At 48.2% G+C, this 57,671-nt stretch carries 49 protein-coding genes (1 of these 49 running past the window's edge); 26 read left to right on the top strand and 23 right to left on the bottom strand.

The window, feature by feature from the left end:
* Positions 1–448: 448 nt before the first annotated feature.
* The 5 genes from GO003_RS08025 (at position 449) to GO003_RS08005 (ending at position 5,071) form a co-directional block, all read left to right on the top strand.
* The gene (locus GO003_RS08025) at positions 449–934 is read left to right on the top strand and encodes an Hsp20/alpha crystallin family protein (RefSeq protein ID WP_159653540.1); all 486 of its coding nucleotides are present in this window, start codon (positions 449–451) and stop codon (positions 932–934) included.
* Between the two features lie 513 nt (positions 935–1,447).
* Positions 1,448–2,308, top strand: a complete 861-nt coding sequence (locus tag GO003_RS08020) for a TRAP transporter TatT component family protein (RefSeq protein WP_231088871.1) — start codon at positions 1,448–1,450, stop codon at positions 2,306–2,308.
* A 3-nt stretch (positions 2,309–2,311) separates the two neighbouring features.
* Complete coding sequence (locus GO003_RS08015) at positions 2,312–3,322, top strand: TRAP transporter substrate-binding protein (protein WP_159653542.1); 1,011 nt, start codon at positions 2,312–2,314, stop codon at positions 3,320–3,322.
* 4 nt (positions 3,323–3,326) lie between these two features.
* Entirely contained in the window at positions 3,327–3,803 is a 477-nt protein-coding gene (locus GO003_RS08010) for a TRAP transporter small permease (protein WP_159653544.1), read from the top strand.
* On the top strand, positions 3,797–5,071 hold the full coding sequence (locus tag GO003_RS08005; RefSeq protein WP_159653546.1) for a TRAP transporter large permease: 1,275 nt from the start codon (positions 3,797–3,799) through the stop codon (positions 5,069–5,071). Before GO003_RS08010 ends, GO003_RS08005 begins: the two co-directional genes overlap by 7 nt.
* A gap of 270 nt (positions 5,072–5,341) precedes the next feature.
* Here the strand turns inward: GO003_RS08005 and GO003_RS08000 are convergent, their stop codons facing one another.
* Together GO003_RS08000 and nadC are read right to left on the bottom strand one after the other, a co-directional pair.
* Positions 5,342–5,845: a flavin reductase family protein gene (locus GO003_RS08000; protein WP_159653548.1), complete on the bottom strand. Its 504-nt coding sequence runs from the start codon at positions 5,843–5,845 to the stop codon at positions 5,342–5,344.
* Complete coding sequence (gene nadC / locus GO003_RS07995; protein ID WP_159653550.1) at positions 5,835–6,674, bottom strand: carboxylating nicotinate-nucleotide diphosphorylase; 840 nt, start codon at positions 6,672–6,674, stop codon at positions 5,835–5,837. The genes GO003_RS08000 and nadC overlap by 11 nt, the downstream gene beginning before the upstream one ends.
* A gap of 101 nt (positions 6,675–6,775) precedes the next feature.
* On the opposite strand from nadC, the gene ampD reads away from it, so the two are divergent.
* Entirely contained in the window at positions 6,776–7,321 is a 546-nt protein-coding gene (ampD, locus tag GO003_RS07990; protein ID WP_159653552.1) for a 1,6-anhydro-N-acetylmuramyl-L-alanine amidase AmpD, read from the top strand.
* Positions 7,322–7,539: 218 nt separating this feature from the next.
* Here the strand turns inward: ampD and lspA are convergent, their stop codons facing one another.
* From lspA to GO003_RS07955, 7 genes are all read right to left on the bottom strand, one after another.
* Complete coding sequence (gene lspA / locus GO003_RS07985) at positions 7,540–8,022, bottom strand: signal peptidase II (RefSeq protein ID WP_159653554.1); 483 nt, start codon at positions 8,020–8,022, stop codon at positions 7,540–7,542.
* Positions 8,022–10,853: an isoleucine--tRNA ligase gene (gene ileS / locus GO003_RS07980; RefSeq protein WP_159653556.1), complete on the bottom strand. Its 2,832-nt coding sequence runs from the start codon at positions 10,851–10,853 to the stop codon at positions 8,022–8,024. The genes lspA and ileS overlap by 1 nt, the downstream gene beginning before the upstream one ends.
* 6 nt (positions 10,854–10,859) lie before the next feature.
* The gene (ribF, locus tag GO003_RS07975; protein WP_231088870.1) at positions 10,860–11,819 is read right to left on the bottom strand and encodes a bifunctional riboflavin kinase/FAD synthetase; all 960 of its coding nucleotides are present in this window, start codon (positions 11,817–11,819) and stop codon (positions 10,860–10,862) included.
* A 103-nt stretch (positions 11,820–11,922) separates the two neighbouring features.
* Positions 11,923–13,110, bottom strand: a complete 1,188-nt coding sequence (locus tag GO003_RS07970; RefSeq protein WP_159653558.1) for a primosomal protein N' (replication factor Y) - superfamily II helicase — start codon at positions 13,108–13,110, stop codon at positions 11,923–11,925.
* 10 nt (positions 13,111–13,120) lie between these two features.
* Entirely contained in the window at positions 13,121–14,221 is a 1,101-nt protein-coding gene (locus tag GO003_RS07965; protein WP_159653560.1) for an SPFH domain-containing protein, read from the bottom strand.
* A gap of 229 nt (positions 14,222–14,450) precedes the next feature.
* Positions 14,451–15,617, bottom strand: a complete 1,167-nt coding sequence (locus GO003_RS07960; RefSeq protein WP_159653562.1) for a toxic anion resistance protein — start codon at positions 15,615–15,617, stop codon at positions 14,451–14,453.
* Positions 15,618–15,651: 34 nt separating this feature from the next.
* Complete coding sequence (locus GO003_RS07955; protein WP_159653564.1) at positions 15,652–16,509, bottom strand: 5-bromo-4-chloroindolyl phosphate hydrolysis family protein; 858 nt, start codon at positions 16,507–16,509, stop codon at positions 15,652–15,654.
* A gap of 440 nt (positions 16,510–16,949) precedes the next feature.
* Here GO003_RS07955 and GO003_RS07950 point away from each other — a divergent pair, with 440 nt between their 5' ends.
* From GO003_RS07950 to fliW, 6 genes are all read left to right on the top strand, one after another.
* On the top strand, positions 16,950–18,092 hold the full coding sequence (locus GO003_RS07950; RefSeq protein WP_159653566.1) for an HD-GYP domain-containing protein: 1,143 nt from the start codon (positions 16,950–16,952) through the stop codon (positions 18,090–18,092).
* 209 nt (positions 18,093–18,301) lie between these two features.
* On the top strand, positions 18,302–18,886 hold the full coding sequence (locus GO003_RS07945) for an MxaK protein (protein ID WP_231088869.1): 585 nt from the start codon (positions 18,302–18,304) through the stop codon (positions 18,884–18,886).
* Positions 18,883–19,758: a vWA domain-containing protein gene (locus GO003_RS07940; protein WP_159653570.1), complete on the top strand. Its 876-nt coding sequence runs from the start codon at positions 18,883–18,885 to the stop codon at positions 19,756–19,758. Before GO003_RS07945 ends, GO003_RS07940 begins: the two co-directional genes overlap by 4 nt.
* 8 nt (positions 19,759–19,766) lie before the next feature.
* Positions 19,767–20,663 carry a bile acid:sodium symporter family protein gene (locus tag GO003_RS07935; RefSeq protein ID WP_231088868.1) on the top strand — a complete coding sequence of 299 codons (897 nt, stop codon included), beginning with the start codon at positions 19,767–19,769 and terminating at the stop codon, positions 20,661–20,663.
* A 108-nt stretch (positions 20,664–20,771) separates the two neighbouring features.
* On the top strand, positions 20,772–21,038 hold the full coding sequence (locus tag GO003_RS07930) for a hypothetical protein (RefSeq protein ID WP_159653574.1): 267 nt from the start codon (positions 20,772–20,774) through the stop codon (positions 21,036–21,038).
* Positions 21,039–21,305: 267 nt separating this feature from the next.
* Complete coding sequence (gene fliW, locus GO003_RS07925; RefSeq protein ID WP_159653576.1) at positions 21,306–21,767, top strand: flagellar assembly protein FliW; 462 nt, start codon at positions 21,306–21,308, stop codon at positions 21,765–21,767.
* 205 nt (positions 21,768–21,972) lie between these two features.
* On the opposite strand, the gene panD is transcribed toward fliW, so the two are convergent.
* From panD to pcnB, 5 genes are all read right to left on the bottom strand, one after another.
* Positions 21,973–22,353 (bottom strand): aspartate 1-decarboxylase, encoded by a 381-nt coding sequence (gene panD, locus GO003_RS07920; RefSeq protein ID WP_159653578.1) that lies wholly within the window; start codon positions 22,351–22,353, stop codon positions 21,973–21,975.
* 119 nt (positions 22,354–22,472) lie between these two features.
* Positions 22,473–23,327, bottom strand: a complete 855-nt coding sequence (panC, locus tag GO003_RS07915; RefSeq protein WP_159653580.1) for a pantoate--beta-alanine ligase — start codon at positions 23,325–23,327, stop codon at positions 22,473–22,475.
* 6 nt (positions 23,328–23,333) lie between these two features.
* Entirely contained in the window at positions 23,334–24,152 is an 819-nt protein-coding gene (gene panB / locus GO003_RS07910; protein WP_159653582.1) for a 3-methyl-2-oxobutanoate hydroxymethyltransferase, read from the bottom strand.
* Positions 24,149–24,649: a 2-amino-4-hydroxy-6-hydroxymethyldihydropteridine diphosphokinase gene (gene folK / locus GO003_RS07905; RefSeq protein WP_159653584.1), complete on the bottom strand. Its 501-nt coding sequence runs from the start codon at positions 24,647–24,649 to the stop codon at positions 24,149–24,151. Before folK ends, panB begins: the two co-directional genes overlap by 4 nt.
* Before the next feature lie 13 nt (positions 24,650–24,662).
* A complete protein-coding gene (pcnB, locus tag GO003_RS07900; protein ID WP_159653586.1) occupies positions 24,663–26,021 on the bottom strand; it encodes a polynucleotide adenylyltransferase PcnB in 1,359 nt (452 codons plus the stop codon).
* 447 nt (positions 26,022–26,468) lie between these two features.
* Between pcnB and GO003_RS07890 the strand changes: the two genes are divergently transcribed.
* Complete coding sequence (locus GO003_RS07890; RefSeq protein WP_269144353.1) at positions 26,469–26,912, top strand: RDD family protein; 444 nt, start codon at positions 26,469–26,471, stop codon at positions 26,910–26,912.
* Positions 26,913–26,915: 3 nt separating this feature from the next.
* Here the strand turns inward: GO003_RS07890 and lptG are convergent, their stop codons facing one another.
* The gene (lptG, locus tag GO003_RS07885) at positions 26,916–27,983 is read right to left on the bottom strand and encodes an LPS export ABC transporter permease LptG (RefSeq protein WP_159653590.1); all 1,068 of its coding nucleotides are present in this window, start codon (positions 27,981–27,983) and stop codon (positions 26,916–26,918) included.
* Positions 27,980–29,116, bottom strand: a complete 1,137-nt coding sequence (gene lptF / locus GO003_RS07880) for an LPS export ABC transporter permease LptF (protein ID WP_331001627.1) — start codon at positions 29,114–29,116, stop codon at positions 27,980–27,982. The genes lptG and lptF overlap by 4 nt, the downstream gene beginning before the upstream one ends.
* A 228-nt stretch (positions 29,117–29,344) precedes the next feature.
* Between lptF and GO003_RS07875 the strand changes: the two genes are divergently transcribed.
* Together GO003_RS07875 and GO003_RS07870 are read left to right on the top strand one after the other, a co-directional pair.
* Positions 29,345–30,844 carry a leucyl aminopeptidase gene (locus GO003_RS07875; RefSeq protein ID WP_159653592.1) on the top strand — a complete coding sequence of 500 codons (1,500 nt, stop codon included), beginning with the start codon at positions 29,345–29,347 and terminating at the stop codon, positions 30,842–30,844.
* Positions 30,845–31,273 carry a DNA polymerase III subunit chi gene (locus GO003_RS07870; RefSeq protein ID WP_159653594.1) on the top strand — a complete coding sequence of 143 codons (429 nt, stop codon included), beginning with the start codon at positions 30,845–30,847 and terminating at the stop codon, positions 31,271–31,273.
* Positions 31,274–31,364: 91 nt separating this feature from the next.
* On the opposite strand, the gene GO003_RS07865 is transcribed toward GO003_RS07870, so the two are convergent.
* The 4 genes from GO003_RS07865 to glyQ form a co-directional block, all read right to left on the bottom strand.
* Positions 31,365–31,859: a membrane lipoprotein lipid attachment site-containing protein gene (locus GO003_RS07865; RefSeq protein ID WP_206444597.1), complete on the bottom strand. Its 495-nt coding sequence runs from the start codon at positions 31,857–31,859 to the stop codon at positions 31,365–31,367.
* Positions 31,860–32,040: 181 nt separating this feature from the next.
* Positions 32,041–32,805 carry a lysophospholipid acyltransferase family protein gene (locus GO003_RS07860; RefSeq protein WP_159653596.1) on the bottom strand — a complete coding sequence of 255 codons (765 nt, stop codon included), beginning with the start codon at positions 32,803–32,805 and terminating at the stop codon, positions 32,041–32,043.
* A 47-nt stretch (positions 32,806–32,852) separates the two neighbouring features.
* Complete coding sequence (glyS, locus tag GO003_RS07855; protein ID WP_159653598.1) at positions 32,853–34,922, bottom strand: glycine--tRNA ligase subunit beta; 2,070 nt, start codon at positions 34,920–34,922, stop codon at positions 32,853–32,855.
* Complete coding sequence (gene glyQ, locus GO003_RS07850; RefSeq protein WP_159653600.1) at positions 34,919–35,845, bottom strand: glycine--tRNA ligase subunit alpha; 927 nt, start codon at positions 35,843–35,845, stop codon at positions 34,919–34,921. The genes glyS and glyQ overlap by 4 nt, the downstream gene beginning before the upstream one ends.
* Before the next feature lie 468 nt (positions 35,846–36,313).
* Here glyQ and GO003_RS07845 point away from each other — a divergent pair, with 468 nt between their 5' ends.
* Entirely contained in the window at positions 36,314–37,360 is a 1,047-nt protein-coding gene (locus tag GO003_RS07845; RefSeq protein WP_159653602.1) for a glyceraldehyde 3-phosphate dehydrogenase NAD-binding domain-containing protein, read from the top strand.
* Between the two features lie 759 nt (positions 37,361–38,119).
* On the opposite strand, the gene GO003_RS07840 is transcribed toward GO003_RS07845, so the two are convergent.
* The 3 genes from GO003_RS07840 to apbC form a co-directional block, all read right to left on the bottom strand.
* Positions 38,120–38,467, bottom strand: a complete 348-nt coding sequence (locus tag GO003_RS07840) for a P-II family nitrogen regulator (RefSeq protein ID WP_159653604.1) — start codon at positions 38,465–38,467, stop codon at positions 38,120–38,122.
* Between the two features lie 355 nt (positions 38,468–38,822).
* Positions 38,823–40,790 (bottom strand): monovalent cation:proton antiporter family protein, encoded by a 1,968-nt coding sequence (locus GO003_RS07835; protein ID WP_231088866.1) that lies wholly within the window; start codon positions 40,788–40,790, stop codon positions 38,823–38,825.
* A 376-nt stretch (positions 40,791–41,166) separates the two neighbouring features.
* Positions 41,167–42,258 (bottom strand): iron-sulfur cluster carrier protein ApbC, encoded by a 1,092-nt coding sequence (gene apbC / locus GO003_RS07830; protein ID WP_159653608.1) that lies wholly within the window; start codon positions 42,256–42,258, stop codon positions 41,167–41,169.
* Between the two features lie 175 nt (positions 42,259–42,433).
* On the opposite strand from apbC, the gene metG reads away from it, so the two are divergent.
* The 10 genes from metG to GO003_RS07780 form a co-directional block, all read left to right on the top strand.
* On the top strand, positions 42,434–44,449 hold the full coding sequence (gene metG / locus GO003_RS07825; protein ID WP_159653610.1) for a methionine--tRNA ligase: 2,016 nt from the start codon (positions 42,434–42,436) through the stop codon (positions 44,447–44,449).
* Positions 44,450–44,458: 9 nt separating this feature from the next.
* On the top strand, positions 44,459–44,887 hold the full coding sequence (locus GO003_RS07820; protein ID WP_159653612.1) for a hypothetical protein: 429 nt from the start codon (positions 44,459–44,461) through the stop codon (positions 44,885–44,887).
* A gap of 460 nt (positions 44,888–45,347) precedes the next feature.
* Positions 45,348–46,604: a TolC family protein gene (locus GO003_RS07815; protein ID WP_159653614.1), complete on the top strand. Its 1,257-nt coding sequence runs from the start codon at positions 45,348–45,350 to the stop codon at positions 46,602–46,604.
* Positions 46,601–47,785 carry an efflux RND transporter periplasmic adaptor subunit gene (locus GO003_RS07810; protein ID WP_159653616.1) on the top strand — a complete coding sequence of 395 codons (1,185 nt, stop codon included), beginning with the start codon at positions 46,601–46,603 and terminating at the stop codon, positions 47,783–47,785. The genes GO003_RS07815 and GO003_RS07810 overlap by 4 nt, the downstream gene beginning before the upstream one ends.
* A complete protein-coding gene (locus GO003_RS07805; RefSeq protein ID WP_159653618.1) occupies positions 47,785–50,841 on the top strand; it encodes an efflux RND transporter permease subunit in 3,057 nt (1,018 codons plus the stop codon). The genes GO003_RS07810 and GO003_RS07805 overlap by 1 nt, the downstream gene beginning before the upstream one ends.
* A 2-nt stretch (positions 50,842–50,843) precedes the next feature.
* On the top strand, positions 50,844–51,149 hold the full coding sequence (locus tag GO003_RS07800) for a DUF3240 family protein (RefSeq protein WP_159653620.1): 306 nt from the start codon (positions 50,844–50,846) through the stop codon (positions 51,147–51,149).
* A 322-nt stretch (positions 51,150–51,471) separates the two neighbouring features.
* The gene (gene hsdR, locus GO003_RS26385) at positions 51,472–53,886 is read left to right on the top strand and encodes an EcoAI/FtnUII family type I restriction enzme subunit R (RefSeq protein ID WP_159653622.1); all 2,415 of its coding nucleotides are present in this window, start codon (positions 51,472–51,474) and stop codon (positions 53,884–53,886) included.
* Between the two features lie 39 nt (positions 53,887–53,925).
* Positions 53,926–55,677 (top strand): class I SAM-dependent DNA methyltransferase, encoded by a 1,752-nt coding sequence (locus tag GO003_RS07790; protein WP_159653624.1) that lies wholly within the window; start codon positions 53,926–53,928, stop codon positions 55,675–55,677.
* Positions 55,674–56,723 carry a PDDEXK nuclease domain-containing protein gene (locus GO003_RS07785; protein WP_159653626.1) on the top strand — a complete coding sequence of 350 codons (1,050 nt, stop codon included), beginning with the start codon at positions 55,674–55,676 and terminating at the stop codon, positions 56,721–56,723. Before GO003_RS07790 ends, GO003_RS07785 begins: the two co-directional genes overlap by 4 nt.
* Positions 56,723–57,671, top strand: the 5' portion of a protein-coding gene (locus tag GO003_RS07780; RefSeq protein WP_206444598.1) for a restriction endonuclease subunit S. 815 nt of this gene lie beyond the right edge of the window; the window shows 949 of its 1,764 coding nt (coding positions 1–949); the start codon lies at positions 56,723–56,725; the stop codon falls past the right edge of the window. Before GO003_RS07785 ends, GO003_RS07780 begins: the two co-directional genes overlap by 1 nt.

The raw sequence follows: 57,671 nt of genomic DNA, 5'->3' as shown, positions 1-57,671 counted from the left end.
GAATTGTCTTAGCGACAATGTTGAGTATCTGGGACAATGCAATTTTGCACATAAAGAAAGGCTCAGCGAGTCCTTGAAGCCGAATACAAACGACCAATAAACAGCCCCCCTATCAGACTGATTGTCGATTATGGGGCAGCAATCATTGTAGGTGTTTACCCTGATATATTGATTGCCTGATTTGATCTTTAATAACGGCGGTGCTCAGTCAATGTTTCTATGACGGTCTTGTAAATGGTCTTAAATCACCCTCTTTGTACAGTCCCCCATTTTAATTTTCCGCTATCGATTCGCTGACTAAGTCTTAATCAAAGTATTTTTAAGGTTTTCGTCAAAATTTTTAAACTTACCCACTCATGAATCGATCATGAGAAAACAATGGCGAACCCTGCCCCTATTTTAAGCTGAATAACTTTTAAAAGATTGAACACTCACAATGGAGCATCTCATGAATTCCAATGAAAAAGATAACAAGAAAAGTTCAGAATTATCAGCCCCTTCAACAACCGGCAATCTGATTTCATTTGACGATTTCGACAATTTTTTTGAAGACTTTCTGTCACGCAGATGGCCCAGACTTTCAGACTGGAATATGCCTGCCATGGGATTGGAGAAAGGTTTTCCAAAAGTAGATATTATCGATCATGACAATAAAATAGAAGTCCAGGCGGCTTTACCCGGCGTAAAAAAAGAAGACCTGGAAGTTACTTTTAGTGATCAGGCCATCACGATACGCACTTCCACAAAAGAAGAAAAAAAGGAAGAAGGGAAATATTTCCGCAAAGAAATAACCCGGGGTGAATATCAGCGCACGCTATCGTTACCCGGCACCGTTGATTATGACAATGCCAAAGCGTCTTTTAAGGACGGTATATTAAAAGTCATGATTCCAAAAACAGAAAAGGGCAAACGTAAGAGCATCCATATCGAATAAAAGTTGCAGGGCCAGAGCATGACAAGGATACTGCCAGTCATGTTACCGAATGATAGTCAGCTCTGGCCCTTGTCATCGGAAAGCCTTGATTACTCAATCCAACAACCCCCGGTTGGAAGCCGCAAAGCTCATGCACACCTGCAATTTCGACATTGCCTTCATGATAAAGAAATGCAGCCAATTAACACGGTTACTTCAGACAGGCTCTGATTGAAGACACGCAACCCGTCGTCATCGCAGCAATTACCAGTTTGATGACAAAAAGTGGCGTCGTAAGCTCTGCGGGGATGTTGGCAGCAGGGATACTGCCGCCAAGCCCCCCATGGATGGGTTTACGGCGTTCCTCGCAAGGCTTACGCCAACCCTCAAAACGGCATTAAAAGTTCAAACTGGAAATTGCTGTCATCATCGGGCGTTCTAGCAGAACGCATTTTGATGCGCTAATATAGCTTCTTTAAAGATTCAGAAAACTTCAGTTCCCCCGTTAACGCTCATAATCACTGGAAAATGCTTGTGGCACGATCAAAACCTATGAATGCGGCTGTTCTGCTATTGCTAATGCCGTTGTTAACCGGCTGCGTATCATCGGCATTGCATGATATGTCCGATTCATTTGCTGGCGCTATTCTCGACCAGGAAGACGTCGCCATTGTACGCGAAGGATTACCCGCCTATTTGTTAATGACGGACGGCTTGATTGAAAGTAATCCGGATAATGCGGGCCTGCTGGTCTCGGGAGCAAAACTCTATGCTTTTTATGCTTCAAACTTGGTCAGTGACAACATCCGTTCGCGCAAGCTGACTGAAAAAGCCCGCAGCTACGCTCAACGAGCACTGTGTTTAAAACAAGCCGCACAGTGCAAAATCGACACGCTGGCTTATGATGATTTCAAGCCTGCTCTGGATAATTTCAATCAGAACGCGACGAACGAATTGTACACGTATGGACTGACTTGGTCTGCCTGGCTGCAAGCGCACAGCAGAGACTGGAATGCCATTGCCGACCGTCCAAAAATCGAAGCCTTGTTTGAAAGAATCATCGAACTGGATGAACATTTTGATTCGGGCCGCGCCCATTATTATCTAGGCCTGCTCCGGTCACTACTGTCACCGGCATTAGGCGGAAAACCGGAACTCGCAAAAACCCACTTCGAACGGGCTATTGAGCTATCGCAAGGCAAAGACCTGGCTGTCAAAGTGGCGCTGGCGCGTAATTATGCGCGCATGATTTTCGACCGCACGTTGCACGACAACTTATTACATGAAGTCCTGCTGGCAGACCCCAAGGCTTCAGGACTGACCCTTTCCAATACGATGGCTCAACAGGAAGCTCAACACTTATTGGACGAATCTTCCAGCTATTTTCAAGAGTAAATTATGCACAGATTAACGGCAGCCGTTTTTGGGGTGTTTCTGACCCTTTTCTCACAAAATGCTTTCACAATTACGCTGAAGATAGCCACCGCATCGCCTGATGGCACCGTGTGGATGGAAAAAATGCGTCAGGCGGCAGAGGTCATTAAACAAAGGACTTCCGGACGCGTGATATTTCGTTTTTATCCGGGCGGCATCATGGGTAACGATGCCAGTGTTATGCGTAAAATCAGCGTCAATCAGCTTCAAGGCGGCATCATTCCAGGCGGAGGATTGAAAGACATTTATCCGGATTCGCAAATCTACAGCCTGCCGTTGATCTTCCGCAATTACAACGAAGTCGATTATGTCCGCTCCCACATGGATGATTTCATTATCAAAGGCCTGGAAAATAACGGCTTTGTCAGTTTTGGATTGAGCGAAGGCGGCTTTGCCTATCTGATGGCTAACAAGCCGGTGGCGAAAGTAGACGATCTGAAGGGCCAGAAAATCTGGATTCCGGAAGGGGATTACATCAGCCGAAGCGCATTCCAGTCTATTGGCCTTTCGCCTATCTCTTTGCCGCTGACCGATGTGCTGACCAGCCTGCAAACCGGACTGATCAATACTGTGGCGGCCTCACCGATGGGGGCCATCGCGTTGCAATGGCACAGCCGCATCAAATATGTCACCGACGAGCCGCTGGCATATTTTTATGGAACCATGATCGTCCAGGCAAAAGCCTTTGCGGAACTAAGTCCTGAAGATCAACAAAGTGTCCGAGAAGTCATCGGTGCGGTTTATAAAGATCTTGATCGCATCAATCGCCGTGACAATAACGAGGCGCTGGACGTTTTGCGTAATCAAGGCATCCAATTCGTTCCGACAGATAAAAACGATCAGGTCAGTTGGCGAACCATGCTGGAAGACACCGAGACAAGAATGGGCAAGGAAGGCGTTCTCAGTCAATCTATTCTGGATACCTTAAAAATGCACCTGCGAGAGTTTCGCCAGAATCAGGGCTCAGGCAATTAAGACGATGTTCCGGCGCGTGATAACAGGGTTACGTCACCTTGAAGATCTCACCCTGATAACAATACTGGCAGCTATGATCCTATTGGCAATGGGTCAGGTGGTGCTTCGCAACATTTGGGGCAGCGGGTTTGTTTGGGCCGATCCGCTGCTGCGCATCCTGGTGTTATGGATAGCACTCTTGGGCGCAATGGCGGCAACGCGGGATCGCAACCATATCAGCATTGATATACTGAGCAAATTCTTACCGGATTACCTGATAAAACCGAGTCAATTTTTAACGCATTTATTTACCTCGGTGATTTGTGGTCTGCTGTCATGGCAAGGCTTGCGACTGGTGCTAATGGACTACCGGGAAACCACCCTTGCTTTTGCTTCTGTCCCCGCCTGGATCTGCGAACTGATTATCCCGTTCGGTTTCGGCATCATAAGCTTGCGTTTTTTCCTCTACGCCGTACTTGACAGGGAACCTTCCCGGTGCTGATTTCACTGATATTGATTCTGTTAGCGTTGCTGGGCACTCCGTTGTTTGCCATTATCGCCGCAGGAGCTTTACTGGGCTTTTATCAAAACGATGTGGATCTAACGGTAGTCGCCATCGAGTTTTACCGGTTGACTGATATGTCGATTCTACTGGCGATTCCATTATTCACTTTCGCCGGTTATTTATTAAGCGAAAGCCGTGCGCCGCAACGGCTGATGCGGCTCACGCAGGCACTATTAGGCTGGCTGCCCGGTGGTCTGGCCATGGTTTCCCTCACTGCTTGCGCATTGCTGACCGCTTTTACTGGCGCTTCGGGTGTCACCATTGTCGCATTGGGCGCATTGCTGTATCCGGCTTTAATGCAGGCCGGTTACCGGGAAAACTTCAGTCTCGGATTGATTACCACGTCGGGGAGCCTCGGCCTGTTGTTTGCACCGTCGCTACCGCTGATACTTTACGGCGTGATTGCCCAGCAAATGAGTGTAGGCCGGCCGTTTACCATTGATGAATTATTCCTAGCCGGCATCATGCCCGGCCTTTTGATGCTGATGTTGCTCTCGGGCTGGAGCTATTTTCAAAACCGCTATTTACCTTTGATTAAATTTACCGCTACTGAAGCCTGGCAGGCGATCAAAGAAGCCCGTTGGGAAGTGCCTTTGCCCTTCGTGGTATTGGGCGGCATATACAGCGGCTATTTCGCCGTATCGGAAGCGGCTGCAGTTACCACGGTTTATGTGCTGATTGTTGAAGTATTGATTCACAGGGAAATCAGTCTGCAAAATCTGCCGGAAATTATGCGCAAAGCCATGGTCATGGTGGGGGGAATTCTGGTGATACTGGGCGTCTCGCTCGCGTCTACCAACTATATGATCGATGCCGATGTGCCGGGGCTTCTGTTTGGTTTTGTCAAAGAACACATCTCCAGTCAGCTCACTTTTTTGATGGCGCTTAACATTTTTCTGCTGATTCTCGGCACTCTGCTGGATATCTTTGCGGCGCTGGTCATCATGATTCCGCTGCTGCTGCCGATTGCCGTCGGTTATGGCGTGGATCCCGTGCATCTGGGTATTATTTTTCTCGCCAACATGCAAATTGGCTATTTTACACCGCCGGTAGGCATGAACCTGTTTATCGCCAGTTATCGCTTTCAGCGGCCAATGCTGCAACTTTACATCGCCACCTTACCGTTTTTCTTCATTCTGCTGCTATCCGTGCTGATCATTACCTACTGGCCCGCACTGACGCTGGGACTTGCCTCTCTGCGATAAGAGCGCTTAGGGATATCCCATTATTCCGGCATATCAAGCAGGTTGTGGTTGAAGACTGTCAACCCAACAGGACCCGGGGTTGATGTTGGGTTGCCTAAGAGCAGGCAACCCAACCTACCGGCGGGAATGTAACAAAACAGAAGCCGCTTAACCAATTGGGATAACCCGACATTCCGGCAATCAAGCAGGTTGTGGTTGAAGACAGTCAACCCAACAGGACCGGTGGTTGATGCTAGCTTGCCAAAGAGCAGGCAGCTCAATTTACGCGATTTAAGATGACGATTCCTCGGAAGAACTGGAATAAAGCCTCTCGCTTTGATCCATCTCTCCTGTTTGCCGGTAAAGCATGGGACGGCCTGGATTTTTGTCTTGCGCATCGACTACGCGGCACACGACCACTTGATGATCACCCGCATCGGCGTAGGTGGAAACTTCGCAATCAAAATAAGCCAGCGCCTCGGGCAGAATGGGTGCGCCGGTTACGGCAGTTTGCCAGTCTATGCCCAGCATTTTGTCTTTACCGGACGAGCCGAATCGTTCGGCCAGCGCCATCTGCTGATCGCTCAAGACATTGACCGAACAGACGCCGCTTGCCCGCAATAATTGATACGACGCGTGTTGAGGATTGATGCTGAACGCCAGCATGGGCGGGTCAAATGAAACCTGCATCACCCACGCAGCGGTAAAAGCATTGATCTTGTCGTCGTCGCAAACGCCGATAACATAAATGCCGTGACTGATAAGCCTGAACAGATTCGCCAATTTAGTCGTCATGGTCCAGCACCAATTGAATACGCATGGATAAATCGATGGCCTCAACGTGTTTGGTCAGCGCGCCTATCGATATAAAATCAACCCCGGTCTCGGCCACCTTGCGAATATTTTCCAGCGTGATGTTGCCGGAGGCCTCCAGTTCAACCCGCTTATCAGTCAAAATCACCGCTTTACGCATATCCTCAAGATTGAAATTATCAAGCATGATCCGGTCCGGACCCGCCGCTAAGGCCTGGTTCAATTCATCGAGATTTTCAACCTCGACTTCTACCGGCACAGACGATTTGGCTCTGGCGGCTTTGACCGCATTGGCGATGGATCCGGCAACGATAATATGATTTTCTTTGATCAAAACCCCATCGTACAGGCCCATCCGGTGGTTGTAACACCCGCCGCAGGCAACTGCATATTTTTGCGCCTGCCGTAATCCGGGTATGGTTTTACGGGTATCCAGAATCTTGCAGCCGGTTCCGGCTACCGCATCCCGGTAACGGCGGGCCAGCGTTGCTGTCGCAGACAAGGTTTGTAACAGGTTTAACGCGGTGCGTTCGCCGGTCAACAAAGACCTGGCCGGACCTTTCAGGCTGCATAGAAAGGTATCTGCGGCGATAGCCTCGCCTTCTGCAACACGCCAGTGAATAGTCATGCCGGGAGCCAATATAAAAAATACGGCATTGAACCAGTCCCTGCCGCAAAGCACCATCGCATCGCGAGACATCACCTGGGCTTGTGCCGAGAGATGCTCGGGAATAATTTCTGCAGTGATATCGCCACTGCCTATATCTTCGGCCAACATCTGTTTGACCTGATCAATTAGGGCTTGCTTCATAGCGTCTCCTTCGGTTCGTTTATTTCATGCCCGTCTGATCATGCGATAAAATGCGGACCAGTGAATAATAACAGTGTTTTCAACTTTTACTCGATCCAATCATGCACCTAGCCGAACACCGAATAACCGATTGTTGTCAGATCATATCACCCAATTTCGACGAACGACCTGATCCTGACGACATTTCATTGATTGTGATTCACTGCATCAGCCTGCCCCCCGGGGAGTTTGGCACAGCCTGCATTGATCAATTGTTTTGTAATGGTTTAAATCCGGCTGACCATACCTATTTTGAAAGTATTCATCAGCTGAAAGTATCGGCGCATCTGCTGATTAAACGCACCGGCGAAACAACGCAGTACGTTCCATTTAATCTGAGGGCCTGGCATGCAGGCATGTCGGAGTATCAAGGCAGACAACGCTGCAACGATTTTTCTATTGGAATCGAGCTGGAAGGGACGGACACGATCCCCTATACAAGTGAACAATATACGCAGTTAATAGCGGTGATCGATTGCCTGTTAAAGCATTATCCGAAACTATCCCGGCAAGCCATCACAGGACACTGCGATATAGCCCCGGGACGAAAAACCGATCCGGGCCCTGCATTTGATTGGGACAGGTTATTTAAGGGATTGGACCAATAACTTTCTTATTTGAATGTTGGGATAGCCCGTTCGGTAGCTCGATTGACCAGTGTCGGCGGCAGGGATTGCTGTCGTCAAGCCTACATGGACGTATTTACGGCGTCCTGTCAAGCGAGTAACCGAACGGGCTTCAAGTCACATTGTTTTACCGCCAAATCCCAAGAGGCTTACCCGAAACATCTCCGGATTAAAGCCAACACCTCACCCGGTTGACCCTGTTATTCCAGCTTGGGCTTACCGAATCCGAACGATTCGGCCAGCATCAGCATTACGCCCACGGTAATCGCGGAATCGGCAATATTGAAAGCCGGCCAATGCCATGTTTGATAATAGACATCCAGAAAATCGATCACATAACCGTAAGCCAGTCTGTCGATCAAATTACCGATCGCGCCACCTAATACCAACGACAACGCAATTGCCAGCAAGGTCTCATTTTCTTTGAGCCGCATGATCCAGACGACAATGACACCGCTGACAACGAACGCCATTCCGGTAAAAAACCAACGTTGCCAGCCGCCAGCCTCACTCAAAAAACTGAAGGCTGCGCCGGTGTTATGAACATAGGTCAGTTTAAAAAACGGCAGAATGTCTATCGATTCGTATAACTGCATGCTGGTTTTGACTGCCCATTTGCTTAGCTGATCCAGCACCAGTGCAATAAATGACAGCCAAAGCCATTTCAACTTAGTGCCTGCCATTATGCATACTGCCTGATTTCGCCGTCGCCTTCGACATTCTCAACACACCGTCCGCACAGTTCCGGATGGTCAGGATGAACGCCGACATCATCGCGTTGGTGCCAACAACGGACGCATTTTGGTTGGGTGGACGCGACAACCAATACACCCAGTCCGCTCACCTCTGTTTGAGAGGCATCGGCCGGTCTTTCGGATGCCGGTTTAACGCAAGCGTGGGACGTGATAAAGATAAAATGCAGTTCTGATTCAATCTGTTTGAGCACAGGAAAAAGCGACTCATCCGCGTAAAGGGTGACTTCCGCATTCAATGACGCGCCTATGGCTCCGGTCTTTCTCACCTGCTCCAGTTCCTTGCTGACCGCTTCCCGCACCGTCATGATGGTTTGCCAGAAGCCCCGATTCAACGCGGTGTTATTATCCAGCTCGAACAAACCTTCATACCACGTTTCAAGAAAAACCGATTCACCGCGAGAACCGGGCAAATACTGCCAAAGTTCATCAGCGGTAAAACTGAGTATCGGCGCCAGCCAGCGAGTTAATGCCTCCAGCACATGATACATCGCCGTTTGGGCCGAGCGAAGCGCAAGGCTGTCATGCTTGGCGGTGTATTGCCGGTCTTTAATGATGTCCAGATAAAAACCGCCTAAATCAACGGCACAAAAATGGTGAACCTTTTGATAAACCAAATTGAATTGGTAATTATCGTAAGCGTCTATCACTTCCTGCTGCAGCACCAATGCCCTGTCCACGACCCAACGGTCCAATGCGAGCATGTCGTCGGCTGAAACAGTGTGTAATGCAGGATCGAAACCATCCAGGTTGGATAACAAAAACCGGGCGGTATTGCGCAAGCGCCTGTACACATCGGATGTGCGTTTGAGAATTTCGTCTGAAACGCTGATTTCTCCCCGGTAATCGGTTGCAGCCACCCACAGACGCAATACATCGGCGCCCAGTGTTTTCATGACGGATTGAGGCGCAACGACATTGCCGCTGGACTTGGACATTTTTTTGCCTTCGCCATCAACGACAAACCCGTGGGTCAGCACTTCCCTGAAAGGCGCAGCGCCTTCCATCGCAACGGATGACAACAATGACGACTGAAACCAGCCGCGATGCTGATCGGAACCTTCCAGATACAGATCGGCCGGAAATCCCAGATAATCACGGTTTCTCAGCACCGAAAAGTGCGTAACCCCGGAATCAAACCAGACATCCAGCGTATCCTGAATTTTGTCGTATTGCTCGGCTTCAGTACCCAGCAAGTCTGCCTTATCCAGCTCGAACCAGGCATCAATCCCTTTTATTTCGATTTTTTGAGCGACCTGTTCGATCAACTCTTCAGAATTAGGATGCAACTCGCCTCTTTCTTTATCGACGAACAAGGCAATGGGCACGCCCCAGGTCCGCTGCCGTGAAACACACCAGTCCGGCCTTCCTGAAATCATACCTTCTATACGGGCCTTGCCCCAATCCGGTATCCATTCGACTTTATTGATTTCTTCCAGGGCCTGTTCACGCAAGCGGTTTTTATCCATAGAAATAAACCATTGCGGCGTTGCTCTGAAAATGATCGGGGTTTTGTGACGCCAGCAATGCGGATAACTGTGCAAAATGGCTTCTTTATGAATCAGCATACCTCGCTCGGCGAGCACTTCCAGGACATGGTCATTCGCATTAAACACATGCTCACCGGCAAAGAACTCGGTTGCCGGCAAAAAAACACCATTACCGCCTACCGGATTATCAACCGGCAAACCGTATTTCTGGCCGACCACATAGTCATCCTGACCATGCCCCGGCGCGGTATGAACCGCGCCGGTTCCGGCTTCGGTAGTGACATGACCGCCCAGAATGATAGGCACTTGCCTGTCGTAAAACGGATGCTGCAACATGTGATTTTCCAGCGCATCGCCCTTGCAATAGGCAATAACCTTGTAATCCGAAATACCGTAACGCATCATCGCGTCTTTCATCAGCGCTTCAGCCAGCAGCAAGCGCTCAGGCTGACCGTTGTTGCTGAATTGAATAACCGCGTATTCCAGATCCGGATTTAAAGCCACAGCCTGGTTAGCGGGCAGCGTCCAGGGCGTTGTTGTCCAGATAACCACTGACAAAGGTCCATCGCCCAGATGTTCCGGTACATGATGGCAAGCCGCCATGAACTTCGCCTCATCCAGGACTCTGAAACAGACGTCAATAGCCGGAGAATGCTTATCTTCGTACTCGACTTCCGCTTCAGCCAGGGCTGATCCGCAATCGGTACACCAGTGAACCGGTTTCGCACCTTTGGTTAGATGGCCTTGACGGCTGATTTTACCCAGCGCGCGAACGATATCAGCCTCTACTTTAAAGTTCATGGTGAGATAGGGATTGTCCCATTCGCCAAAAACACCCAAGCGGATGAATTCCTCTTTTTGCATTTCGACTTGTTTAGCCGCATAGTCTCTGCAGGCAGTCCGGAATTCGGCTGAGGTTAGTTTGGCGCCAGGTTTTCCGACCTTTTTTTCAACCATTAGCTCGATAGGCAGACCGTGACAATCCCAGCCAGGCACGTAAGGTGAGTCGAATCCGGACAGGGTCTTGGATTTGACAATGATGTCTTTAAGAACCTTGTTAACCGCATGACCAATATGAATGGGACCGTTCGCATAAGGGGGGCCATCATGAAGAATAAACTTGGGACGACCGGAAAATGTTTCTCTGATTTTTGAATACAATCCGGCTTGTTTCCACTTTTTAAGTTGCTCCGGCTCGCGTTGTGCCAGATTCCCTTTCATTGGAAAATCCGTTTTGGGTAAATTCAGTGTGTTTTTATAATCCATCGTCATCACTAGTTATTTCAGCAAAAATTCTTTGGCTTCGGTTACGTCTTTCTCAATCTGAGTCTTCAATTCTTGCAATGACTCAAATCGCCGTTCGTCTCTGATCTTCTTTATAAAATGAACTTCTATCTGCCGGCCGTATATATCTCGATTAAAATCGAATAAATGCGTTTCCAAAGTAACTTTAGACGCGCCATTTACGGTAGGCCGGGTGCCGACATTGGCAACACCCGGCAAAGCCGTGTCATCCAATCCGGACACCCTGACAGCGAATACGCCGTCGATTGGTGTATTTCTTCTCAACAACCTGATATTCGCCGTAGGAAAACCGATGGTTCTTCCCACGCGCTCGCCGTAAGCAACCCGGCCGCAAATCGAATAGCTGCGGCCCAGCATTTTTTCAGCCATCGGCAAATCTCCCTCACCCAATGCGTCACGAATCAATGTGCTGCTGATTCTGTGGCCCGACAAGCGGTAAGATTGAGAATCTTCAACCTTAAATCCGTACTCCTGGCTTTTATGGTTAAGTAACGCAAAATTACCTTTACGCGCTTTACCAAAATGAAAATCATCACCCACAACCAGGTGTTTTACATTCAGCTTTGCTACCAGCACTTCGCGTATAAAATCTTCGGCATCCGAATTGGCAAAGTGCATGTCAAACTTCATGACCAACAGGATGTCCACCGGAAGCGTCGAAAATTGAGTCACTTTTTCGCGCAACCGCATTAATCTTGAGGGCGCATTATCGCCCATAAAATACTCTTGAGGCTGTGGCTCGAAAATAATGACCACGACCGGCAAATTCATTTGCCTGCCTTTTTCGGCCAATTTTTCTATTAAAGCCCGGTGACCTAAATGTAAACCATCAAAATTTCCAATCGTAAGCACACAACCTTTTAGTAATGGCTGCAAGTGTGCTAACCCCCTGACTACGCGCATATTGGAAGCTATTTCTTCAAAACTTGTCATTCTACCACCAAGTGATTCTTTACTGACAAGTTATCAGTTCTAACCGGTAACTCTCATTTTGAGAAGAAAAAGGCATTGAATTCAAGCCTGCTCAACTGTCTTTTTAATAACGAATCGGCTGTTCAATAGAATACTGCTGAATGACCACTCCGTTTTTCTGCATTTTCTGCAAGGCGCCGGACTTATCAAGATAGTAGTAAACGCCAGCTGCCAGCATTAACGAAGCCAGTAAGGCGAAGGTTATTTTCCAAACACTGTAAGGGCGTTCGCCCTGAACTTTACCGGAACGGCCATTGATGACAAAGCGGTAGGATTTATCCTTGTAACGAAACGCCGCCGACCAAACCGGCAGCAAACAATGCTTGTATGTCGTTCTACTGTGCCGGGTCTCGACTTGGTGAATACGCTGATGATCACCGCCGATATCGTGGCAAATGTCACGGTAAATCTGGTCATCCATGATCTGCCGGGCATGATCAAAGCCCTCCGCCAATTCGACCTGATAATATTCACTGCGAAAACCGCTCAGATAGTTCTCGTCATAGGGAATTAACGCGTACAAATCCCAGGGCTGCAGGGCATCCAGGATTTTGCGGGGCAATGAACTGCTGGCACCGACCAGGACATCATCGAAAAAACGACGGACCTGCCCGCTGACCGGAGTCCAGCGAATTTTGGGCACTTCCCTCATTTCAGTCACGACTCGGTTATTTTTGACGACCTGCACAGCCTCCCGCACGTAATAAACATCACCCCGCTCTCCGGAGTAGGCCGTCACCGTATCGCTGTCGAACGTCCAGTACGGAAGATAGACACCCGTTAGTTTTGTATCACTTCGGGCATACTTTTTTACCGCATTGGGAGCAAACCAAAGTCCGGCAATCCAGCGTTTAAATCGTTGCCGAGCAGCCGGTTCGTCAATACTGAACGGCAACAGGGATTTAGGCTGGATCGGTTTTAATTCTGTAGTCGCCGTGACTATCGGTGTCCCGCAAAAAGGACATTCCCCCGCATGAATTTTGGCTTCGAACTGAAACCCTGCCCCGCATTCGTCACAATGGATTGTCGGAACGGACGCTTCGGCTCGGGTTTCTGTGACCCGTTTAAGCGCTTCTTTGAGATCATACTCTTCGATAACCCCCGTGCGTTGTTCAATTTGATTTTCGGTGCCGCAGTACTGACAGACCAACAGGTCTGTGCCGGGTGCATATTTGATAACTGCGCCGCATTGTTTGCACGGAAAACGCAACGTCAATTGTTTGGCTTCACGGGTTTTGATAACTGAAGACATGGTTAGCCGATTATTTAGGGACTGGCGGAGGAACATGCGCAAACGCGGAGGCCAGCGCAGTGACTTTTTCTGCGGCTGTCCATTCGATCAGATCCTGGCTCCAAACCAAGGTTGCACGCGTCAACTCTCCTACTTTGATTTTCTCCATTAACTCGGGAACAGAAAACGGACCGCTTTGCTGACCGGAAACCGCGATAAAATAGGTGGCTTCCTCAGGAATAGGCGGAGGAGATCCCGAACCGGGCGGTCGCGATGAGGCATTCAAGGTCTGCCCCAAATTTTGAGCCATCGCAAACCCCATCCCCATGCCAATACCCTCCCCTGCGCCACCGGACGGATTCTTTGCTGCAGCCGCCAGCGCTTCAGCCGCTTGAAATTGGGTATAACGACCAAGATCGCCGATTATTCCCATACTGGTCCGCTTATCCAAAGTCGCTTCCACTTCAGGCGGCAAGGAGATGTTCTCCACCATCAACTGCATCACATCCAGACCGTAGGACTCAAATTCCGGCTTGATTTTTTGTGTGATGAATTCGCCTAACTCATTGTAATTTGAAGCTAAATCCAACGCCGGAATACCCGACTCACCCAGAATATCGGCAAAACGGGCGACAATAAGATTTCGCAATTGCTCGGCAATGTCTCCGGTTTGAAAGTGTCCGCTGGTGCCGACAATTTCCTTGATCAAGGTCAACGGCTCTTTGATCCGGAACGTATAGGTACCGAAAGCCCGGAGGCGAATCGGGCCAAACTCCTTGTCACGCAACATGACCGGATTTTTGGTACCCCATTTTAAATCGGCAAATCGACGCATGTTAAAGAAATAGACTTCCGCCTTGAACGGACTGGAAAATCCGTGCGGCCAGCTTTCAAGTGTCGTCATGATCGGCATATTTCGAGTTTCCAGGCGATAAAGGCCGGGCTCAAAGAAATCGGCGATCCGCCCCTCGTTAACCAGCACCGCAGTTTGCGATTCTCTGACCGTCAGCATGGCGCCGTATTTGATCTCGTTGCCGTAGCGTTCAAACCGGTAAACCAGCGTATCACTGGTTGAATCGGTCCAATCAATCACATCGACAAATTCGCCAAACAGTTTATTAAAAATACTCACGGGGTCTCCTCTGTTTCATGTCAGACACTTTTAATCCAACGGCCGATTCAAAAAATACCGGATCTAATCAGCCAGAACTTTTAATGTGGCTTTGAGGGTTAGCGTAAGCCTTGCGAGGAACGCCGTAGCCCCCCCTCCTGGGGGCTTGACGGCAACATCCCTGCTGCGGACATCCTCGCAAAGCTTAAGCTTCCCCTTTTTTATCGTCAAACTGGGAATTGTAGGAATTTTATACCTTGGCCGACGGACTGGCTTGAGCCGATGCCAATGTTTTTCTTAATTCAGCTTCGCACTGCTGCAGCTGCACCACGGCTTCGCTTCGCATTTTTTTGCCCATATCGGCAATTTGCAAACTTTCCTCGATGGTTGCTATTAAAGCCTGGTTAGCCTGCTTGACGACTTCTATGTCAAAAACGCCCCGTTCCAACTGTTTACGCGTCTCGGCATTGGCTTGTTTAAGATTTTCGGCGTTGGCCGCCAGCAGATCATTGGTCAAATCGGTAGCCGCTTTAACTGTTTCGGCTGCTTGCGATGATCTGAAAATGGTCACAGCGGTCGCAAGTTGTTGACGCCATAACGGTATGGTGTTGACTATCGTCGAATTGATTTTATTGACCAGGCCTTTATCATTTTCCTGAACCAGCCGGATACTGGGTAGACTTTGCATTGATACCTGGCGGGTCAAACGCAAATCATGAACACGACGCTCCAGGTCATCCCTGATCGAACGCAAATCGCGCAAATTTTGCGAAGCGATCACTTCCTGACTGCTTTCGGCCAATTTGGCTTGCTCCGGAATGATGATGTTATCCAGCTCACGCAGCTTCTCTTCACCGGCAGCGATGTAATCTTCCAGCGAATGAAAATAATCAAGATTAGCCTGATACAGTCTGTCCAATGAAGCAATATCGGTCAAGAGACTGGTTTTATGCTTTTCCAGTTTGTCGGTAATACTGTCAATTTGTTTGCGCACTTCTTCGTATTGCTGAACAAACTTAACGACTGGCTTGGCCTTACCCATTAACTTTGAGAAAAAGCCCTGTTTTTTATTGGGATCAAGGTCGTCTATTTCAAAGCCGCGAATTGTCGCGACCATCGCATTCAAATCCTCACCGGCGGGGCCGGTATCTTTGTTTTTTACGCCTTCCAGCATACGGTCCGATACCGTGGTCAATTGCTCCTGGGCTTTACTACCGAAAAATAAAATCGAGTGCGTATCTTTTATATCGATCTCTTGCAACAGCAGGCTGATTTTTTGCTGTTTTTCAACCGGAGCCTCCTGAAAAGAAACGATGCCGGCCTGAACACCCGGGACGAGTTCTTGAGCCGGGGTCTTTTGGCCTTCGTCTATTTGCACAGGGGCGCTTGTTGTTACCTGATTTTGTTGTTCACTCATAGCGGATGATTCTCCATCGAATTATTTTGCATTATCACATGATGCCTTCGCGTTTCAATTGTGCGGTCAGTACTTCGATTTTCACGTCCAAATCGAACATGTCTTCTTCCAAAAGCTTTTGTTGTTGTTCCTGAAAAGCAGACTCTATAGCTTCCAGTGCTTGCCTGAAATTTTGTTCCAGCTCCTGAGATGCGGATTGTCTATGGGTTTTTGCATAGCCTTCCGTCACTTGCTTGACACTGTCCAGATAGACATTAAGAAACTTTCTAGCCCGGCGAATACCGCGAGGGTCCGCTTCCAGTTCAGCGATCACACCTTCAGCAATTTCACAAATGCTGTCAATCCGTTGATTAAGCTCACTGTTAAGAATTTTACGATTGGCTTGTTCAATGGTCTTTATGGTGGCAAATGCGCCCGCCAATGTTTGTCTGATCTCATCACCGGAATAACCATGCGCCTCTGTCAATTGAACCGGTTTAGGTCGATCAAATCCATAACTTAAATACATACCCAACAAGGCGCCAACGGCATAGATCAACGACACGGGAAGGCTTTGCCGCGCACCTAAAACGGCCAGCAGACCGGTTGTTCCGGCAACCAGCAGCGCCGCTGTCAATTTCAATGGCCATTTGGTCGAATTCAACCACCGGTTCATTCGAGCCGGAGCTTCGGCCGCCAGACCTCTGCGCAGCAACAATGCCGCCAGGCAATAAAGTGCAAACCCGGAAGCATTGACAATGATGGACATTACATGACCTTTTACAAGCCCGATGATCACGGCTGGAATAAGAGCCAGCGCTAAGAAATAAAGTAGCAGGCCTCTAGGCGAATAATGGTGCAAAGTATCTTCGGTAAAACGCTTAGCGAATTTCAGCGACGGTAATCTGTCCATTATTGAATTCCGCGTATTAAAGGTGAGTTATTTACGGTCAACGTATCTACAGACTCGGCCTTGACCATAGACTGACAGGTCACCAGCCCGACAGTGGCCACCAACAAGATGAAACCAAGCAATTTTCTGAAAAATCCGGACATATCTTTCTAAACCTCGTTTTATTTTGAACGCTCATTAAGCGCTGTAAAATTCCAGTTTGATTCTTCAAATGTTAATAAATGCCGCTAAACTTAACATTTTAGAATTCATTCTGCTCCACCTCACAATGACCGTATTTTTTACTCAAAAATCCTTAAAGCGGATTTTTCGGCCTTTGGAGATATGAATGACAACCTTCCAAAGCCTTAACAAGGGCATTGTTCAAGGGGTAAGTGAATTATAAGCGGTACTGATGACTTTAAGACTTAGGAACGTGAATTTTTCGTTTGAATCAAGCTATGGAAAAAATAAAAATCCTCGAAAGTGATTTATTAATCGGCATTCCGCTGGAATGGGCCGTTTATGATGAAGAAGGTCAGTTACTGCTCGATAAAGGCTATATGCTCAATTCCGAGAAGCAAAAGCAAATACTTTTGTCTCAGGGTATTTTTCGGCTCGGTTTCACTGCTCAGCCTATTGAAAAACCAAGACCCCCGAACGACGGTAAGTTTTTTAAAGGCACAACACATGATACGCTGAAATTATTAGGCAAAACACTCAGAGAGTTGTTCGACAAGATTCATGGGAACACGCCTGATGATTATTCAAATCACTTTCTGGATTTAGCCGCCGTCATCCAAAGGCTCTGCAACAATCAATGCGATGCAGTTCTGGGAACCATCCTGCTGGATCAAAGTTTTAGTTACTCCCATATTCATCCACTGCTTAGCGCCGTTTTGACGGAACTACTGGGAAAACGAAAACAACTGAATGAAGACGATAGAAAAATCTTTATCGCCTCCGCACTTACCCAAAATATCGGAATGCTGGAGCTCCAAAAAAAACTGGCGAATCAAGCCGCTCCCCTCTCGGACCAGCAACGAGGCATCATCAAAGCTCATCCGGAATTGGGCCGTGCCTTGCTGCAAAAAGCCGGCATTAACAATGCGGACTGGTTGAATGCCGTACATAATCACCACGAACGTATCGACGGTAATGGTTATCCGGTAGGTTTATCAGGCGATTCAATCCCGATCGCAGCCCGAATTTTGTCACTTACCGATATTTACAGTGCGATGATTTTACCCCGGTCTTACCGCGACGGCTTTTATGTAAAAAAAGCCTTGCGTGACATTTTTTTACAGCGGGGAAGCGCCGTAGATGAATCACTTGCCCATCTTCTGATCAAAGAAATCGGCATTTATCCGCCCGGCACTTTCGTTGTATTAGCCAATGGCGAAACCGGGATTGTTTTAAAAAGAGCGCCTGTTGATTCAGACTCTACCCAAGTGCTCAGCCTTCTTAATCCTCTAGGCAAGCCCCTCGCAAATCCAAGACAACGAGTCACTGATGAATCGGTGGCGTTTAAAATTAAAAATGCCACTCACCGTCTTAAAAACGTTGCTACCCAACCGGACCGTTTTTGGCCTCTATCTCATTAAAAATTCATTGCGCTGCATATTGCAACCGTTAAATGTTTATCATTTGACCGGTGGACACAAACACCAAGCAACTGATTTTTATATAAATAAATAACTAACTCTCGGATTTTTTTAAAAGATTGTAAATGCACAGGTGAATCTGCTTGTACAGTTCTTATAATATGCTTTAATTGACAGCAAATTTACTTATCATTTGCTTTTTCGCATTAATGCCATCCCTGAATCCTCAAAAAAAGTTAACTCAATACACCTCATTTCATCCTTTTATTGCCTGGCTGGTTTTTCTAATCTTGGCCGGTTTCGCGCTAAATGAACTTAATCAGATCAGAATGATATGGCGATTAAATGATCTGATCGAAAATCCTGAAAAAATCAGCTCTTCAGATACGGATTTGCCACCCGAAGTTCTGTTTGCAAAAGCACGTTATTTGAATGATCAAGGTGACTATCAGGAAGCTTTGCGCCTTTATTTACAAATTGAACACCAGGGGAATGATAACTTCCAATTGAAGGTTCAATACAACATGGGCGTGATCTATCTTCAACAGGCCAGTAAACTCTGGAAATCAAAAGGTATTTGGGAATACAGCCAAATCAATACTCTTTTGGATTTAACCGAGCAATACCTTAGACAGGTACTCAGCAAACAACCTGATCATTGGCAGGCGCGCTTTAATCTGGAATATGCTTTGCGGATTCGCCCCCCCGCCAAGGAAGAAGAAAAATCTGATTGGCAAGGCCATAAAAGCAGCGTTCATGCGATCATGCCGGGGATACCTGAGGGCGGGCCTTGATTTACCGGGATTTTAGACTTTGGTGTCCGGCGGTTGCCATCGCACTGCTGACGTGGGCGCTTTTCAATCCGCAGGTCAAGTTGCAGCAAGACACTTACAACATGATGCTGGTCATTGACATCACGCAAAGCATGAATGCGCAGGATTATCATGTCGAAAACAAGCCCGCGGATCGTTTGTCTTTTGTGAAAGCAGCATTGAAAGAAGTCCTTGCCGGACTGCCCTGTGACTCTAAAATAGGTTTAGGGGTCTTTTCGACCAAAAATATATTTTTGTTGTTTGAGCCTTTGGAACTTTGCGCTCATTACGCAGCAATAAATGAAAGTCTCGCAAAAATTGACTGGCGCATGGCCTGGGCTGCAGACAGTCATATCGCCCGAGGAATCTATACCAGTTTAAGTGACATTCAGAAACTGGAGTCAAAGCCCGGTCTGGTATTTTTTACCGATGGCCAGCAAACACCAAAATCAGCCAAAGAACCGTTTTTTCAAATGGAAGCAGGGAAAATACCCGGATTGATCGTTGGCACCGGCAATCTGGAGGCAGTCCCCATTCCCAAACTGGATAATCAAAACCAACAGTTTGGGTTCTGGCAGCAATCAGAAGCAGAAGGACGCCGTCAAGCCAACAACGAGACAAACGGAAATTATCTCACCGCAGTTCAGGAACACTACTTACAGAGGTTGGCGGTTATCACAGGATTATCGTATCACCATCTGGAAGACGCGGATAAACTGCTCAGCGCATTGAAATCATCCAGCCTCTTGCAAAAACAGCCGGTCAATTATCCAATAGCAGGGTTGCTGGCAGCCTTGTCTCTACTCTTGTTAATCAGCCCCTACGCAGTAAACCGGTTCACCCAAAAGCCATGATTCACCGCTTGGTTAATCTTTTCCCGTTATGGGCTGCCATCCTGTCTTGCACCGCTTATTTTTATCCCGACCTGTTCATTTCCGGCAAACAGATGATTGTTCCGTTGCTGTCATTGATTATGTTTACCATGGGATTGACCCTGACCTGGAGACATTTTCAGGACACTTTAAAATATCCCGGCATCATTTTATTGACCATGGCTATACAGTTTACAGTGATGCCGCTGCTGGCCTGGCTGCTTTCAGGATCATTCAACCTGACGAATGAACAGTCAGCGGGCATGATGCTGGTTGGCTGCAGTGCCGGCGGAACCGCATCCAACGTGATCTGCTATCTGGCCAGAGGCAATGTAGCCCTGTCCATTCTGATGACCTTGTCGTCAACGGTAGCTGCTATTTTTATGACACCGCTGCTCACCCTGGTTTTTATGGATCAGTCGATCAGCCCGCCCTTCCCCGACTTGATGAAAAGCCTGTTAGAGTTGGTCATGATTCCCGTCATGCTGGGTACTATGCTTAATACGCTTTTTCATAAACGGATAAACACAATCCATCACTTTTTACCGCTAATGGCCAGTCTGGCCATCGTCATCATCATTGCCGTGATTGTGTCGCTTAATCAACCGCAAATAAAAAACATGGGGCACACTTTGTTGGCGGCAGTTGCTCTTCATAATATAGGCGGCATGCTGGCTGGGTATGCGATTCCATGGCTGCTGCGCTATGACACACAGACCTGCCGAACAGCCAGCATTGAAGTTGGCATGCAAAATTCAGGGCTAAGTGTTGCATTGGCCGTTACTTATTTTTCCAGCGCAGCGGCACTTCCCGGCGCCTTGTTCAGTATTTGGCATAACCTATCAGGCTCGCTTGCCGCCATGATATGGCGAAAATATGACGCTTGAGGATGACCACCCGCATCACCTGACCCTTAATTTATTTAATTATCAATGAATTAGAACAGTTGGTCTTTTTATTGCTGGGAAAGTGAATATCTGAAAAAAGGAGCTTTTATGCGATTTTATCGTCCGGTGATTATCCTGCTACTGGGTTGCACAACATTGTCCTGCGCAACACAAAACCAAAACATAAACGATCAGGCCGCTTCTACTGAAGCCCTTAGCTCACGAGAAGAAGCGGTAGGATTTTTCAGCTCGATTTACGGTTTTATGAGAGATACCGAACGGGGCGCTTACGGCTTGATGTACGATATTCGCGATGGCACAGACAGCTTCATTTATGATGTCCAAAAGGACTATTATGAAGATTATCAAAAATAAGCAGACAGTTAACTGATTTGGCTGGCTCAGAGAGCGGTTCAGCAACTCCCGGTTTGATGATAAAAAAGGGCAGGAGTAAGCTTTGCGGGGATGTCGGCAGCAGAGATACTGCCGTCAAGCCCTCATGGATAGGTTTACGGCGCTCAACGCAAGGCTTACGCCTCCCCTCAAAGCTACATAAAAGTTCAAACTGGGAATTGCTGGTAGCGGTTACTCAATCAACGGCTATAATCTCATTACGATATTATTAACAAACGGCATCATACTATGGAAATTAAATCAAGTTTTCTCGGCGAACAACAGATCGACCCGGCCACCCTCATCACTTTCCCCAAAGGCATCCCCGGTTTCGAAAACCAGACAAGATTCAAACTCTTTCATCAGGAACAAAACCCCATCATTTACTGGTTGCAATCCATTGATGACGAAAATTTGACGTTCTCTGTCGCAAACCCGGCCAATTTCAATATCAGCTACAGTTTCGTTATTAGCGACGAAGAGCAGGCTTTGCTAAAACTGGAAAACATGGACGATTTAATTATCCTGATTCTCTTGCATACCGGAGCGGATGCTCAAGAAGCCGGAAAACCGGCAATAAGAGGCTCCATCAAATCGCCTTTGCTTATCAACAGCGCCGAAAGAGTTGCTATTCAAAAAAACTTGTCAGAAATTGAACAGTCCATCACCGTGTTCGAAAAAAATGAAATGGCAAACGCTGGTGAGCTATAAGAACAAAGGGATAGACCATTGCCTCCACCGTGTTTCCAACCCCTGAAATCAGGTGGAAACACGCAGAAGACAAGCTCTGATCAACCCGTGAAACTTTCGCTATCAGTGACTTATCAAGCCAATGGTAGAAAAGGATGGCGCGATTAAAGTAATGAAGTTTTAATGAATGAGTTAAAAACCCGAGAACCGCTCAAATTGACGCGCATCAAGCCGCTTGGACGGGAATCGCGTTACCGGTTCGAATGATTTCATTTTTATCATTGAAATAAACCAGTGTTGGCTTGAATGCAGCCAACTCCTGCTGATCCAAAATCGCGTACGCACACACAATGATCAGATCGCCCGGACAAGCCAGACGAGCAGCAGCACCATTCACAGAGAAAATGCCGGAACCTGCCTCAGCGCGAATAGCATAAGTCGTAAAGCGCTGGCCATTATTGATATTGTAAATTTGAATTTGTTCGTATTCTCTGATACCCGCATAATCCAAAATTTTACTGTCTATAGCACAGGAACCCTCATAACCCAGCTCCGAAAAAGTAACTGTAGCCCTGTGCAATTTGGCTTTTAGCATTGTTGTTTGCATAATCGAACAAATAAATTTTAAATAAACCGTAAATTATTCCCGAATAAGTGATCGCCTACAACAAAAAACTCATATCGGCTTATCACTCTTAACAGACAACATCACATACCCACTCTCAATTAATGACGAGCATACCTTGAAAATCTCAAATTATCAATTAACCGTGTTTTATCCAGTTTTGCCGCCGCCAGCAAAACTAATTCAACATCTTGTTCAGATGCCGGTTCAAGATCATAGGTTCGGCAAAAACTCACATAGTCCGGCTCAAATCCAAAGGACTTTAGCGTAGCCATGGCTTCCCTCTGTATTTCACCCAACTGACTGTCGGGTTGTTGCGCTTTATCTCGGGCGGAACACAATAGTCGGTATAACTCCGGAGCACATGTTCTTTGTTCTGCAGAAAGATAATTGTTTCGCGAACTCATAGCCAGGCCATCTGGCTCTCTGACGGTTGCGACACTTCTTATCTCGACATCAAAATTCAAATCACGAACCATCCGCCGGATAATTGTTAATTGCTGGAAATCTTTTTCCCCAAAAAAAGCGATATCCGGCTGGACAATATTAAACAGCTTGGCAACAACGGTAGCTACACCCGAAAAATGCCCAGGCCTTGAAACACCACAATGCAAAGTGGACAGCTTATCTATTGCAATAGAAGTAGCATGGTCCTTGGCATACATCGCCTCAGGTCTGGGCAAAAACAGCACATCGACCGAACAAGAAGCCAAGGCTTTTGCATCATCGGCTTCGGTACGCGGATAACTGGCAAAATCTTCTCCCGGACCAAACTGAGATGGATTGACAAAAATACTGACTATGACTCTTTCAGCAGCTTTACTCGCCTCGTCTACCAGCTTTAAATGTCCTGCATGAAGATTGCCCATAGTAGGCACAAAAGCGATTCTATCTCCTTCACGCCGCCATTTTTTTACCAGAGGTCTTAGTTCAGCAATCGATGAGACGGTTAGCATAACACCCTAATAACTGTGTTCAATTGTTGGAAACCGGGCTTCTTTAACTGCAATATGATAATTATGAATAGCTTCTTCAATAGAAGTAGCCCCTTCCATAAAATCTTTGGAGAACTTCGGTCTTCTGCCGGAACCGATATTCAAAATATCATAAAGCACCAAAACCTGACCATCACAGTCAATGCCTGCGCCTATTCCGATCACCGGAATGCTCAGTTGCTGGCTAATGGTTTGCGCAAGACTGGCCGGCACGCACTCCAGTATCAACAGACCGGCTCCGGCTTTTTCCAATGATACCGCATCCGAAATGATACGCTCGGCATCAGGCAACTCGCGTCCCTGAACTTTATACCCGCCCAGGCAATTAATAAACTGCGGCAACAAGCCCAGATGTCCGCACACAGGCACGCCATTACCAACGAGAAAACCGACCACATCCGGCCGGGCACCTTCCAGCTTGATCATATTTGCGCCGCCGCCTTGAATCAGTCGTGCGGCATTTTCCGCAGCAGCCAAGAGGCTGGTATAACTCATAAAAGGCAAATCGGCTACCACCAGCGCCCGGTTACAGCCTCTTGAGACGCATGCGGTGTGATAAATCATATCATCCATCGTAACCGGCAATGTAGTAGCGTGTCCCTGAAAAACCATGCCCAGTGAATCGCCGACAAGAATGACTTCTATGCCTGCTTTATCCAAAACAGTACTGAAACTGGCATCATACGCAGTCAGACAACTGATTTTTTCGCCACGGTTTTTCAAAGCCTGTAAATCATTGACAGACAATCGTTTCTTTTCGGACACTCGGGAAGTATAGGGTTTCATGAAGAAAGCTGCTGCAAACCCGCTTGAGGACAATGCTCAAGCAATGCAGTTAAAGGACCATAACCGGGAACAACCAGATCCGGAGCTATTTCATACAAAGGATAAAGTACAAAAGCCCGGTCTGGCAGGCCACTATGAGGCAGGGTCAACACCGGATCAGCCAATTGTATCTGGTCATAGATCAAAAGATCGAGATCCAGTGTTCTAGCCCCCCACCGCAGTCCGGTTCGGACGCGTCCCTGTTCATTCTCAATTGCTTGAAGGCAGCGCAGCAGTTCAAACGGCTCCAGTTCTGTCGCTACCGACATCACAGCATTGACATAATCAGGCTGATCCTGCGGCCCCATAGGTAAACTGCGATAAAGACTGGAAAACGCAACTTCGCTGATCTTATCTGTCTCAGCAATAGCAATACGGGCAGATTTAATTTGCTGTCCTGGATCATTAAGATTGCTGCCCAAGCCGATATACGCGATAACCCTACTAGCTACCGTCACAAAGCGCCTCCTGTCATACGTTATCTTGCGGATGTCTGTTAACCGCTTTAGCTTTGTTTGTGCGTCTGCGTTTTATCTGTTTTCGCTGCGGATTACGGGATAACGAAGCAATCATTTTTTTTTGCTCAAGTTCGGATACTTCCTGAAATTCCGTCCACCACACACCCAGAGCAGGATCTTCACCTTCTGCCTGAATACGCAACAACAGGAAGTCATAAGCCGCTCTGAACCGGGGATGACTCAACAGACGGAAGGGCCGATTACCTTCCCTGCGCGAAAACCGCGGTTGCAAGGTCCATACTTCACGCATGGCCAGCGTAATTCTTTTGGGAAAAGCCGTCGATTTTAACTGACGATTGATAATTTCACTGGATGCATTCTGATAGGCAATCGTCTCGTTGACGCCCTGTTGAATTTGACGCTTCGCTTCAGCCTTAACCGGATTCCAAAGAAATGCAGCAAACAAGAAATACGCCGTGACTGTTTTACCGTCGGTTATTCGGGCATCCGAGTTTTCAAGAGCCTTGATTAAAAATAATTTTGGGAAACCCTCTTCTTCCTCAGCCAAAGAATCTTCGACTAACGGAAAAAGCTCTCGAAACAAATCATAATGACGCAACATTTCAAAGGTCTGCAAAGCATAACCCGATAAAAATAATTTAAGCGTTTCGTCAAACAAACGTGCGGGAGGAATATTATTGAGCAGGTCAGCCAACCCGGCAATGGGTTTCTCGCTATCCGGATGCAGATTAAATCCCAGTTTGACAGCGAACCTGACGGCCCTCAGCATCCGGACCGGATCTTCCCGGAAACGGGTTTCAGGGTCGCCAATTAACCGCAAAGTGCCGGAAAGATGATCTTCCATCCCGCCCACATAATCAATAACACTGAAGTCCTTTATATTGTAATAAAGGGAATTCACGGTAAAGTCCCTTCGCCACACGTCTTCTTCAATGTTGCCGTACTGATTATCCCTGAGCAGTCTGCCTTCTTCATTCAAAAAACGGTGTTCACTATTTTCTTCTACCGATCCGCGAAAGGTGGCGACTTCTATAATATCCCTGCCGAATTGCACGTGAGCCAAACGAAATCTGCGGCCAACCAATCGGCAATTACGAAACACTTTTTTGATCTGATCCGGCCGCGCATCAGTAACCACATCAAAATCTTTAGGCTCCCGGCCTAACAAAAGATCACGAACACAGCCACCTACCAGATAGGCTTCAAATCCCGCTTTTTTAAGCCTATAGAGCACTTTTAAAGCGTTTTCGCTAACTTGAGAACGCGATATAGAATGTTCTGATCTGGCATAGACTCTAGGCCCCGGCTTAATTTGCGCCCTCTCTTCCGTAGTCTGAGTAGACGGTTTCATGGAGGAGCTAATGATTTTCTTGAAGAAACTTAAAATAGCCTTTTTCCTTGCTTTATTTTTATAATGAATTAATCATACCACCTGCCGCGTTAGCAACTCAATCAACACGCTTCTTTTTAGATACCAGTTTTTATAGTAGAATCTAAATAAATTTAACAAGCGAGACGTTCTCCGCCTTATCAACCGATCGGCACATTGACTTCCCGTTTAGCGCTTTATTCACCAAAACATACCGGAGTTAAATCATGTTCAAAAAGATAATCATAGCTTTAATTGATAAGCCTTTATTAACAAGCCTTTTTGTAACGGATTTGGGGATTTTACTATTTCACAGACCACCCTTCCTGTTTTCAGTGATCATGTTTGGTGCCCTGCTAGCGATGAGCATGTACTTCGGACAAAAACTATCTCTGTTCAAAAATTGAATTCGACAGGGCATCTTGTTCGTTGGTAACGCATAAATCACTTAAACCTACCCGTAAGCATCCCGGTTTTTGGCGGAGAATGGCGGCACAAGCCTACGACCTTTTTCTGTTGCTGGCGGTATTATTTGTTGCCACTGCCATCATTCTCCCTTTTAATGATGGCGAAGCGTTTGCACCCACTCAGTTTTTTTATCCTGCCTACCTGCTTCTGATCAGCTTTATTTTTTACGGCTGGTTTTGGACCCATGGCGGCCAGACACTGGGGCTCAGAGCCTGGAAATTAGCGGTGTTGACAGCTGATCGAAAACCAATTGACTGGAAACAGGCCGCCATTCGTTTTTGCACGGCCTTGTTATCGTGGATTCCTTTAGGTCTTGGCTTCCTGTGGGTCATTGTGGATAAAGATAACAACAGCTGGCACGACCATCTGTCCAAAACTTATCTGTTCAACACCTCACCGAAATAACGTCTACTGAACCCGGCGAAGCGCGTACAAGGCCACAGCAAAAACAAACAAACTGGGTACAAATGCCATAGCGGCCGGATTTAGATCATAGATTAAACTCATATGGCCTATGATTTTGTCACCGATATTAAACCCAAGACCGATCACCACACCGATTAACATCCTCGCACCGGCACTCACACCTCTTTTCACGCCAATGACAAACGGTGTTGCAATCATCAGCATGACAAAAGTCACAAAGGGATTGACTACCCGCCCCCAGAAAGCAAATTCGTAGGTTTGCGACTTTTGCTTGTTGTCTTTTAAAAATCTGATATACGTATTCAGGTCGTAAAGCGACAGATTATCGGGGCTCACCACGACAACATTTACCAGTTTTGGATCGATGGATGACTTCCATGGCAGGCTGCTTAATTTGCTTACTTTGACTTCCTCTATTGAAATATCACTTTGCTGAATGTTTTCCATTTCCCACTGATTCTCCCCTTTAAATAGAGCTTTTTGAGAATACATCGCTTTGGACAAGCGGTTATTTTCATCTAACTCATAGGTATAGATATTTTCTAAATCACCATTCTCTTCAATTTTCTTGACGTTAATAAAGGTCTGCCCCTCTCTTAACCATAAACCGTAGAGGCTTTTGATCATGATTTGATCTGCGCGGGATTTCGACTTCAGTGTTTGAGCCATTTGCTCCGTATTAGGCGCAATCCATTCACCGACAGTGATGGCAACCGCCACAAGTATGGCACCGGCCAGCATGACCGACTTAATAATCGATAACACGGAAACACCGGCGGCTCGCATAGCAACGAGTTCACGGTGATTGCCCATCCCGCCCAGCACAAACAAACTACCCAAAAGAGCGGAAGCCGGCACCAATTCATAAAAAACTCGGGGCGAGGTGAGCGCTACGTAATATACAATTTCCTTTAGGTTATAACTGCCTTTTCCCAGACTTTTTAATTCATCGCTGAACGTAAAAAGGCTAAACAAGGTTAATAAAAACAAGGCGGCTAATGAGGATCCTTTCAGCACCTCTTTTACAATATAGCGTGTCAATACATTCACAGTCCCAGTTTCCCCTTCAGCCTATCTTTAAGGTAACGCCATCCAAACAGCCGCATCAAAAGAACGATCGCCAAAATCATTAACAGCACATGAACCCATACGGCGCCAAACCAAGCAGGAATTTGGCCTTTTATCACCCAACTATGACTCACTCTGATGAAATTGCCGTAAGTAAAATAAATTAAAAATGCCACCAGCACATTGCCGTAAACACCCCCTCTGGGCGCTGTTTGAGCCAAAGGGACTGCCAGCAGACTCAAAACAAACACGCCCGCAGGAATCGAAAAACGCCGCTGCAATTCAGCAATATCCCTGACTTCAGTTGACCCCACGAGCTTAGCGGTAGCTATTGACTCATGATCGTAATTCAAGACTGTTTCCTTTTCCTCCAGTCGCACGGCATATTCGGCAAATTCTTCGATAACATAATCCGCTTGCCCGGGAATACCTTGCGTCTTTGTGCCATTTTCAAGGATCATGTAAAGACCTCCGGGCCGGTTTTCCAAATTGCCCGATTCGGCATTGAATATACTGACCTTGTTACCCTGCCTGTGCTGGACAAATACCTGATGCATTATTCCATCCTTTGCAAGATCCTCCACGTAAAAGACCAGATCACCGTGCTGATATTCGCTAAACCGGCCTGCAGCGATACCTCTGATATCGGCTGATTTTTCATCTTCATGCATCAGCTCATTGACCGTCGCTTCGGCCCAGGGTCCTGTATAAAATGACAGTGCCAATGAAATCAGCATCAAAGGCAAAACCAGCACGTAAAGAGACCGATAAATAACTCCTGAGCTGCCTCCTGCCGAGAACACAGCCGCCATTTCCTGATCACGATACATGCGCCCGACCACCATCAACACTGCCATAAATAAAGCGGCGGGAAGAAATGCAATAGCAGCGCTGATCATCTTCAGACCTAAAACATGTATCAAGGTCTCACTCGAAACCGAGCCCTCAATGGCTTTTTCGAGTATTTTGATAAACCGTTTACTGACGATAATAACGACGATCACCGACAAAACCGAGATTAACGTTCCTGCCAAATCGCGCACGATCATTTTGTCCAACACGCTAATCAGCGGAGACCTTCTTTTTCGTCCACGCTGGGACATTATTTCGCTCAAATTCTTCCCCTCATAACACGCGTAAACATTTGAGTTTTAACTATAAAGTGATAAGTTCATTATTCAAACCCGGTTGACTGTGCATTTTTCCAGACAATACAGATGGTTGCCCAACTTTTACGCTTTGTAAAAAATGACTTGCTGTATAATACAAAACATGACTATACGCTGATTTTGGCGCATCCCTTAGACACGAAACTCATCTGACTCATTTTAATCAAAAAAAGTATGGACTATTCTATAGAAAGCACGCCATTAGAAAAACTGCAATGTGACTGTCTCATTGTCGGTATTTATGAAAATCTCCAACTCAGCCCCTCCGGCGCGCTACTGGATCAGCTTTTAAAAGGAGCGATCAGTCAATTAGCCGCACGCGGCGATACTAAAGGCAAGTTGAATGAAGCCCTACTGATCAACTGGTTACCGGACATGACCATTAACCGGGTCGTACTGGTAGGACTGGGCAAACAGGACAGCCTTACCGGCAAGCAATACAGAACAGCTTTAGCTGCAGCCATAAAAACAATCAGAGATGCTCAAATCAAATCCGCAGTCTGTACTCTGGCAGAGCTGCCCGTCGCTCAATACGACTGGCGATGGAAAACCAGACAGATTATAGAAGTTTTCGGCGACGCGCTTTATCAATTTAAACAATGCAAGTCGGTCGTGGAAAATGAATTCAAAACAGAGCAGATTACTGTCCTGGTCCCCGATGATCAGATGACTGCCTCTCAAAAAGGTTTGGCCGAAGGTCGGGCTATTGCCGATGGCGTAACTCTGGCCAAATATCTGGGCGATTTACCAGGTAATATCTGCACGCCTTCATTTCTCGCAGAACAAGCACAAAGCCTCGGTAAAAAGCTCTCAAAGCTGTCAGTTGACATCTTGGAAGAGGACTACATGCAGGCGTTGGGCATGGGTTCTTTCTTATCCGTTTCACGAGGCAGTCGCCAGCCCGCCAAATTGATCATCATGAACTACCAGGGCGGCGAAAAGAACAGCAAACCCATTGTATTGATCGGCAAAGGCCTGACTTTTGATGCAGGCGGCATCTCGTTAAAGCAGAGCCTGGGCATGGATGAAATGAAGTACGACATGTGTGGAGGCGCCAGCGTCATCGCGGCTTTACAAGCCGCAGCCAGCCTTCAGTTACCCTTAAATATAGTCGGCTTGGTGGCTTCCTCGGAAAATATGCCGGATGGCGATGCGAATAAACCCGGCGATATTTTGACCAGCATGTCAGGAAAGACTATCGAAGTCCTCAATACTGACGCAGAAGGCCGACTGATTCTTTGCGACACGCTCACTTACGCCCAACGCTTCGAACCTGAAGTCGTAATCGATATGGCGACGCTGACGGGTGCCTGTCTGGTTGCCTTAGGACGTGTACCCAGCGGCTTGCTGGGTAATGATGACTCTCTGTGTAATGACTTGCTTGCCGCCAGCGAAACCTCATGCGACAGCCTATGGCGCCTCCCGTTATGGGAAGAATACCAGGAGCTGCTTAAGTCCAATTTTGCCGATATGGCCAACATTGGCGGAAAAGACGCTGGAACCATTACTGCAGCTTGTTTTTTGGCAAAATTCGCCGAAAACTTTCGTTGGGCTCACCTCGATATCGCAGGAACGGCTTGGCGCACAGGTCCTAACAAAGGTGCTACAGGCCGACCCGTGCCATTGTTGATGCAATATTTATTGAATAGAAGCTCGACACTCGCAGCCCGCTAAATGGCCGGAGTCAGTTTTTATATTTTGGAACAAGAAACTGAGCAGGAAAAATATATTTTTGCCTGCAAGTTGATCGAAAAAGCCTACCGGCAGGGTCAATTCAGTTTTGTACTGACTAAAGATGACCGCCAGAGCCAAATCATGGACGATTTGCTCTGGAGTTTTCGTCCCGGAAGTTTTATTCCTCATGACAAAATGCCCGCCACAGCCAAAGCTAATACCCCCAGAGTATTGATAGGGAAAGCGCCCCCCACTGATGATCAGCAAACCTTGCTGGTCAATCTCTCTGAAAACTGTCCGGATATGGACAGTCAAAATGCCCGTATCATTGAAATTATCGAAAATGATGAGACGGCAAAAGCAGTAGGACGGGCTCGCTACAAACAATACCAATCAGCGGGTTTTTCAATAGAAACTCACCGTCTCTGATACAGCGCTAAAGGAAATCAGCGCTGACAGAAAAACATTGTAGTGAGCCTTGTCAATCGGTTGAATGACGGCCAATGAACCTGGCAGCGGATTATTTTTCAGTAACCGGTGTTGAAGGCGCTGGAGCAACTTCAGTAGCGGGAGCGCTTGCTTGATCATCACTCGGCTTTTGTTCAAGCTGCTCAGAATCGCTGACTTCTTCCTCACTGCTCATTATCAGAGAAGCAAAGCAGTTCATGGTGCTTTCCGTATAATTCCTATGCGCTTCGGCTAAACCTTTAGGCGAACCAAATTCTGTCCGCAACTCTTGCATCACTTGTTGAGGATTTTTAGAATCTTTCAAAGTCAGCATTTTTGCATAACTACGATAGGCCTCAAGACGTCTTGGATCGTAATTGAAAATACCGTCCATATTGGCTGAACTTAAATCAACAATGCAACGCGTTACAACTTCCGGATCAAGCTTATAGTCCTTCACATCCTGCTCGTTTTTAATCTGTTCCATGACGGCTTGTTCATAAGCCGTTCTTTCCTGACATCCGGACAACAACAAGGCAGCGCCACATAGGAATAATAGTTTTTTCATAGTCTGATTTTGGGTAGGTATTTTGAGCAGGGAATCTGCGCCAAATTGAGATAAAATTTATAAACAACAACGAAAAACCCACCTTTTACGGTCTTTAACCCCCAATTTAATTGGTTTGAAAAAACCCTGGCAAATCGAGCGTATTTTTCAGTCAGATTATTTCGTTCTCGTTCGTTAAAATTCAATCAGGTATAGGTACCGAACTGATTTTCTTCATGGTATCGTGAATCCACGCTTCGGCTTCGGCATTAATATCCTGAGCCTTGCGATTGACACTCTCGATTGGCGGCCCAATGACAACCTTGATACAACCGGGATACTTCAAAAAACTGTAGCGGGGCCAAAACTCGCCCGCATTATGCGCAATCGGAATAATCGGAACGCCAGTCTTTTGAGCGAGCATGGCACCGCCGGCATTAAACTTTATTTTTTCACCCGGAGCTGTTCGCGTACCTTCCGGAAAAATAACGACCCAACTACCTTCTTTTAGATAGACGGTGCCTTTTTCGATCAATGTCCTGAGAGCACCGACTGCATTTTTCCGATCGATTGCAATTGGTTTTAACATACCTAAAGCCCAGCCCCATACAGGAAACCACAACAGCGATCGTTTTAACAATGTCGCCTGTTCCGGCAATAACCAACGCATCGCCAATGTTTCCCATGCCGATTGATGCTTGCACAGGGCAATCGCTACCGGGCATTCTTTGATATGCTCTAGACCCTGAATATCATAGGTCAGTCCGCAAAAGAATTTAGCCATCCAGATGACCAATGCGCACCAATATTTGGCAAACTGATAGCCTAACCAATAGCTGAAGGGTGTCGACAACAAAATAAGGAAGCCAACCATTGTCGCAGTAACAAAAATACAGACAAATAACACTGAAGACCCGATATAGAGCCGGCATTTATTGAATAGCGTAAATTGATCGATATCAGTCATCGCACTCATTACAGTTGTTTATCGTTAATTTAGTCATCCAATCGTGCTTACGATTGCAACTTGGAAATATCGGCACAGGTTAAAAACTGTCCGGACACCAATTCCAGCAAAGCTAAACGGTTGTTACGCAATGTCAAATCATCGGTCATAACCATCACATGATCAAAGAAAGCATCAACTCCGTCTCTTAAGCTTGCCAGCCTGCTGAGCACTGCCTGATAATCGCGGCGTTCCAGTAGAGGCTGAATGGCCTCGGCTGATTCCTTCGCGGCAGCCAATAAATTCAATTCCTGAATCTCTACCAAACCGGTAACCGCTAGGACCGCTTCGCCGCCGGATTTTTTCAGAATATTGCGAATCCGTTTGTTGGCGCCGGCCAGGCTTTCCGCCTCGGGCAATTGTCTGAATAACTTGACGGCCTGAAGTCTTTGCATGAAATCCAGAGGCTCACGCGGCATAATCGTATAAACGGCATCAAACTCATCGGGTTTGTAGCCTTTATCCAGGCAATAACCCCGCAATCTTTCGTAAATAAAATCGATAACGCGGTCCTGTGTCTCTGTTTTGTTAAAATCATGAACGAATTGTTCTAATGCGAATTCGACAACAGCGATCAAATCCAGCGCAAGCTCGCGTTCAATGATAATTCTTAACACACCCAATGCTGCGCGCCTGAGCGCATAGGGATCTTTATCTCCGGTGGGTATCAGGCCGGCACTGAAAATACCGGTCAATGTATCAATTTTTTCAGCGATGGACAGAATTTGACCGGTAACACTGGATGGCGTGGAACCACCGGATTGCTTGGGAAAATATTGCTCCTCCAAAGCCAGCGCTACTTCTTCAGGTTCATTATCCGCCAACGCATAATAACGGCCCATGGTACCTTGCAAGTTGGCAAACTCTCCAACCATATCCGTCATCAGATCGGTTTTAGCCAGCATTGCCGCCCGCTTTGCCAATTCGCTGTCCGCGTCCAATTGCGCCGCAATGTAATCGGCCAGTTGTTTAACCCGGTGCGTTTTATCGGCCAATGTACCCAGTGTTTTCTGGAAAACAATTGAATTCAGACTTTCGATCCGCTCTTCCAGACGCTTTTTTCTATCCTGTTTCCAGAAAAATTCGGCATCCGACAAGCGCGGCGTAATAACCCGTTCATTACCCGTCTGTATTGATGCCGGACGTTTACTTTCGATATTACTGAAGGTAATAAAGTGAGGCAGCAAAGTGCCGTCAGCGCGTTTGACCGGAAAATATTTCTGATTGGTCTGCATCGTAGTGATCAGCACCTCGGCAGGCAGCGCCAAAAAACGCTGATCGAAATGCCCTACAACAGGAACGGGCCATTCATTCAATGCGGCGATTTCCTCTAATAGATCGTCTTCGATATGAACAACGCCGCCGACATTGGAAGCTGCTTCATGGGCAGCCTGACGGATGATGTCTTTTCGCGTTTCAAAATCAGCGATCACATGGCCTTGCTGGTATAAAACATCACTGTAAGTTTCAGGCCGTTCCAATAGAATGGATTGCGGCGCATGAAAACGGTGACCTCGAGAGTGTGCACCCGCTTTCAAACCCAATATTTCAGCATCGATTATTTGCTCACCAAACAATAACACGACCCAATGCACCGGCCTGACAAATTCAGTAGCGAAGCTGCCCCAACGCATTCTTTTGGCAATAGGCAGATCGGCGATACTTTTGCTGATGATTTCCGGAATCAAATTTTCTGTTGCCTGGCCTTTGATAGCTTGATGATAAGCCAGCCATTCACCTTTATCGGTGACTAAACGCTCCAACTGGTCAAACGTGGTGTTGCAACTGACTGCAAAGCCCTGTGCCGCCTTGCTGGGCGTTCCATCAGGCATAAATGCAGCCTGTATGGCAGGCCCCCGCTTCTCTACTGTTTTATCCGGCTGAGCCGTGACCAGATCGCTGACAAAAACTGCCAGCCGTCTTGGCGTCGCGTAAGCTTTAACATCCTTATAACTTAAACCGGCGTCAGCAAGACCTTGAACCATATTGTTTTGCAATGCCCGACTCAAAGTAAGCAAGGTTTTAGGCGGCAGTTCTTCCGTACCCAACTCGAATAAAAGGTGTTTACAGTGGCTCATGCAGGTACTCCTTGTTCCTGTTGCTGCAACATGGGGAATCCCAAAGCCTCGCGGCGGTTATAGAAGCATTCGGCAACCGCTTTGGATAAATTTCTGACCCTGAGAATATAACGCTGCCGTTCAGTTACCGAAATGGCATGACGAGCATCGAGCAAATTAAAGGTATGCGAGGCTTTTAAAACCATCTCATAAGCGGGCAAGGGCAAATCGCGTTCCAGCAATGTCTGACATTCCTGCTCAAAAGTATCAAAACAGCTGAACATAAATTCGACATTGGCATGCTCAAAATTGTAAGCCGACATCTCAACTTCATTTTGATGAAACACATCGCCATAGGTCACTTTACCGAAAGGACCATCCGTCCATACCAGATCAAATACGCTTTCCACGCCTTGGAGATACATGGCCAGTCGTTCCATGCCATAGGTGATTTCACCGGTCACCGGTTTACATTCCAATCCGCCGACTTGTTGAAAATAGGTAAACTGGGTCACTTCCATGCCATTAAGCCAGACTTCCCAACCCAAACCCCAGGCACCCAGCGTCGGAGACTCCCAGTTATCTTCTACAAACCGGATATCGTGTTCCAGCAGATCAAAGCCCAAATAACGCAAAGACCCCAGATATAACTCCTGGATATTGTCAGGCGACGGCTTGAGAACGACCTGATATTGGTAATAATGCTGCAGGCGGTTGGGGTTCTCGCCGTATCGGCCATCGGTAGGACGGCGAGAAGGCTGGACATAAGCGGCATTCCAGGGTTCCGGGCCAATAGCTCTCAAAAATGTAGCCGGATGAAAAGTACCCGCGCCAACCTCTTGATCCAAAGGTTGTAAGAGTACACATCCCTGCTTTGCCCAATACTCCTGCAAAGCGAGAATTAAACCCTGAAACGTTGATAAATCGTAGTTTGTTGAAGACACGACGGTTCTGTGATTCCGTAATAAAGGGCGAAAATTATAACTTAATTTACCCTCAAATACACAAGCATACGGACAGAGCGGAAAATAATCCGGATGAAAAGAAAGTTTTTTAACGCGTTTATCACGCGCCAGCCTGGATTAATTGGCATGGATCATCCCTCAGCGGCAAGATCGATACCTGATTAATTTGTCCGACAGACTTGAACGCTCTTCAAAGCCTTGAAATTTGACCTAGTATTATACCCATCGTAGATCGAAATTCGGCACCGGGGTGCCCATCAAAGGACGCCGTAAAACCATCCCTATAGGCTCTATGCCGAACAACCCGTTGCCTCCTTAGGCACTGCCGAAATTTGAAGTGCGAAAGGTATAACAGGCAATTTGAGAAACGCTCAGCAAGCTCTTTATAAAAACAGCCACACGCCTCCGCGGCGTAGAGACCCAATTCCCTTGAACGAGAATATTCACATGACTTTAAGAGCAGGCATTATCGGACTTGGCCGGATTGGCCGCGGCGTTTTAAGAGCCAACTACTCTCAATTTCCGGAGGGCAGGTTCGACATCAAAGTGATCTGTGATGTGATGACAGTCGATCAGGTCGCCTACCTGCTGGCTCACGACAGCACCTACGGCGCAGCACCGTTCACTGTTGAATGCGATGAAACTCATCTGATTGTAGGAGGCAAGCCAATAGCCTACCGGCAGGTTGACAGGCGCCGACCCCTACCTGAAGAAGACAGTTTTGGGCACCTGCGGGAATTTGGGCTGGATGTGCTACTGGATGCAACAGGCACTGCGTCAATCGATAATTTACGGTCACTGGTAACCCACAAGACAGCCAAAAAGGTTGTTTGCACCATCAATCTGCCGGGCTGTGATTTAAGCCTGGTCTATGGTGTGAACCACAAGGTTTATAACCCGGATAGCCATCATGTTATCTCTGCCAGCACATGCACAGGCAATGCGGTAACACCGGTATTAGCCATTCTTGAAAAACATATCGGAATTGATAATGCCCGACTGATCACCATCCATCCGCTGCTATCCGATCAACGCGTCCTGGACGGGTATCATTCCACTTCACATTTAGGCCGGGCATGCGCAACGTCCATTCTTCCTACACGCACGCAAGTGGCCAATTCCGCAGAACTGGTGCTGCCGTCACTGGCCGGCAAGCTCGATTCCATTTCGTATCGCATTCCCACCGCCATCGTATCGGCATTAGACGTGACCGCCTATTTATCACGGCCAACGACACGAGAGGAATGTATTGAATTGTTTAATCACTACGCTCAATCGGAGGACATGCCGGGCATCATCAACTGCGATTCCGGCGCATGGGGCCACGAAAAAGCGAGTATTGATTTCCTCGGGACGCCTTATTCGGTCATCATCCTAATGAATCACCTGACCTTGACGCACGGCCGTCAACTCGGATTGGCACTCATGCATGATAACGAATTTGCCTACTGCATGCGGGTACTGGATGTTTTCGGGGTATTGGCTGCGACCTGAAACATTCTCCTAAAAACACTGCGCGTGAACAAGCCGCCTGCCATCCTTTATGTAATGATCTGTATCCGGCGGGTATCACGTTTAATCTTTTCATGCTTTAAGTGTTTTTCGTAGCTCAAATGATTATTGGAAAAAGTAACTAGTCGCCCGCTTTGGATTAAGGGTGTAGGTGCTTGACTTCAAAGGACGCATCAATACATCCCTGTTGCAGAAGCCTTTTCAATCAACCACTTACACCCACAAAAATTGGAGGGGGTGAGCAGATACCTGGAAAAATAATAAAAAAGAGGATAAGGTCTTGCAATCATGCATTTTTGAGTGAAGTTTTAAGTAGTGCATTGCTGACAATCGATTAATGCACCCGAAAGCATCGGTAATTTGCAGCATTGCGCAATCACACGTCTCATAGGCATTCTTCATACCTTCCAATGTCGTCGATTGAAAATTTGAGTGTAGGCGCCATTCAAATTGAGCATGCCCTTCGACAAATTGCCGCCCACCGTTTCCAACGACCACAGGATATCGGTTGGTCATCAAGTCAGGGGGAACTACTTGCGTTGCCTCGCGCAGCCACATAATACAACCTGCCGGCAAATTCTAATCTGAGTGATCTTGCGTTACCAGACCCCGCGATGCGTGTTGTTGGATGTGGTGAGGAACGAACCGCATCTTTCGCGATTGATGCGCTCCTATCGTCACCACATCCTACGGCCCTTATTGACTACGACAGGCTAATGGCTGGACCTTCGTTTGCCAGAATTAGCTTAGCGGTTTTAGTTTTTGTAATTCTTTGATATGTTCGCTGAGTCCTAGGGCCTTATCGACATCGAGTTGTATTGCAATGCCGGTGCCTAAACTTTCATCAAGATTGCCGGCTTCGGCAACGGCTTCTATGATGCCATCGGCGCGTCTTTCCTCGGCCAAAATCAGTACAACGGCTCTAGGGTTTAATATTTCCAGGCCAAAAATACCGACAACCTTTTCCAGTCCTTGACCTCGGGCCTTGTTGATGATCGTCGCACCTGTCGCACCGGCGTTTCTGGAAGCATCAAGAACTTGTTCGGTTTTGTCTTCATCGACGAAGACCATGATTAATTTGAAGTGCATATATTTCCTGATCGCAACGGCTAATTTATGGTTAATGAATGCAATAAAGGCTCATTTTTACCTAGACCTACTCAAGCCGGCAAGTGCGAAGATCATGAGGATCAGTGTCAAGTCTTGACCCTTCGTTTCTCTGTGCGAGTTAGCCACCATGGTGCTCAGCAAGCCTGCCCGCCACCTAACGCAAGGGACGAGTGATCTGGATTCATTACGGGGTTCATTCACGTATTCCACGTTCATGAGCAAAATCGATCATGCACCGATGACGGCTGTGGTCGGGTAACACCTGGAAAACGCGCCCATTGTAGAGTTCCCGGTCGAAAGTTGCGATTGATGCGGCTCCTATCGTCACCTCATCCTACGGCCTTTTGCCGAGCAACTTTCTTTCGGCAAGATCTAAATTGCCGGGCGTCCCGAAGAGGACAACCACATCGTCTTCCGCTATAACAAGATCCAGAGGTTCGGACTCTCGAAGTCCTTGTCTGACCAGCGACGATACGATCACACCTTCCAATTCCAGTTCCTTTAGTTTTTTCCCTACAACGCTACTACCCGAAGAAATAGATACGGATCTCAGACCATCGGCAATAACCCTGTTGAAATCATCCGAAAATTCCTCTTCACCACGATAAAATTCGCGTAGCAGCCGATAACGGCTTGCTCGTTGCTGCTGCATGCGACGCACTACCCGAGTGAACGGCACATTGAGCAGCAATAAGGCATGAGAAGCTATCATCAAACCTGCTTCAAGCACTTCCGGCACCACCTCCGTAGCACCAGCCTGCCGCAGTTCCTCAACGTGTGTTTCATCGCGAGTACGAACCATAACGGGTAAATCGGGGCGTAGAGCGCGAACATGGTGAAGAATCTTCTTTGCCAACACAGGATCGTCATAGCTGATAACGATCAGCTTCGCGGTATCGAGACCAACCGCTTCAAGAATATCCCGTTCAGACGAATCAGCGTAATAAACCGGTTCACCGGCAATATGCGCGGCTTTGACCCGTGCAGAATCCAGATCGAGAGCAACATAGGGTATCTTTTCTTCTTCCAAAAAATGTCCCACACTCTGACCTATGCGTCCATAGCCACAAATAATCGTGTGATCGCGAAGATGCTTAGTTGTTTCCGAATCGACCGGATAAGTTTCGGGGTCAACCTGAAGATCCGATTTCCACACGAACAATCGGGCAAGAGCATTATTATAGCGAATAAGAAAAGGAGCAACGATCATCGAAAACAACACTGCGGTAAAAACAATCTGCGCGTGATGATTTGTTAAGGCATGCACGTCGAGCGCAATCGCCAACAAGGCGAAACCGAATTCACCACCCACCGCTAATAGAAGTCCGGTCCGCCATGCCGTAAGACCATCGAGTCCTGACAAACGTACGATCAAGGCGACCAATAGCGTTTTCGATAGCAACATAGTGGCAACACCGACCACAGCCCATTGCCAATTCTGCGGTATCGCGGAAGGGTCGAACAACATCCCGATGCTAACGAAAAACAAACCAATTAGCACATCGCGAAACGGTCTGATCGTAGATTCGACCTGATGCCGGAATTCGGTTTCACCTAGCATCATGCCGACCAGAAACGCACCGAACGCCATTGATAGCCCCAGACGGTTGGTAGTCCAGGCGGCCAGTAGCGACACGAAGAGCACGGTCAACGTAAACAGCTCGGCAGAGCGTCGTGCGACAACCGCATGAAACAGCGGTCGTAACAACCAGCGTCCGAGCACGAACACCAGCAAAAACGCCAGAACGGCTTTGGCCATTGCCCAGCCCAACGCCTCGAATAACACGCTGGCATCGTCATCGATGCTGCTCAACACTGGAATAACGACCACGAACGGCACCGCCGTCACATCCTGAAACACCGACATCGCCACGCCCAAGCGTCCATGGCGGCTATGTTCATCGCCTTGCTCGGCAAGCTGCTTGCTGATAATTGTCGTCGAGGATTGAGCGAACACCGCGCCGATAATAAAAGCTGTAGCCGGAGGCAAGCCCAGCCACCAACTTGCCCCGCCGATCACGGCCGTCGTTAGCAGCACCTGTCCGGTTCCCAAACCTAATACTTGACCTCGTAATGCATGGATCTGCGGCAATGAAAAACTCAAGCCAATCGTGAATAGCAGAAACACGATGCCGAATTCGGCGACTTCCCGAATTTGTTGAACTTCAATAACAGGGCCGGGCGTATGCGCTCCGAATAGAACACCAACTAAAAGATAACCTATGCTGGAAGGAATATGGAGTTTCTGAAAAAGAACGACTACAGCCACCGAGGACCCAAGCAGTAAGAGTAAGTGTATCAAGGGCTGATCTATCATTATTGAGGTTTTATATTTTTTATATTAATTTAAAAAGCAGGCGAACAGGCTTAGGAAGCAGGCATCTGGATTATATCAGCCAAGCCGGGCACGGACAACGGGCATGGCAGTTAGACTAGAGGCATTTCAGGGGGCCACCTATTAATCAGTTGTAGTCAATCTGAGTCTATTTTTATAAAAACTAACCCATGACTTGTTCTGATTTAATTTTACCCTGCAAAGCCTTATTGACGAGCCGTAAAAAGGGGTCAAGTCTTGAAATCACGAAATTGCATGATTTCAAGACTTGACCCCCCGACCCAAAGAAATCCGGGACTTTAACCCGCTAGATTTACTACTGTTACTGCGAACGATCAAGTCCCTATGTATTTTGTATCACGATATTCGGGAACCTGGAACTGAAGTCTTTGGCTCTTATCGCAAGCCGTCCGGCTGCTTTTCGTGCAATCTCCCGGTAAATGGTTGCTGGCCTTCCATCAGGATCAGACACAACAATCGGCCTGCCTGAATCGGCAAACTGGCGAATGGAAATGTCTAAAGGAAGCGACCCCAGCAGTGGCACTTTGTTTTTTTCCGCCATCGCAACACCGCCGCCTGAACCGAAAATCGGCTCTTCATGCCCGCACTGACTGCAAATATGAATACTCATATTTTCGACAATTCCCAGCACAGGCACATTGACTTTCTCAAACATTCCCAAGCCGCGCTGGGCGTCCAGTAACGCAATATCTTGAGGCGTCGTCACAATGACAGCACCGCTGACCGGAATTTGCTGCGACATCGTCAATTGAATATCCCCGGTGCCTGGAGGTAAATCGATAACCAGGTAATCCAGTTCAGACCACTGCGTTTCCTTCAATAGTTGCTGCAAGGCACTGGTTACCATAGGCCCGCGCCAAATCATCGGCTGATTCTGATCAACAAGAAAACCGATGGAATTGGTTTGCAAACCAAAGGACAATTTGGGCTGCATGGTTTTACCGTCCTCACTCGCCGGAAAGCCCGATATTCCGAGCATCGTCGGAATACTGGGTCCGTAGATATCAGCATCGAGAATACCGACATTTGCCCCTTCCGCTGCCAAGGCCAAGGCCAGATTCACCGCGGTTGTCGATTTACCGACGCCCCCCTTGCCGGAAGCAACCGCGATAATATTTTTTACCTGGGGTATGGGTTTCAAGCCCTGCTGAACAGCATGCGAAATGATATTGACCGACACATCAATCTTAATCGAACCTATGCCCGGTAAACTTTTTAAATGCGTCAGTACCGCCTCTTTAAATTGCTCTGTGTAACGCTTGGCTGGATAACCCAACTCCAGCGACAGGTGAACATCAGCACCATCAATAGAGATCTGTTTAACGGATTTTTGGGTCACCAAATCCGTATCCGTGTTGGGATCAATAAACGTTCGCAGCAGATTTTCCACGTCTGCCCGGTTGATTGCTGTCATGTCTACTCCGTTGTGATTTGATAAAATAAATAACCAAGTAAAATGCTCAAGATTAAGCCATTTTACCTGTTTTTACTGAAAACGCACTTTTTGATATTGACCTACTCTGAAAGACAGGGTTTTGTGACATAATGTCGCATTAATTTATGCTTTAGTACGCTCGATATCATACATCATGCCTGACAGAAAAATTCTAGTTACCAGCGCCCTGCCCTATGCCAATGGCTCTATCCATTTAGGTCATCTGGTGGAGTATATTCAAACCGATATATGGGTGCGTTTTCAAAAACAAAGAAACAACACCTGTTACTACGTCTGCGCCGATGATACCCACGGCACACCGATCATGCTGCGAGCGGACAGTGAAGGCATCACGCCCGAAGCCTTGATTGGCCGTGTCTGGGAAGAGCATCTGGCCGATTTTACGGCATTCGGCGTAGCGTTCGATAATTTCCACAGTACGCATTCAAAAGAAAATCAGGTCTTATCGACACTGATTTACGAGCGTCTGCGTGATGCCGGACATATCAGTTCGCGCACTATCGTTCAGGCTTATGATCCGGTTAAAAACATGTTTCTGCCGGATCGTTTTATTAAAGGCGAGTGTCCGAAATGCGGCGCCAAAGATCAATACGGTGACAGTTGCGAAGCGTGCGGTGCGACTTATTCACCCACCGAACTCAAAAACGCTGTTTCAGCAGTCTCCGGTGAAAAACCCATTGAAAAAGAATCGCTGCATTACTTTTTTAAACTGGGTGATTTTAAAGATATGCTGACGGAATGGACCCAGGCCGGGCATTTGCAGCATGAGGTGACCAACAAACTCAACGAATGGCTGGAAGGCGACCTGCATGAATGGGATATTTCCAGGGATGCGCCTTATTTCGGCTTTGAAATTCCCGATGCGCCGGGTAAATATTTTTATGTCTGGCTGGATGCGCCTATCGGCTATATGGCCAGCTTTAAAAATCTTTGTGAACGCGAAGGATTGGACTTTGACGCGTTCTGGGGCGAAAACAGCCCTACCGAGCTTTATCATTTCATAGGCAAGGATATTGTTTATTTTCACGCCCTGTTCTGGCCCGCCATGCTTAAAGGTGCGCGCTTCAGAACCCCCAGTGCGATTTTTGTGCATGGCTTTTTGACCGTCAACGGCGAAAAAATGTCCAAATCGCGCGGCACATTCATTAAAGCTCGCACTTACCTGGATCATTTAAACCCTGAATACCTGCGTTATTATTTCGCAGCCAAACTCAGTGCCGGTGTCGATGACATCGACCTCAGCTTCGATGATTTCACGCAACGGGTCAATTCCGACCTGGTCGGCAAAGTCGTCAATATTGCCAGCCGTTGTAGCGGCTTCATTCATAAACAATTTGGCGGGCTTTTATCGAATCACTGCGCCGAACCTGAATTGTTCAAGCTTTTTATCGAAGCCAACACATCCATCGCAGAACATTACGAATCCCGCGAATACGGCAAAGCCATGCGAGAGATCATGGCCTTGGCCGACAAAGCCAACCAGTACATCGATGAGAAAAAACCCTGGCTTATCGCCAAGGAACCGGAGCGAAAAGCTGAACTGCACGAAGTCAGCTCAATGGGCATCAATCTTTTCCACTTGCTGGCCGCTTATTTGAAACCGGTTCTACCGGTGATGGCGCAACATGCTGAAGTTTTTCTGAATATTGACCCAATGGCGTGGCCGGATCAAACCCAACCGCTAACCGGACATACCATCAACCCGTTCCAACCGCTGATGACACGCGTAGATCCTGAGAAAATTGCGGCTGTCGTTGACGCTTCCAAGGAAAATCTGCAAAAAACTGAAACACCGAAACCCAGAAAATTTGACCCTGTCAGCGAACCGATAACGTTTGACGATTTTGCCAAGCTGGATTTACGCATTGCCAAAATCATCAACGCCGAGCCTATCGAAGGCGCGGACAAACTGCTGCAACTGACAGTCGATATCGGCGATGAAACCCGCAACATCTTTGCCGGCATCAAATCAGCCTACTCACCCGAAGATTTAATCGGCAGATTGACACTGGTCGTCGCAAACTTAGAACCTCGCAAAATGCGTTTCGGCATGTCCGAAGGCATGGTATTAGCCGCAGGACCCGGTGGCAAGGATATCTGGCTGTTGTCACCCGACCAGGGTGCCGTGCCCGGCATGCGGGTAAAATGATGGCCAATTATGCTATTTGATGTGTTCAGCACTCAACGCCGATCAGGACTCAACCTGATAGTCCGGCGCTGGCTGTTGATTACGCTGGCGATACTGCAACTGGTATCGCCTTTGTTACATGCACACACCTCATCCTCTGAACCCGCAACCGGACTCCATCTACCCGGTTTGGAACAGTACAGCTTCTTTTCCGAAGCGCCTTCATCGGACGCTTTACCCGATCATGCCGGAGATGAACTGCCTATCGTCATAGACTTCGGCCTTCACGGCTCATCGCCAGGCCAGCATGACGTGCAGGCCTTAATTACCGCCGCATTCGTCTTTTTAACTTATGCCGGCGCTTTTTGCTATACCGCTCATTTAACCGCTCATGCCAAACCGGCTCATAGAGCGTTTTTGACCCCACATTCCCCGCGCGCGCCCCCTGCCTTTCTTTAAACAGACTGAAAACCGGCACAGCGTAAAGTTAACGTTGCTTGCGCCCTGATTTTCAGTTTTGTTTCATGCTGACTTGATCTAATGACTGTCTTATTAATCTTAAAATAGTCGTAATTATTCGGTGCATCACCTTAGTTTTGTTGCTCCACGAACTAGTAGTACGTTTCAATAAAAAATTTACATTGTTTAGAAAGTTGATCAAGTCTGATATTACCTGCAAAACATGAGCTAATGCAAACTAATGGCGATTCTCTTATCGTAAGCATTATGATGAAACGAACTACTAGTTACGAATAATGATTTAATCAACGAAAAACAGTACTCCTAACGGGTCGAAAATACGCCCGGTTTCCAGATGGAGTAAAAACACGATTGTATTAAACGACACACCTCATTTCAGTGCGTCATTCGAAGAGTGTCTTTTGTGCATTTCGTGACCTAACCGCTTTTGGAGTTAACTATGTTTGCCCTCAACCTGTTGAGAGCCGGATTGCTGATTAGCCTGCAGACCACTGCCCTGTTGGGACACGCGGAATCGCTAACCAGCCCCGGACATCACGATCCAATCGAAGTGGATACCGGTTTGACATTAAGCCAGGTTATTGATGCCACGATGGAGAATTACCCCGACGCGTCATGGCTCAATGCTTTGGAAGAAGAATCTGCCGCCATTGCCGAGCGTAGCCAAAGCTGGACAGCCGGGGCTGCAAGCGCAGGTCTGGCATTCCAGGAAGCAACCAGCGGCACGCTGCATATTCTGGATGCGGCAGTCCAGGTACCTTTATGGAATCCGGGTCAACGCGACGCAGAACAGGCACTGGCAAAACAAGCGGGAAACAGCGCGCAATCCCAAAAATCGGCGGTCAAACTCAGAATTGCCGGCCTGATCAGAGCCGCCCTCTGGGACATAGAATTGGCCAACATCAAATTCAATCAGGCTAAAACGGACAAAGAGGTCACCCAGGCCTTACTGGATAAAGTCCGGCAACGTTATGAATTGGGCGATTTAGCCCGATCCGATCTGTTGCTGGCCCAAAGCGAATTGCTGCAAAAACAATCCTCGCTGACCCTCGCGGAAGCGGAAATCATGCACGCCCGAAAACGCTATATCAGTATTACCCAAAGCTCTAAAATTCCCGCTCGCTATCAGGAATCCTTATCGGAACTGACTGAAATCAAACAAAACCATCCGAACCTGGTGGCTGTAAACAGTCAAATTGACCGCAAACAAGCCGAACTGGAAGCCATCCGGCGGGTCGGCTCGGGCCAAACACAATTGGCGGTGGGCATTAACAGCGACCGGGGCAACAACGACCCTCGCAGTAATGACACAGAAAGTTTCAATATCGGCGTCTCCGTCCCCTTTGGCGGCAGCGCTCATATGGCACCCCAGATTGCCGCAGTGAACGTGGAATTGAATCAACTGATTACCCAACGCGACCAGCTCTATCGAGACCTGGAGCTGGCGCATCATGAGGCAGAACATGCTTTGGAAGTTAACCGGGCCGAACAGGATAATGCCAACCAGCTCAAAAAACTGGCCGAAGAACATTTAGAAATGACAGAACTCAGCTTTTCGGCCGGTGAAATCAATCTGATGGATTTGCTTAAAATCCAGGCGCGCACCCAACAATCCATCCTCTATGCCAACGAACGCGCGGTCATGCTCCAGCGCGACATTGCCCTTTATAACCAGGCGGTAGGAGTATTGCCATGAAATTAGTTAAAACCTTTACTCTGACCTTAAGCCTGATCGCGATGAACAGCGTTGCCGATGAAATAGCGCCTGGACCGGAAACAGTACCTGAAACAAACGCAGCGGCCGTCAGCGCACCGGCTCCATTACCGGAAACCGGCAAAGAAACCCGACAGATTGAAATTTCCGAAGCTCAAATTCTGGCGCTGGGCATCAAAACAGGTGAGTTAACAAAGGTTCAGGAAATTCCTCTGCTGCAAGCTGCGGCCAAAGCCATTATTCCGCCTAACAAAGAAAATTGGGTCAGCGCGGCTCAAGGTGGACTGATAACCAAAATTGCAGTCGCGATAGGCGACAAAGTCAGCCAAGGTCAATTACTGGCGCAAATTAACAGCCCGGAATTATTGAACCTGCAACGGCAATATCTTAAAGCGGGCAATGAACTGCGTCTGGCCGAATCCGTTTTTCAGCGTGACAAAAAGATGGCTGACAGCGGCATCATCGCGAACAGCCGTTTGCAAGAATCACGCAGCCGCTATGACTCGTTAAGCGCCGAAACCAATGAAGCCCGGCAACTGCTGCGCTTAACCGGCATGACCGAGGCCGCTATCAAACAACTGGAAACAACCCGGCAACTGAACAGCGTACTGAATGTGGTATCCCCTATTTCAGGCGTCGTACTCGAAAGTAAAAGCGTCACCGGCAGCCGGGTTGATAATCAGACCGCCTTATTCCATTTAGCCGACCTCACCGAACTGTGGTTAGAACTGAGTATTCCGCAGGAGAAAATTAACACGATTCATTTGGGTGACAAAGTCACTATCACTGACTCGGAGGTGACGGCCAAGATAAGCCTGTTGGGTCAGAGCGTCAATGATCAGAACCAGACCATAACGGCCCGCGCAGTCATTCAGTCACCCCAGAACGAAGTCCGTCCCGGCCAAAGTTTACAGGTGAATGTGATCAAAGTGCTTGAACAAGCGGCTTTCAAGCTGCCTAATGAAGCGATTGCACAACACCAGGATCAGGCGTTTATATTCATCAAAAATGAGCAAGGCTTTTTGGTTTCCCCCGCTCAGATCATAGGCAGGCAGGAGAGCGAATCTTTTATCAGCAGTAATTTACCGGCTCAATCTGTTGTCGCGCTAAGCGGTGCAGCCGCTCTTAAAGCCAATTGGCTGGGCTTGGGGGATGCAGACTGATGATCAACCTGATTCGTTTTGCCCTCTCACAGCGCATCATGATGCTGTTGTTGATGGTAGCGCTAGCGGGAGGCGGCTATTATGCCGTCAGCAATATTCCCATCGATGCCTTTCCTGAGGTGTCTCCGACGCAAGTCAAGATCATTGTCAAATCACCCGGCATGACGCCGGAAGAAATCGAAAGCCGGATCACCGCGCCGATTGAAGTCGAATTACTGGGCATACCGCATCAAACCATGCTGCGCTCCATCGCCAAGTATGCGATGACCGACATCACGCTGGATTTTGAAGAAGGCACCGATATTTTCTGGGCGCGTCAGCAAGTTGCCGAACGCTTGAATACTGTTTGGGGTGAATTGCCCTCGGGCATTGAGGGTGGTATTGCGCCAATGACCACTCCTTTGGGCGAGATGTTCATGTTTTCCGTCGAAGGCGGCGATCTCAGTTTGATGGAACGGCGCAGTTTACTGGACTGGGTTATCCGGCCGGCGTTGAGAACCGTGCCCGGCGTTGCCGATGTCAATTCATTGGGCGGTCTGGTCAGAAGCTTTGAAGTAGTACCCGATAACACCCGCATGTCAGCCAGGCATATCGGTATCGATCAATTAATCAACGCCCTGGAACACAATAACCGTAATGATGGCGCCGGTCGTCTCTCGGAAGGTGAAGAGGCTCTGATAGTCCGCGCCGAAGGCCGCATCAAAACCCAGGAAGATATTCGTAACATTGTGGTCAGCGACGACCAGGGAACCCCGATCAGAGTCGGCGACATCGCAGAAATACGGACCGGCTCAATGACCCGCTATGGCGCTGTCAGTAAAAACGGCAAAGGCGAATCGGTTACCGGCCTGGTCTTGAGCCTGCGCGGCGCCAACGCCCAGCAAACCATCAATCTGATTGAGCAGAAACTGGACGATATCAGTTCCGCATTTCCGGAGGGGGTTCATATCGACGTATTCTACAATCGCGGCGATTTGGTCGGTAAAGCCGTTCATACCGTCATCAAGGCACTGGTAGAAGCCATCGTACTGGTCGTTATTCTGCTGCTGTTATTTCTGGGAAATTTACGCGCGGCACTTACTGTTGCGCTGGCCCTGCCTTTGGCGGCACTGGTGACATTTATCCTGATGCGAGGCATGGATATGTCCGCCAATTTGATGAGTCTGGGCGGCTTGGCTATTGCAATCGGCATGCTGGTGGATGCAGCGGTAGTGGTGGTCGAAAATATCATTACTCATTTGGCCCATCAAGAAAAAGCCTCACGCCTGCCTAAATTACACGTCATCTACAGAGCCACCCGGGAAGTTGCCGCACCTGTCATTTCGGGTATTTTAATTATCATCATCGTCTTTTTACCGTTGCTGACCCTACAAGGTCTGGAAGGCAAATTATTCAGACCGGTAGCATTGACCATCGTCTTCGCGCTAAGCGGCTCGTTATTATTGTCATTAAGCATCATTCCGGTGCTGGCTTCTTACCTGCTAAAAAAAATATCACACGAAGAACCTTGGCTGCCCAGACAATTGATCCGGCTTTACCGGCCCATGCTGGGATGGTGCATGATCAATGCTAAAAAACTCTTTAGCGGCGTTGGCATTTTATTGGTCATCACCGTTTTCATCTTCAGCCAGATAGGCAGTACCTTTATGCCGACGCTGGATGAAGGCGATATCATCATTCAATTGGAAAAACTGCCGTCCATCACGCTAGACCAGTCGGTTAAGCTGGACGGTAAAGTGCAACAGAATATTCTTAAAAATGTTCCAGAAGTCGTCAAAATAATCTCCCGCGTCGGCTCGGATGAGTTAGGTCTGGACCCGATGGGCCTCAACGAAACCGATACCTTCCTCGTCTTAAAACCCAAGGAAGAATGGCGCATGGACAGCAAGGAAGCCTTGATTGACGAAATACGTAAAGTCATGGCCGGAACGCCGGGCATTGCTTATGGCTTTACACAACCCATTGAAATGCGCGTTTCCGAAATGCTGACCGGTACCCGCGGCGATCTGGCCGTCAAATTATTCGGCAGTGATCTGGCTCTTCTGAATGAAAAAGCCCAGGAAATAGTTACTCTACTTAAAAATATCTCCGGATCCACCGATGTCTTTGCCAAACAAAACGAAGGCATGCAGTTTTTATCGGTTGAAATGGACAGTTTAGCCTTGGGTCGTCTGGGTCTAAACGGCGATAGCCTGCAAACGCTGCTCCGTTCTCAGATAGAAGGATTAAATCTCGGCATCGTGCAAGAAGGCATCAAACGGACGCCCTTGATTTTACGCGGCACCAGCTCATCAGCTGATTTTGAAAGTCTGCAGATCACGCTGCCCAGTGGCGAAAAAGTACCCATCACAGCTGTTGCGCATTTAAAGCGCATCGAAGGCGTGGTGTCTGTTGAACGGGAACGAGGGCAACGCTTTGTCGTGATTCGCAGCAACGTGGACAACCGGGATCTGGTCGGTTTTGTTGATGAGGCGCGCCGCACGATTGCCGAAAAGGTGAAACTGCCGGCCGGCTATTTTGTAGAGTTCGGCGGCCAATTTGAAAATCAGCAACGCGCTGCTGCCAGGTTGACCATTGTTATCCCCGTGGCCCTGGGTTTGATTTTCCTGTTACTCTTCTCGACCTTCGGCTCAGTAAGACAGGCCACGCTGGTTTTATCCAATATTCCGCTGGCCATGATCGGCGGCGTATTTGGCTTATGGTTATCGGGCGAATATCTCTCAGTACCCGCCTCGGTAGGTTTTATTGCCTTACTGGGTATTGCCGTCCTGAATGGCGTGGTCATGGTCAGCTACTTCAACCAGTTGCGCGCGACCGGCATGGCTATAGAAGATGTCGTCATTACCGGCTCGATACGCAGACTGCGCCCGGTCATGATGACTGCCAGCATAGCTGCTTTCGGTCTAATTCCTTTGCTATTTGCAACAGGTCCGGGGTCTGAAATTCAACGGCCATTGGCAATCGTCGTGATAGGCGGCCTGGTTTCATCGACCTTTCTGACCTTGTTTCTATTACCTATTTTATTCAAACTATTTGGTCAACCCAAGGAAGCCTGATCATGAGCAAAAATGAATTTATGGTGACGCTAAGCGTACCCCCCAGTATTGAGGAAGCGATTGTCGATTGCCTTTTGGAGATTGAATCCGAGCTGGGTTTTATCAGCTTTCCGGTCAGCGCACATGATCACCGGAATGAAGGACTATCTCCAGCCGAACAGGTCACCGGCCGGCAACGCAAGATCCGTTTTCAGATGTACCTGGATCAGGCGGGGCTAACGGCGCTCATCGCCCGGCTCAAAGCCGAATTCAAGGGAGCCGGCATCGGCTATCGGGTTATACCGGTAATTGATGGCGGTGTGATTTGATTTATTTGAAAACGTCATGTTTAATCCCGCTGAAGTTTCCCGGTTTTTGTAGGGTTGCCCAGGCTTGTTAGATAACTTTGTTTGCATTAATGGTTGCCGTCGTTCCTTAAGGCCAAGCATAATGGGAGTGTGTTTTTGAAATTATTGGGAAAGTCATGGTGGCGACTGGTTGGGTAGTTAAGCGACAGCCCATCCACCTTGAACTGCATTTGCCGGGGTGATGCCTAGTCTTCATGAACGATAGATTGATAATTTTTATGATTATGGACAATAGGCAAAATTACCGATTATCGTGGGTTCGCTTAAATCTAAGGAAAGAGGCGTGGACAAACTAACCCTCAGCGAGCGTGATATCTGCACCAAATTTATCACACCAGCGATCCAGCAAGCAGGCTGGCAGCAGCATCAATTTCGTGAAGAAGTGCAACTCACTGATGGCAGGGTCATGGTGCGTGGCAAACTGGCGGCACGGATCAAAAATCCCGAGGTCAAGGGCGGACCAAAACGAGCAGACTACGTGCTGTATGCAAAACCCAATCTTCCCATAGCGGTTGTAGAAGCCAAACAAGCTAAATTTTCAGTAGGGCATGGCATGCAGCAGGCTCTGGCTTATGCTGAATTACTGGATGCCCCGTTTGCCATCAGCAGTAACGGCAACGGGTTTTTGCTCCACGATCGCACGGGACTCACTCAGCCCGTGGAGCGAGAATTTGCCCTGGATCAGTTTCCCAACCAACATGAGTTATGGTCTGTATATCAACAGTGGAAAGGGCTTGCTAACCCTGCGGCCGTCAAACTGCTCGAACAACCTTTTCATAGCGACGGCAGCGGTCGTGAGCCACGTTATTACCAACGCGTTGCCATCAATCGAGTGATAGAAGCTATTGCAAAAGGCCAGCAACGGGCGTTGTTGGTGATGGCCACTGGCACCGGAAAAACCTACACCGCGTTTCAAATCATCTGGCGTTTGTGGAAGGCCAAAGCCAAAAAGCGCATTTTATTTCTCGCCGATCGTAACATCCTGGTCGATCAGACCATGCAGCAAGACTTCGCGCCCTTCGGCGAAAACATGCACAAAATCGGTAATCGGGAGGTCAAGAAAAACTACGAAATTTATCTCGCCCTCTACCAGGCCGTTACTGGTAAGGAAGAATGGAAACAAATTTACCGGCAGTTTCCGGCCGATTTTTTCGATCTGATAGTCGTAGACGAATGCCATCGTGGTAGCGCCGCTGATGACTCGGCTTGGCGTGAAGTCCTGGACTATTTCACAGCCGCTACTCACCTGGGCTTAACCGCCACACCAAAAGAAACCAAGGACGTCAGTAACACTCACTACTTCGGCGAGCCGATCTACACCTATTCGCTCAAGCAAGGCATAGAAGACGGTTTTCTTGCTCCTTACAAAGTCATCCGTATCGTTACCGATGCCGATGCCCTGGGCTACACGCCGGAAAAAGGCAAAATCGACAAAAATGGACAGGTCGTTGAACAGCGCCAATACAACACCAAGGATTTTGACCGCAATCTGGTTCTGGAAAAACGCACCAAGCTGGTTGCCGGCAGGATATGGGAATACCTGAAAAATACCGACCCAAAAGCGAAGACTATCGTCTTCTGCGACGATCAGGATCATGCCGAGCGTATGCGTCAGGAACTGGTCAAACTGATTCCCGCCGCTGCCAGCAATCGGCGCTACGTGGTACGTATCACTGGTGACGACAATGAAGGTAAAGCGCAATTGTCTTATTTCATCGATAACGACGAGCCTTTTCCGGTCATCGCCACCACCTCCAAGCTATTGAGCACCGGTGTCGATGCCAAAACCTGCAAATTGATCGCCATCGATCAAACCATCAATTCCATGACCGAGTTCAAGCAGATCATCGGGCGTGGCACCCGTCTGCGCGAGGATTACCACAAACTTTACTTCACCATCATGGACTTTAAGGGCGCGACTCGGTTGTTTGCCGACCCGGACTTCGATGGTGATCCCGTGGTTATTTACGAACCCAAACCTGACGAGCCTGTGGTTCCGCCAGACCCGCCGTCCACCCTTACCGAACCGACGCCCCCAACCTACGTGCCCGGCGAGGAAGAACCCGGCGTTGGCGGCGGAACCGGCGGCGAGGGCCGCATCAAATACGTGCTGGGCGACATCGAAGTACAGGTAGCCGTTGAGCGTTCGCAATATCTGGACGCCGACGGCAAACTGATTACCGAGGACTATCGTGTTTTGCTCAAGGAAGACATCAAAAAATCCCTGCAAGCACAATTCGGTTCCTTGACAAACTTTCTGCGCCGCTGGTCGGAAGCCGAGCGCAAGCAGGCTATCCTGGAAGAACTTAAAGATCTCGGTATTCCGCTGGAAGTCTTGCAGCAAGCCGTCAGCAATGGCGAAGAACTGGATGCGTTCGACCTGGTTGCGCATGTGGCATTTAACCAAAAACCTTTGACTCGCCGTGAACGCGCCAATCAAGTCAAAAAACGCGACGTGTTTTCCAAGTATGGCGATCAAGCCCGTGCTGTGCTCAATGCCTTGCTGGATAAATTCGCCGATCACGGCATTCAAGATATCGAAGACAGCAAAGTACTGGAACTGCCGCCATTCGACCAAATCGGCACCAAAACCCAAATTCGCCGCGGCATTTTTGGCAGCGCGGAAAATTTTGCGCTTGCCGTCCATGAACTGGAAAATGCGCTGTATCAAGAAGCCACACAACAAAAGTCGGCCTGAGCCATTGCCGCCGACGCACAACAACATAAACACTTAAACATGAATCTAAGCAGTACCATCAAATCCATCCAGGACATCATGCGCAAGGACGACGGCGTCGACGGCGACGCGCAGCGTATCGGCCAATTGACCTGGATGCTGTTTCTCAAAGTATTCGACCAACGCGAAGAAGAATGGGAAGACGACGATAACGACTACCAATCGCCGTTGCCGGAAAATCTCCGTTGGCGCAATTGGGCTGCCTATAAATCCGATGAACAAGGCAAGAAAAAACCGCAAATCCAGGCCAGCGAACTGATCGCTTTCGTCAACAACCAGCTGTTTCCCACACTGAAGGAAATAGACGCGGCGGACGGCCCCACCCAAAAAGTCATCAAGCAGGTTTTCGAGGATTCCAACAATTACATGAAATCCGGCCCGCAAATGCTGGCCGTGATTGAAAAGCTGGAAGAAGCCATCAACTTCCACGACTTCAAAGCCCGTATCCACTTGGGCGATGTCTACGAGCAACTGCTCAGCGACCTGCGCGGTGCCGGTAATGCCGGTGAGTTCTACACGCCTAGGGCCATCACACAGTTCATGGTGCAAACGCTCAATCCCAATCTGGCAAAGCGCGAAACCGTGCTCGATCCGGCCTGCGGCACCGGTGGCTTTTTATCCGCCGCCATCGACCATTTTCTTCGCCAACTGAGCGATAAATCGGGTTCCGACGATAAACGCGCCATTGAGGATCTGATCCGCGGCATGGAGAAAAAGCAGCTGCCACATCTGCTGTGTACCACCAACATGTTGCTGCATGGTATTGAAGTACCCAGCCAAATTGAACGTCGCAACACCCTGGGTAGGGCTTGGAACGACTGGAACGCCAACGAAAAAGTCGATTGTCTGGTCACTAACCCACCGTTTGGTGGCTACGAAGACGACGGCGTGGGTTCCGATTATCCCGGCGATTTGAAAACCCGCGAAACCGCCGACATGTTCATGGCCCTGATCATCAAAAAGCTGCTGAAGGAAGACGGCCGCGCCGCCGTGGTATTGCCGGACGGCTTTATGTTCGGCGATGGCATCAAGGGCAAACTCAAAGAACTGCTGCTAAGCGAGTGCAACCTGCATACCGTGATTCGCCTGCCCAAAGGCGTGTTTGCGCCGTACACCACCATCAAAACCAATCTGCTGTTTTTCAACAAAGGCAAGCCGACCGAAACCATCTGGTTTTACGAACATCCGTATCCGTCTGGTTACAAAAGCTATTCCAAAACCAAACCGATCCGCCTGGAAGAATTCGAGGCCGAAAAAGCCTGGTGGGGCAAGGAAGACAACGACTTCGCCGACCGGATGGAAAGCGAGCTGGCCTGGAAAGTCGACTTTAAAACCTTGAAACAGCAAGCCGAAGCGGCCGCCAAGCCGCATTGGGACAAGTCCGAGGACTTGAACAATCAAGCGGCTGCGCTGGAAAACCAAGTCAGGGATTTGCGCACCTCGCTGACCGGCATCAACGATGCCGAGTATCGCAAAAAAGTGGAAGAACAAATGGCCGGCTTGCGCGAACAAGCCGATACTTTGCGTTTGGCTGCCCGCGATGCCCAGGCCGCCGGCGATCGTCTGTACTGGCCGATCTATAATCTGGACATGAAAAATCCCAATGCCGCAGTGGAAGAAAGCCACGATCCCGACGTACTGCTGGACAAATATAAAACCCTGCTCGGCGAGATAGAGGAAACCGAAAATCTTTTAAAAAGCGAACTGGCCGCCGCGTTGGCGCATCACTTTACCGCCGAGGCGGAAGCATGAAACCCATCGACCATCCAGACTCGCAAGCCCTGTTGACCGATATTCGCCAACTGATAGGCCAAAGCCGCGCGCAGCTGGCTATCGCCGTCAACAGCGCGTTGACCCTGCTGTACTGGCATATCGGCCAGCGCATCCGGCGCGAAGTGCTCAATGGCGAGCGCGCCGAATACGGCGAACAAATCGTTATTAGCTTGGCCAAGCAACTGGAAACCGACTACGGGCGCGGCTTTTCCAGCAAAAACCTGCGTCATATGCTGCGCTTTGCCGAGGTATTTCCAACCGAAGAGATTGTCTACGCACTGAGTAGACAATTAAGCTGGACCCATCTGCGCAGCCTGATTTACATCGACGACCCGCTGAAACGCGAATTCTATATAGAAATGTGCCGAGCCGAACGTTGGAGCACCCGTACCCTCCAAGGTCGGCTGGACTCCATGCTGTTCGAACGCACCGCACTATCACGCCAGCCCGATGAAGTATTGACCGCCGAACTGGCCGCGTTGCGAGAGACCGGTGACATCACCCCCGCCCTAGTGCTGAAAGACCCTTATGTGCTCGACTTTCTGGGCCTGCAAGACCGTTACCTGGAAAAAGACCTGGAAGACGCCATCCTGCGCGAACTGGAAAACTTCCTGCTGGAATTGGGCGCCGGTTTTACCTTTGTCGCCCGGCAAAAACGCTTGCAGATCGACAACGACGACTTCTACATCGACCTCTTGTTTTACAACCGCCGCTTGAAACGTCTGGTCGCCATCGACCTGAAACTGGGCGACTTCAAAGCCGCCGACAAAGGCCAGATGGAGCTATACCTGCGTTGGCTGGCGAAATATGAACAGGAACCCGGCGAAGCCTCGCCGCTGGGCATTATTCTCTGTAGCGGCAAGAAGCAGGAACAAATCGAACTGCTGGAGCTGGACCAGACCGGCATCCACGTTGCCGAATATCTGACCGAACTGCCGCCTAAGGCCGTGTTGCAACAAAAATTGCACGACGCGATAACACGCTCGCGTCAGCGACTGGATAACAATAACGGGAGCGAAGCCTGATGGATGCTAAGCAGTTTTTGGCTGAGTTTGGACATATTGCTAATGCGCCGGGAGGAGTGGCGCGGCTGCGCGAAATGGTATTAGCCCTCGCAGTACAGGGCAAATTGCTCGCACAAGACCCCACTGATTCACTAGAGAATGAGTTACTCAAAGGCATTTCATCGGGCAACCACGACGTATTAAGAAATAGCAAATCAAAACTTCCGAAAACTCTAACAACGATCAGTCCAAATGAAATGCCTTTCGAAAAACCTCAGGGTTGGGAATGGGCGCGCCTTGGTGATATAGCTGAAATTGAGCGTGGAGGATCGCCCCGGCCAATTGATGATTTTTTAACCAATGATCCAGATGGATTGAACTGGATAAAAATTGGAGACACTGTCAAAGGTTCTAAATTCATCACTTCGACGAGAGAAAAAATAAAGAAAGAGGGTTTAGTTAAAACTCGCATGGTTTATCCGGGCGACTTTTTATTAACAAACTCAATGAGTTTTGGCCGTCCATACATCACAACCATAGAAGGATGTATTCATGACGGATGGTTAAGGATTCACCCACCATCATGTCTTGAAAAGGACTACCTATATCACTTACTTTCATCGCCGATTGTCGCCAATTTCTTTCTGAAGGCAGCTGCTGGTGCAGTCGTACAAAACTTAAATGCGGATAAGGTTCGTGAATTGCCAATTCCGTTACCACCACTTGCCGAACAATCCCGTATCGTCACCAAAGTCGATGAGCTGATGGCCTTGTGCGACAAGCTGGAACTCCAGCAGCAACAGCGCCGCAACCTGCAAAACAATCTGCGCCAGTCCACCCTGCAAGCCGTCGGCGCTTCCACCAGTCCGCACGAATTGCAACTTGCCTGGACCTTCCTCGAAGAAAACTTCAGCAGGCTGTTTCAGGTGCCGGAGGACATCAATGAGTTTATTGCTAATCTCAAGGATT

Origin of the sequence: Methylicorpusculum oleiharenae (genome assembly GCF_009828925.2) — a bacterium.
Taxonomy (GTDB): Bacteria; Pseudomonadota; Gammaproteobacteria; order Methylococcales; family Methylomonadaceae; genus Methylicorpusculum; species Methylicorpusculum oleiharenae.
This window is presented reverse-complemented; position numbering and strand designations above follow the sequence as displayed.

What these genes read in the sequence shown, in the direction of transcription:
- GO003_RS08025 (WP_159653540.1), top strand. Translation starts at nt 449, where the DNA reads ATGAATTCCAATGAAAAAGATAACAAGAAAAGTTCAGAATTATCAGCC.
- GO003_RS08015 (WP_159653542.1), top strand. Translation starts at nt 2,312, where the DNA reads ATGCACAGATTAACGGCAGCCGTTTTTGGGGTGTTTCTGACCCTTTTC.
- GO003_RS08010 (WP_159653544.1), top strand. Translation starts at nt 3,327, where the DNA reads ATGTTCCGGCGCGTGATAACAGGGTTACGTCACCTTGAAGATCTCACC.
- GO003_RS08000 (WP_159653548.1), bottom strand. Translation starts at nt 5,845, where the DNA reads ATGACGACTAAATTGGCGAATCTGTTCAGGCTTATCAGTCACGGCATT.
- nadC (WP_159653550.1), bottom strand. Translation starts at nt 6,674, where the DNA reads ATGAAGCAAGCCCTAATTGATCAGGTCAAACAGATGTTGGCCGAAGAT.
- ampD (WP_159653552.1), top strand. Translation starts at nt 6,776, where the DNA reads ATGCACCTAGCCGAACACCGAATAACCGATTGTTGTCAGATCATATCA.
- lspA (WP_159653554.1), bottom strand. Translation starts at nt 8,022, where the DNA reads ATGGCAGGCACTAAGTTGAAATGGCTTTGGCTGTCATTTATTGCACTG.
- ileS (WP_159653556.1), bottom strand. Translation starts at nt 10,853, where the DNA reads ATGACGATGGATTATAAAAACACACTGAATTTACCCAAAACGGATTTT.
- ribF (WP_231088870.1), bottom strand. Translation starts at nt 11,819, where the DNA reads ATGACAAGTTTTGAAGAAATAGCTTCCAATATGCGCGTAGTCAGGGGG.
- GO003_RS07970 (WP_159653558.1), bottom strand. Translation starts at nt 13,110, where the DNA reads ATGTCTTCAGTTATCAAAACCCGTGAAGCCAAACAATTGACGTTGCGT.
- GO003_RS07960 (WP_159653562.1), bottom strand. Translation starts at nt 15,617, where the DNA reads ATGAGTGAACAACAAAATCAGGTAACAACAAGCGCCCCTGTGCAAATA.
- GO003_RS07955 (WP_159653564.1), bottom strand. Translation starts at nt 16,509, where the DNA reads ATGGACAGATTACCGTCGCTGAAATTCGCTAAGCGTTTTACCGAAGAT.
- GO003_RS07950 (WP_159653566.1), top strand. Translation starts at nt 16,950, where the DNA reads ATGGAAAAAATAAAAATCCTCGAAAGTGATTTATTAATCGGCATTCCG.
- GO003_RS07945 (WP_231088869.1), top strand. Translation starts at nt 18,302, where the DNA reads ATGCCATCCCTGAATCCTCAAAAAAAGTTAACTCAATACACCTCATTT.
- GO003_RS07930 (WP_159653574.1), top strand. Translation starts at nt 20,772, where the DNA reads ATGCGATTTTATCGTCCGGTGATTATCCTGCTACTGGGTTGCACAACA.
- fliW (WP_159653576.1), top strand. Translation starts at nt 21,306, where the DNA reads ATGGAAATTAAATCAAGTTTTCTCGGCGAACAACAGATCGACCCGGCC.
- panD (WP_159653578.1), bottom strand. Translation starts at nt 22,353, where the DNA reads ATGCAAACAACAATGCTAAAAGCCAAATTGCACAGGGCTACAGTTACT.
- panC (WP_159653580.1), bottom strand. Translation starts at nt 23,327, where the DNA reads ATGCTAACCGTCTCATCGATTGCTGAACTAAGACCTCTGGTAAAAAAA.
- panB (WP_159653582.1), bottom strand. Translation starts at nt 24,152, where the DNA reads ATGAAACCCTATACTTCCCGAGTGTCCGAAAAGAAACGATTGTCTGTC.
- pcnB (WP_159653586.1), bottom strand. Translation starts at nt 26,021, where the DNA reads ATGAAACCGTCTACTCAGACTACGGAAGAGAGGGCGCAAATTAAGCCG.
- GO003_RS07875 (WP_159653592.1), top strand. Translation starts at nt 29,345, where the DNA reads ATGGACTATTCTATAGAAAGCACGCCATTAGAAAAACTGCAATGTGAC.
- GO003_RS07870 (WP_159653594.1), top strand. Translation starts at nt 30,845, where the DNA reads ATGGCCGGAGTCAGTTTTTATATTTTGGAACAAGAAACTGAGCAGGAA.
- GO003_RS07865 (WP_206444597.1), bottom strand. Translation starts at nt 31,859, where the DNA reads ATGAAAAAACTATTATTCCTATGTGGCGCTGCCTTGTTGTTGTCCGGA.
- GO003_RS07860 (WP_159653596.1), bottom strand. Translation starts at nt 32,805, where the DNA reads ATGACTGATATCGATCAATTTACGCTATTCAATAAATGCCGGCTCTAT.
- glyS (WP_159653598.1), bottom strand. Translation starts at nt 34,922, where the DNA reads ATGAGCCACTGTAAACACCTTTTATTCGAGTTGGGTACGGAAGAACTG.
- GO003_RS07845 (WP_159653602.1), top strand. Translation starts at nt 36,314, where the DNA reads ATGACTTTAAGAGCAGGCATTATCGGACTTGGCCGGATTGGCCGCGGC.
- GO003_RS07840 (WP_159653604.1), bottom strand. Translation starts at nt 38,467, where the DNA reads ATGCACTTCAAATTAATCATGGTCTTCGTCGATGAAGACAAAACCGAA.
- apbC (WP_159653608.1), bottom strand. Translation starts at nt 42,258, where the DNA reads ATGACAGCAATCAACCGGGCAGACGTGGAAAATCTGCTGCGAACGTTT.
- metG (WP_159653610.1), top strand. Translation starts at nt 42,434, where the DNA reads ATGCCTGACAGAAAAATTCTAGTTACCAGCGCCCTGCCCTATGCCAAT.
- GO003_RS07820 (WP_159653612.1), top strand. Translation starts at nt 44,459, where the DNA reads ATGCTATTTGATGTGTTCAGCACTCAACGCCGATCAGGACTCAACCTG.
- GO003_RS07815 (WP_159653614.1), top strand. Translation starts at nt 45,348, where the DNA reads ATGTTTGCCCTCAACCTGTTGAGAGCCGGATTGCTGATTAGCCTGCAG.
- GO003_RS07810 (WP_159653616.1), top strand. Translation starts at nt 46,601, where the DNA reads ATGAAATTAGTTAAAACCTTTACTCTGACCTTAAGCCTGATCGCGATG.
- GO003_RS07805 (WP_159653618.1), top strand. Translation starts at nt 47,785, where the DNA reads ATGATCAACCTGATTCGTTTTGCCCTCTCACAGCGCATCATGATGCTG.
- GO003_RS07800 (WP_159653620.1), top strand. Translation starts at nt 50,844, where the DNA reads ATGAGCAAAAATGAATTTATGGTGACGCTAAGCGTACCCCCCAGTATT.
- GO003_RS07790 (WP_159653624.1), top strand. Translation starts at nt 53,926, where the DNA reads ATGAATCTAAGCAGTACCATCAAATCCATCCAGGACATCATGCGCAAG.
- GO003_RS07785 (WP_159653626.1), top strand. Translation starts at nt 55,674, where the DNA reads ATGAAACCCATCGACCATCCAGACTCGCAAGCCCTGTTGACCGATATT.